A 57,671-nucleotide genomic window follows, 5' to 3' on the forward strand; every position below is an offset into this window, starting at 1 on the left:
ACCAAATCGCGTATCCGGTATTAGCATTCGTTTCCGAATGTTATCCCAGTCTTAGGGGCAGGTTACCCACGTGTTACTCACCCGTCCGCCGCTAACTATCAGGAGTGCAAGCACTCCATCAAGTCCGCTCGACTTGCATGTATTAGGCACGCCGCCAGCGTTCGTCCTGAGCCAGGATCAAACTCTCCATTAAAGAGTTTCCTGTTGTCAGCCGAAGGCTGACTGGGAAAGCTCGAATTGAAGTTTGACTTGCTCAATCTTTTTTATCGCTTTTCCATTAATCCGTTAGGATTAACAGGGCAGTTTCGCTCGTTGTTCAGTTTTCAAAGAACAATCTTTTTTTCATCGTGTGCGCCGTATTGCTCAGCGGCGACTTTTATAATATATCACAGTCGCCTATGTTTTTGCAAGCACTTTTTTTCGATTTTCGACATTTTTTTTAAAAGCTGATTATGTACTGCTTTCTAATCACTCTGGCAGCAAAAACGAATCGTTCCTGTGCCAATGTCTTATCTTTATAAGTGCCCTTCAAAAGCGGCGAATATTAATTTACCACAGCCTCGCGAATGAAGTCAAGCCTTAGTTGCAAAAAAGTTTTCCTTCATTATATGCACTTCTTAAGTGCTACTTTAAAACAACAGTACCCGCCCGAATAAAGCTTCGAGCAGGTACGAATGAACAAGCTATTGACTCATATAGCAGGCATTATATACTTCAACTCCAGCGCCTCCGTATCGACGCTGTTCGGCATGACCGCAACTTCCCGCACATAAGCGCGCTTCACTAAGTTCTGCACCACAAGGGAAATATCGATTTGCAGTTCCTCAATCTCCCGATGATTTTGCAGCTCGGCAATGCTCCACGGCTCTTCCCTCTCCGCGATGACGTCTAGCAGCAGCGAGCAGCAAGACTTCATTTTATTCATTACCGTGAATTCACACGCAAGTGTGACCAGTTCAACGCGCTGCTTTAACGTTTCATTGCTCGCCGTTAGCTCCTCATACAGCTTGTAGACGCCGGGATGCACATGCTTCATTTGTTTCCACACCGTCAGTTCGGGATGTTTTCCTTCCTCTACAAGAACGATATGCGCCCAATGATGCAATGCAGTTAAGCTGTGGCTGTACGCATCTAATATATTTTGGTTATCGAGCTCATGCTTTGCTTGCAAATAAGCCCGCAAAAAGCCGTTGAACTCCACCAGCCTTTTCTGTTCGCGCATCTCATTCGGAAAAATCATGATCTGTTCGCGCATATTCGTTAAAAAACCGCCGCGATCCATCAATATCTCCCCTCGAACGATCCATTCGATAATACTGCGGTTTTCACCGCCGACCACCCATCGTTGCAAGCTTTCCATCTGAATTGTACGCACAAGAACGCGATCGCCGTCAATTGAAAGATGATCCGTTCCTGCCGCACCTTCCTCCTCCGAAATAAGCAAGAGCAATACATCCAAGCCTTCGGTAAAAGGGTTGTACGGGTAAGGATTTTCCACAAGAGCAAGACTGACGACACCGGACTGCATACGAAAAGTTTCCATAACATGCTGTTTGATCTGTTCCACTTCGGCCTCCGTATAGCGTATCCAGTTGGATTCGGCTATAATAATAGTCTACGGTGATTTCTTTTTTCGACAAAGTAGGTTCGGTTTCCTGCTTTTCAACGCAAGAAAACCGTCTAATTCTACATAACGCCATTACGATGGAGAGGATTGGAAATCGTGAACAAGATTTTTTTCAAATCAGCTAAAATTAATGAGTTCCGGTTATGGGGTCTCGTGTTCACTCTGGTTGGCATGGGCATCATGATTTTAGGAACGGCAGGCATTATCTGGTGGGGCCAAGCCGGTAAAATTTTTGCCGCGATCTTTATGGTCTTCGGGATGATTTCCTTGCTGGCGAGCGTCATCGTCTATTTCTGGGCCGGCATGATGTCTACCAGCGCCACAATGCTGCAATGTCCGGAGTGCGGACGCCCTACGAAAATGCTCGGTAAAACAGACCGCTGCATGTATTGCAAAACGATGCTGACGCTCGACCCGGCGCAAGCGACGCATGTGCCCGAAAGCGCGACTGCAACAACCGAACAATAAGGACACATGCAAAAAGCCCCTTGCACATTGAAGTGCAAAGGGCTTTTTTGCTGTTTATGAAGAAAAGATTCAATTAAGGCCGCTTGTTTAACGCTTCATCTATGGTTTTCCAGATGGAGGCCGTTTGGAAAGAACGCTGCCATGATGCAGCCCCGCCTAGATCGTACTTACGAATCAGTTCGACCCTCGCTTTGATCGATACGTCATCCTCGATCCAAATCCGTTTCAAGGCACCGTCTTCCTGATACTCCACATAGTTTTGTCCTGCGCTCTCGTCGAAGACCGGCTTTAGCTTTTTGCTCGCAACGATTTCTTTCACTTTATCCATACCGACCGCTTTTGAGCTGACCTTTATCTTTCCGTTCTCATCCTTCTTCTCTGTCCAAATTCTTGTATACAATGGCAGACTAAGAACGAGCTTGCCCGCAGGCACGCCGTCTTCCTCCAGAATGCGCGTTATCGAGTTTTCCGTCCAGCCAAGCGAAGCGACTGATCCCGCTTTCGGGCTTGATGCCCAATGCTCGTCATACGCCATGAGCATCATATAATCGACAACCTTGCCAAGCGCGGCGCGATCGAGAAAGAGCGACCACATCTCGCTGTTCGACTTCGGCGTAACGTCAACCGATACGACCAATCCCTGCTCATGGAGCAAAGGCGTCAATTCCCGGACGAATTGTACAAAATTCTCTTTATCGGACGTTCGGACATTTTCAAAATCGATATTGATGCCTTGCAAGTGATACAGTTCGGCAAATCCAAGCAGCTGCTGAATCATTGAAAAACGAGTCTCGGCGGATGCGAGCGCCTTGGTCGTCCGATCAGGCTCAAAGCCGTTCTTGAACAGCGCCCATACCTGCATGCCTTGATTATGCGCCCATTTCACATATGCTGGATCTGCTTTTCCTTTAATAGTGCCTTCTCCGTCCATCAGCTCGAACCAAGTCGGGCTTACGACATTGACGCCCGGAAGAGCTCCGATCGTAGAGGGATCAGGATTTTTGTTGTAGACCGCTTCCCACACCAAATTGATTTTTTGTCCCATGACCTTCCACGGAATAAAAGCAGATTCTCTCTTCGGCTCAGGCACCGTCTCGATATCGGTCAATGCCGCATGTTTTTTTGCCATATAACCGGAATGACCGTCTGGCCCTTGCACGTAAAGCCAGCCATCCTTCTCGCCCCAAATGCGGAAGGATTGACCTGCGGCTACCTTCTCTACGTACGGAGCACGAATGGTCGGTTCTGTCCTGATCGGAGATCCTTTCCCCGCAACCGCTTCCGCGATTTGAACGGACTTGCCTGCTTGCAGCAGCACAACGATGCCGGTACCGTCAATTGTCTCCGCCTTCAGACCGTACAGTTCTTCAAGCGGGCCGGCTGGAATATAAACGGTATCGTTCTTCGCTTCCGCCGCAATTCGCAGCTTATACGGTTTGCTGTTCGCGGTGGCCGTGAGCGAGTCGGTTTTCAAACGAAGAACTTTATCGGCCGTCGTCATAATAATCGAACCGGAATCCGCCTCATAACGAATGGGCTTGTCCTCTCCAAGGATAGCATCCACCGCGGTTAAAGGCAGCTTAAGCTCGCCATTCTCGATCAGGGCTCCGTCGTCCATCACCTCGCCTCGGAACGTTATCGGATGCTCTGACGAGTAAGAAACAACGACGTGCTCGTTACTCGGGACGAATTTGATGTAATACCCCCAACCGGCGGCAGCTATAATGCCAATGATAAAAAACAAAAACACGACCCTTGCTCCGCCGCCTTTGCGTCGGCGCGGCGTTCGCGGCGTCCTGGTGTACGTCGCAGTTTCCAACTCATCGCCCTCCAATCCATTATCGCCAGCCCTTTAGAGCCTGATATGAAAAAAACGTGCAAATCCGGGCATAACCCGATCCTGCACGTTATTTGAGTGTAGTTCTGTTCATTGTGCTCTGCTCGCTACGCTTGCTTGGCGCAGCAGGACGAGCATACGCCATAGACCTCCATCCGATGTCCTTCAACCATGAAGCCTGTAATATCGGATGCCGCGCGTTCCACTTCCATTAACGGCGGATAATTAAAATCTACAATTTGACCGCAATGCTTGCATATCGCATGATAATGATCCGATAGATCGGCATCGAACCGGCTCGAATCGTCGCCGTAGGTCAACTCGCGGACCAATCCCGCTTCTACGAATAGCCGAAGGTTATTGTAGATCGTCGCCACGCTCATACTCGGAAAGTCAGGTGACAGTGCTTTATAGATCTCATCCGCAGTCGGATGCGACATGGAGCCCATCAAATAGCTTAATATGGCGTGACGTTGCGGGGTCATACGGACGCCATTCATCTTCAGTTGCTCTAGTGCTTGAGTAACGCTGGCTGCTCCCATTCCCCTCACGCCTTTCGAATTAGATAAAACTATTGTACGTTTATTTAAAATGTTTTGTCAATGAAAGCGCTCTTTGCTCATAGCCCTTTTTGCTTAATTGAAATGCTGTTTGCGGCATTGATCAGAATTCGGTAGGTACCTTCGCCGACCGTCCCTCTGACCGTCTTTTTGCTCGTCGTGAACGGAAAATCGGTCGTGATGGAACCAAATGTAACCGAGCCGTACACGCTAAAATTGCCTTGGAAAGGGATGTTTAAACGAATTTCGCCCACGGAGCTGTCGATATCCCAATCGCCGGCGACGACAGAGCTGTCTAGCTCGATTTCGCCGTTCAGCGTATCCGCCTTAACGGAAGAACCCGCTTCCTCGATCCTGATTTTACCGTTTTTCGTTTCTGCCTCGATGGCGCCTGAGACTCGCTTCAATTCAATGCTTCCATTAATAGTAGAAGCGGTTAGCGCACCTTCGATATCCGCCGCGCGAATCGCTCCGTTTTTGGCGGAGAGAACTGTGGCTCCAGTAACGGCCTTTGCAAAAACCTCTCCGCTGCTTGCAGACAAATCGACAGGGCCATTAATAACGTCTGCCTTAATATTGCCATTGGCCGTCTTCACAACCAAGCCGCCGCCCGCATCGACGCCTTCGACGTCGACCGTACCGTTGCTCACTTCGATCCGCAGCGTCTTCGTATTCGCTGGAGCCTCATCCGTCGCTTCGTTCGCATCGTTTGCATCGTTTGCTTCATCCACTTCATCCGCTTCGTTCGGATCGTTAATTTGGCTTCCGCTACCCGGAGTTTCCGACGGACCGAAATCAGCCGTCCCCTCCTCCGGCGGCAGTTGACCTTCATCTACTGCTTTCTTCGGCAATATAATCGTTAGATTGATGCGAGGGCTCCTTCCCCCGCTCGTACCGAATGGCTCGCCTTTGCCATGAACAGAAACTTTTCCCGCTTCGCTCACGTTTACTTCTACCTTCGAACGCTCAGCCACTCGTGCGGCTTCCGCTTCCTCCGGAAGATCGACCCAAACTTCTGATTCAATGATCGCCTGTTCGCTCTCTCCCGTTCGCACCGCAACATTGCCGTTGGCGTTCTGCACGCGAATATCGGTAACGCCTTCGTCCAACACAAAGCGAACCGGCTCTTTCTCATAGCGAAATCCTGTTTCCCCGCTATAATCCGCCGTTCCGTTAAGATCGACGTATTGATCCAACCAGCGGAAAGGCAGTTCCGCGAACTGCGTAATGACGATAGCCGATCCGGCGATAATGAAGGCTAGCATTGCTCCTCCAAAATCAAGGCGCAGCCTGCGGGCATGGCGCCGCTGAACGACGCTGTATCCAATAATTTCAGCGCCAAGCAAAATGAAAGCAGCCGGCCACCATTGCATAAGAAGCGCAATATCGTTGCGTCCCTGTATTTGATCGGATAGCAGCAGTGCGCCAACCGTAATGACAATAACGGCGGACGTGTACCGTCCCAGCTTGAACACTTCCACCGCTCCTTTCCGTCCTAATATCCATCGAATGATTGCAAGCAATGCCAACAGGGGACCCACTGCATATTCAGCCAACTCGTTCATCCACGGGCGCAGCGCATCAGGAGGCGCAATTAGAATGAGAAGTACAGCTCCTGCCGCCATGACGAGGAGACCGCCAGCTACACCTCTTGCCGTTCCTTTGCCCGGCTGACGCTCTATACTTTGCAGCGCGTCGTAGACGCTATAAAAATAAAAAACGGGCAGCGCCATCGCCAAATAGACGATAAGCAGCAAGTGGCGCGCCCCGTTAGCGTCCGCCAGATGGATGATAGCCGTATAATCAAGCAATAGTCCCGCCATCAGCAGCAAGCCTCTTAAATAATGGCCCGTATACAGATGACCCGCTCCCGGCAAGAGAAAAGCGAAAAGAACGGCTATCGTTCTGCTCTTCGGACGATTCATTCCGAACTCACCCAAGGCACGCCCTCCATTTGCTTGATTTGGTTCAAATATCTCCGCTTTATTATACGCGTTGCAGCCATTCTCTCACGAATACTTTATCGTTTGCAAAAGACGCCGTCCATCCCGATTGATGAACGGCGCCTGTCTAAGGCTGCTATAACTTCCGGCGGGGAATGCCCGCCTTATTTCAGTCGATCAAGCAGCAGCTTGTTGACTAAACCAGGGTTTGCTTTCCCCTTCGTTTCCTTCATAATCTGGCCGACCAGGAAGCCGATCGCTTTATCCTTGCCCGCTTTGAAATCTTCTACCGATTGCGGGTTATTCGCGATGATCTGATCGACGATCGCCAGAATCGCACCTTCGTCGCTAATCTGAACGAGTCCTTGCTCTTCAACGATTTGCTGCGGAAGCTTGCCGCTTTCGAGCATTGCTTTGAAGACGGTCTTGGCGATCTTGTTACTGATCGTGCCTTTCTCTAGCAGGCCGATCATTTCGCCAAGTCCTTGACCGGTCAGCTTCACTTCGGAAAGCTCCAGACCGTTTGCATTCAAGTAGCCGAGCAGATCGCCCATAATCCAGTTCGAAACCGCTTTGGCATCCTTCGTATGCGTCAAGCTTTCTTCAAACAGATCAGCGAGCTTCTTCGAAGACGTGATGACTTCGGCATCGTAGGAAGGCAATCCATAATCACCCGTATAACGCGCCTTGCGAGCGTCAGGAAGCTCCGGAATGGAGGCGCGGACACGCGCTTTCCACTCGCCGTCGATATGGAGGCGAACCAGATCCGGGTCCGGGAAGTAACGGTAGTCATGCGATTCTTCCTTGCCGCGCATCGAGAACGTTTTGCTCTGCGTCTCGTCCCAACGACGAGTTTCCTGAACAACCAGCTCGCCGCGGTCGAGAATGTCGGCCTGGCGCAATTGCTCATGCTCCAAGCCGCGCTGTACGCCGCGGAAGGAGTTCATATTTTTCAACTCGGCTCTCGTGCCGAGCTTCTCTTGTCCATAAGGACGAAGGCTGATGTTCGCGTCGCAGCGAAGGCTGCCTTCCTCCATTTTCACATCGGACACTTCGCAATAAAGCATAATCGCCTTCAGTTTCTCAAGATAAGCTTTCGCTTCTTCCGGCGTGCGAATATCCGGCTCGGATACGATTTCGACGAGCGGCGTGCCGACACGATTGAAATCGACGAGCGACGCGTAACCGCCGTCCACGTGCGTCAACTTGCCAGCGTCTTCCTCCAGATGAAGGCGGGTAATGCCGATTCGCTTCGTCTTGCCGTCCACCTCAATGTCAATCCAGCCGTTCTCGCCGATTGGCTGATCGAACTGCGAGATCTGATACGCCTTCGGCGAATCCGGGTAAAAATAGTTTTTGCGGTCGAACTTGCTAATATCCGCAATTTCGCAGTTCAGCGCCATCGCCGCTTTCATCGCGTATTCTACCGCTTGCTTGTTCAATACAGGCAAAACGCCGGGATGTCCGAGACAGACCGGACAAGTATGGGTATTCGCCGGAGCTCCGAAGGCGGTCGAGCAGCCGCAAAAGATCTTACTATTCGTATGCAGCTCGACGTGCACTTCCAGTCCGACAACTGTTTCATATTTCGTTGCTTCTGACATCGTCATTCTCCTCTCATCCCAGCTGCGGCTTTTGTTTATGGAATTCGGTATTTTGCTCGAAGGCATGGGCCGCGCGCAGTACGGTCGATTCGTCAAACGCTTTGCCGATAATTTGCAAGCCGACCGGCAAATCGTTGGAGAAACCGCATGGAACGCTAATTGCCGGAACGCCCGCCAGGCTGACCGGAATCGTGCAAATGTCGTTCAAATACATCGTCAGCGGGTCGCCGACCTGTTCGCCGATTTTGAAGGCGGATGTCGGAGCGGTTGGCCCGATAATGACGTCGAATTTCTCGAATACTTGATCGAAATCTTGCTTGATGAGCGTACGCACCTTTTGCGCTTTCAAATAGTACGCATCGTAATAGCCGGAGCTAAGCGCGTACGTGCCAAGCATGATGCGGCGCTTCACTTCCGGACCGAAGCCTTGGCTGCGCGACTTGCGGTACAGGTCGATCAGATTTTCCGGATTGTCCGCGCGCACGCCATAGCGGACGCCGTCGAAACGGGCAAGATTCGAGGATGCTTCGGACGAAGCGAGCAGGTAATAAGCTGCGATCGCATATTCCGTATGCGGCAAGGAAACTTCTTCCCATGTCGCTCCCAGGCTTTCATAGACCTTGAGCGCGTTCATAACCGCTTCCTTCACTTGCGGATCGATGCCTGCTCCCAAGTATTCCTTCGGAACGCCGATACGCAAACCCTTTACGTCGCCAGTCAGAGCGGACGTATAGTCCGGAATAGACACATTCGCAGATGTGGAGTCCTTCTCGTCGTAGCCTGCGATCGCTTGCAGCACGTACGCCGAGTCCTCTACGTTTTTCGTCAGCGGTCCGATTTGATCGAGCGACGAGGCAAACGCAACGAGGCCGAAACGGGATACGAGACCGTATGTCGGCTTCAGGCCGACGATTCCGCAATAGGCTGCAGGCTGGCGGATAGAGCCGCCGGTGTCTGAGCCGAGCGAGAAATAGACTTGACCGGCTGCGACCGATGCGGCCGAACCGCCGCTGGAGCCACCAGGAACGTAATCGGTATTCCAAGGGTTGCGTGTCGGGAAGTAGCTGGAGTTCTCGTTCGAGCCGCCCATAGCGAACTCGTCCATGTTCAGCTTTCCGATCGTAACCGCCTGCGCGGCCTTCAACTTCGAAGCAGCCGTCGAATCGTAAATGGGATTGTAGTTGCTCAGAAACTGGCTCGCGCAAGTGGTAAGCAAGCCTTCCGTTACAATATTATCTTTAACGCCAGCAGGCAGGCCGAAAAGCAGACCGCGCTCGGAGCCGTCCTGAAGCTGTTTGTCCAGCTCGTCCCCTTGTTTCTTGGCGTTTTCTTCATTCAATGTAATAAACGCACGAACGGCGGAATCCGTATCCGCAATGCGGCGATAAGAAGCCTCCACCAATTCGGAAACTTTAATTTCTTTATTATTCAGCTTGTTATGTACGTCCTGAAGGCGTAAATCGAACAGTGCCAACAGCAGCTCCTCCTTTCAAATCCCCTATACTGTTCTACTCTAATACGGCAGGTACTTTAATTTGCCCGTCTTCTTCGTCCGGCGCATTAAGCAGTACCTTCTCAATCGGCAGCGACTCGCGGGTAATATCCTCCCGCATAACGTTCGTGATCGGAAGCACATGGCTCGTCGGCTCCACGTCCGTCGTATCTAAACTGTCCAGCTTCTCCGCATATTTCAAAATCGCGTTAAGTTGACCCGTGAATTTTTCCTTCTCTTCGTCCGTCAGCTCAAGCCGCGCCAAATTGGCCACATGCTCGACATCCTTTAACGTAATGCTCATGAGTGCTTATTCCTCCCTTTCCATCCTCGCTTCATTCTTCATATTATAGCTCAGAATCGCATTTTCACAAAGTAGCCGGCGCGTATATTCTCGAAAAGCAAAAGCTCCTGTCGAAAACTCGTCAGGAGCCCGGCGCCTTTGCTATATCCAAGCCTTTAAATTTACTTGTCGAATGAAATCTTCCCGGCTTTGACTCTCGCCGCCGGCATTGTCGACTTCTTCCGTCTCCGCTTCTTCGCCCTTCACGATCCAGTTAAACAACTCTTCATTATAAGTTGCCAAAGCATAATCGATAAGCGCCTCGCGCTCCACCCGGTCTACCTCTTGCTGTACCAGCACTTCCTCCAGCTCGACATCTTCATCCGGTATGAGAAAGTTCCGATTAGCCGCCGGCACCCGCAGCACGTAATCGAACACATTGTCCGCATTGCGGTCATAAGCGATAATATAGCCATATTCCCCGATCGGGAGATTTTGCTCGAATTGGTCGGCGATTATGACGACCTTGGACCCCAATTTCAACATCGTCTTCACTCCTGTCTATCAACCGCGAACTATCACTATTATCCTACTAAAAAATAATAGCGCTGTCCAATTGCAGTAATAGACAAGAATGCCGGATACGGTCCGCTTCGTTTCCGTTACTGCGCCCTTCTATTAATAGAAAGCCGACTATTCAAATTCCGTCTTTCGCAGCCGCCAAACCGCCGAAGCCAGCAACAGCGCACTGAACGCCCCGCAGCTCCCGAGCGCTGCCGCCGACTCCACTCCCCCCGATATTTCCATAATGATTTCAGCCGCGATACTTGGCAATCTGCCGGGACTCCAAGCCAGCGCCTTCGAGAAAAAAGAAGAAGCAAGACTTAACAGCCCGGCAACGCCAAGCGCCGTGAATGCGGCAGCCGCTCCGCTTCGCCACCATGAGCTGGCCGCAACAGCGAGCGTTCCGACCAGCGACAGCCATACTCCGTATACCAGCAAACCCTTCAAGGCCGAAGCCGCTGCTACCGATCCGATCAGCGCTTCCGTATAATACCAAGAGCCCAGAAAGCCTAAGCCCAAGCTAAGCCAGACAAGCAGCAGCATCATCGACCACTTCGCCAGTACAAAAGCGCTGCGCGACACCGGCTTGGCAAGAATCAGCGCCGCCGTGCCTGAATTTCGTTCACCGGATATCGCCCCCATAAAGGCAAGGGCAATAATGAGCGATCCAATAATACCGAACTGCTGAAGCGTCTGCGCCAGCACCTCTCCCCCTTGCGGTACCGGAATGTTGATAATCGCTTCCTCCGGCATATTTCCGGCCGCGGCCAGCAATTCAGGGAGAAAATAAAGGGACACCGGCTGGCTTACGCCAAGCAGCACGAACACGAGCGGCACCCATATCAGCTTGTAGCTGCGCACAAGCTCCAGCCATTCTTTGCGGCATAAGATAAGCCACTGCCTCATTCCGACACCACCTTCATAAACAGCTCCTCGAGCGTGGAATGCCCGAATTCCAATCGGGCGACCCGCACACGATCTTCAGCCAGCCGCTTCAGCAGCTGCTCCCGCGCCCGTTCCAAATCGTCCACCTCCAGCTGCAGCCCGGACGGGATACGACGCACTTCCTTCACAAAACCGCTGTCCTTAAAATGAAGTCTCCAGTTTTCCGAGTCTTCATCACGCTCGGTATGGAGCGTGATAACAGGAACGCGATATTTTTGCCGGATCTCCTCTAGAGAACCTTGCACTGCAATTGCCCCGTCGCGAATAATAATGACATCGTCGCAAAGCTGCTCCGCATCGTGCAGCACATGCGTCGAGAACAGAATCGTCGTCTCCCGCTTCAGTTCTTCAAGCAGCTCCAGCACGTCGTGGCGGCCAAGCGGATCAAGCGCGCTAACCGGTTCGTCCAGCATAAGCAGTGCGGGACGGTGAACGAGCGCTTGCGCCAGTCCAAGCCGCTGCTTCATGCCGCCCGAATAACCACCGATTGTTCGTCCCGCCGATTCTTTTAATCCGACTCTTTCTAACAGCTCCTCCGTGCGCCGCTTCGAATCCTGAGCGGAGAGCCCGCATAACCGGCCAGCATAAACCACAAATTCGCGACCCGTCATCCAGTTATAGAACGTTGGCGATTGCGGAAGATATCCAAGCCATGTACGCGGTTCAGACCCAAGCGCGCGGCCTTGAAACGACAGTTCTCCACTCGAGGGCGATAGCAGTCCCGCCAGCATGCGAAGCGTCGTTGTCTTCCCCGCCCCATTCGGGCCCAGCAGTGCCGTACATCTTCCTTCTGCCAGCGAAAAACTAATATTTTTCACCGCTTGTTTCGTACCGAACCGTTTCGCTAACGCTTCCGCTTTCAGCAGTGCCATTACGGGTTCCTCCTTCCGAAGATGAAGAATGCGACCGGACCGATCAAATTCACAAATAGGATAATCAAGACCCACATCCACTTCGGTCCGCGCGTGTGCTCAGCTTTCGTGAGCGCAACGACTGCTGTAATGACAAGCAGCAGCTGCACGACCAGCAGCGGGGCAATTATCGGGAGAAGCTTCCCGATCTCAAGCGTCGTATTATTCATTCAATCGCCCCCAGTACGTTTATGAGAAGTAGGCCGCTCGCTAGCGGCCGCCTATGAATAGAAGCTGACAATAACCACAACGATGATAATAATGATAAGCGGAAGCGTCATGAGCGCCATGCCAAGCGGACGGGCCGCATTGACCGTAAAACCAATTCCATGCCGTTTTTCAACGAACAGAGCTGGATCGGACTTATTGTAATAAATGCTGCCCAACTTCCAATACTCGTCCCGGTCAATCGGCGTTATCGTTGTTTCTTCCTGATAAACCTCTTTTTTGACTCGAATCGACATCGTGATTATGGCGGCTATTCCGACAACTAGAAGGACTAGAAACGTCATTGTAATGACCGGAATGATTGCATCCCCGCCCTCTGTAACGGATGCGATTATAATTGCCGATAGAAAACCGATAATAGGCAAGCTTAAAGCAATTAGAAAAAGTGAGGTCAGCTTGCGGAACTTAATACTGTTCGCTAACGATTTTTTCGGCGCTTTCGGGTCGGCCTGCTGCTTGGTAACCGCAGTAAGCCAGTTAACGAGCCAGAAAACGGCGATCATGGCCAGTTGAATCATCGGGATTTCGAAGACAGTCAGCCAGCTTTTATTCGAAAAGGCATCCGCTTTTCCCTGGAAATCGTAATGGGTGGCAAAACGGTCCGGAATGCTGTCGTAAATCGTGTACAAATAAACGGCGGTTGCAGCAGCAATAGCGATATGAATGAGAAACCAAGCGTTGGAGTACGTTTTTTTCGAAGCATGGAAGGAAGTATCGACCACGACTTTGCCTCCGGACGGATGAACCTCTTCCCAGCCCTTATCCAATTTGAGCTTTCTCAGCTTCTTATAATAGTACAAATACAACAGCGAGTGCCCCAGCAGCGCACCGATAGTTGCCGTGATCATAGCCGCCGCCAGCAGCGTCTCGCTCCTCCAAGGCAGAAAAGCGGTGAAGCACACAAGGTCGGCAGCTCCTACAAGTACCGATAGACGGATGTAGCTCCTTCTCGCGTTCTTCAGCTCAGGCTCCGATAAATACGGCTCAGGAATCGCCACGCCAAACTGAATCGATTTCTTCGACAGCAACGGCGAGAGAGCGAAAATCACATTTATCGGTACCAATACAATCAATAAAGTTAAAAAGATACCCATCTTAATCACTCCCGGTATTATTTTTCGTTTGGATATCGCGATAAAGCCGATCTATCATCTCCGCCAGCTCCCCTTGGCTGAGCCCTCTGCATATCGCTTCCGCCGCAAGCGGTCTCAACTGGACGTTCAGCTTGGCCTTATAGGCCTCCGTCACAGGAGGCAGTTCATCTCTTGGCGCGACGACTACGCCTTTTTTACGATGGATCTGAATATATCCTTCCTGCTTGAGCAGTGCATAAGCTTTGTTCACGGTATGCAAATTAATGCCGATATCGGCAGCCAAGCTCCGAACAGACGGCAGCGCCTCTCCGGGACTGAGATCGCCGCTTGCGATTCCTTCAATAATTTGCTCCATCAGCTGTGTGTAAATCGGCACATCCGACTGCAAATCCAGCTCCATAATCATGATTGAACGACCTTCTTCTTTAAATTTTGTATTCTATAAAAGCTTTAGTTATAACTGTTATATTTAATATATAACAGATGTAACATGATTATTCAAGACGCAGTCGCCTATTTGCACGGGTATTGACTCAAAACTGACTATTAAGTGAGAGGAAGTGCTGCGGGCCAGAGGCACAGATGTTTGCGGTAGGAATCTGGCTTTAAAAACGAACACTATCGTTTCTCCAGAATCCCTCTGCCCCTTCGCTTTACTCTCCTTTTTACGCCAAGCACTGATTTTAAGTTTTAGCCCGAAAACCGGCTCCAAACCGAAATCAGTTCTTGGCTCAAACCATCACTCCTTCTTTTCGAATGCAAAGTCTTGCTATAACGGTCACTTGTGGTTCAGACCTCACTAATTAGAGTGTCAAGCACTGATTATGGTGTTGAGCCCGAAGACCCCATAAAAAAATCTGCGCCCCGTCAAAAGCGTCAATCCGACGACGGTTTCGGCGTGCCCTCTTCAGGTTCCCGTACCGCTTGCCGGATGCGCTTTCCAATCGGATGCACAGATTTTCGGCTTGCTAGTTATTCTTTTATGATGCTTTGACTATTGCCGCCGCTGCGGCTGAACCAAGCCCACACTGGCTCGACATCGGCTTGATCCAAATACGGCGCTTCGAAGGGCTGTTGCCCGCCCATTGCTGTAACGGAGACGGACACGATTCGTTTGCGCCGCTGGGAGAAAGTCCGATTCACCTTCATCGTGACAATTTGCGGCCTTCGTATAAAGAATGTCAGCCTGGACAAGCTTCTATGGCGCAGCGTAAGCTGTCCTTCTTCTAAAGCAATGCCGGACGCCCGATAGCTGGCCCCGCACCATAGTGCTGTGAGCGGCAACAGCAGCAGCGACCACAGTCCGATAACCTTGAACCAGCCAATCGCGGCAAAGCTCAAGCCTGCAACGATCACCAGCGGAATGCGATAGAAATATATCCGGGAACGCTTCGGCGCTCCTGCTCTCACTTGATTAGCTTTCATATGCGGGACGAATTCGTCCAAAAGCGGCTGCAACTGATCCAGCTTGATGAACGGATGCAGCACCAGCTGTTCATTTTTGTTAGAGGAAACGACCTGCAGCTGAATTTGCGCATGCCCGATCCATTGTCGCAAAGGGCTTTCGTTTACAATAACCGCCTGCACCTTGTCGGGATCGAATACGAGCGTTTTCTTATCCAACAAACCGTAGCCGACTGAAACCCGGTTTCCTTCACGACGAACTTCGAAACCGCTGAACTTCACAATATACAAAATAACCGATAGCAGCCATGCTAGAAAAATCGCGCCAAATCCCGCTAAAGCGATAAATAGGATGCTGCCGGTAAGCAGGCTGGTCGATTCGGAATAAAGCCGCTCGAAAAAGTGATCGGGCAAAAACAGCTTCAGCACATCGTCGGCAAATGAAATAACACCGGCGATAAATGCTATAACCAAGCCGAAATTAGTCGATGTGATCGCCGCCTTAAGCAGTTGGCCTGAGCTAAGCTTAAATCCCGACATTGGCTGTGCAGCCATAGTCCCTGCATTTTCCGTAACAGTGCTCCCTGCCGCAGCCACGGTATCGGAATCATTCGTTTGCTGTTGTTCCAGGCCTAAGCCGCCCGCAGCTTCTGTGTCATTCATTGGCGCTTCCGCCGCCACCCCCGGCTTTGACCGGTTCAATAGTTGGGAACGAAGCTGCTCAGCCTCACGGTTGGACAGCGCCGCCAGTATCCCGTCCGCATTCTTGTCGCCGCCCGGCGTTTCTATCTTCAACTGCGCGACGCCAAGCAATCGCTGCACCAACGGCTGTTCAATATTAACCGAATGAATGCGGCTGAAAAAAATCGTTTTCTCGTCGCGGAACAATACGCCCTTCCGCAGCACGATCCGATCCTCTTCGAGTACATAGGTGAATTTGCGCCAGCTTAGATAACCGAACGCAATCAAAATCGCTGCAAAAGCACCCGCTCCCGCATACGGATACCACCCAAGGTTTTTCCATTGCGCGCCTCTTAATATCGTAATGATGATAATCGGCAGCAAACCCTTTAGCCACTGCAATAAAGTGAACAGCACATAAACCGGGTGAAGCCTTTTTCGGTTATTCATCTTGTTCGTCCACCTTCGCGAGCTGTCCAATCGTCCGTTTCAACCGCTGCGCATCCGGCTGCTTCAAGCCGCTGATTGTGTGCGTCGTCGCGGCGGTCACTACTTTCACGCTTGCCAGATCGAACTTTCGCATAAGCGGACCGCTTTCCAGCTCAACATGCTGCACGCGAACCATTGGCACCAATACGTTTTTCAAAAATAGGAAGCCGGACTGCACCTCCAATTCCTCCTCGAAAAGTTCATAGCGGAAAAAGCGATATTTCCATGTCGGTACCAGCAGCGTAAACCAAACCGCCGAAGCAGTAACGACGGCCAGTCCAATCCAAGCGGGCAGCAGCGTCCAGTCCCGCGATTGGGCAAGCGCCGCGTACCCAATTACAATGGCGTACAAAACAACGTGCGTAAGGAAAGAAGTGATTCTGTACACTTTAATATAATCCTCATTCAATTTCTTCGTTAAAAGACGATCCATCGTTTCGCTCCCCCATGACAATTGTATCTTTTATAAATTACGTACCGATTATGATTAATCCTTCTTTAGTACGCGTCAGCGGACGTGGAGATTCATTTGTAATTAAATAACTGTTTTCGATGCCGACAACGCCTTTTCCCGGAAAGGTAAACTTCGGCTCCACCGCAATGACCATGCCTTCTGCAAGCGGGAGGTCGAAGCCTTTGGCCAACACCGGCCACTCGTCAACCTCGAGCCCGATGCCATGCCCTAGGAACTTCGCTTGATCAGCGCCAAAGCCCATGAAATGCTCATGCAGACCAAACTCCTTTGCCATCTCCAGCGATCTCTCATAAAGAGAGGAGCAGGGCGAACCAGCAGTCATGCGCTTCTCCGCATCCCGCAATATCGCTTCCGACGCGGCATACGCGTCAGCCAATTCTTCCGTAAGCTTGCCGATTACGGCGGTGCGCGTCTGATCGATCACATAGCCGTCAATGCAGCAGCCGACGTCGATCAATATCGGCTCGTTGCGCCGAATCGGCTTGCGGCTGACGCTCTGCGGAAACGCCGCACCTAGCCCCAATCCTCCGGCAGGACCGTCAAAATAAGAAGGAATCGCCGCTTCCGGTCCTGAAAGGAGCATGCCAGTGGCAATTTCCTGATTGTAGCCTCTCATCCTCATCAGCCCAATATGTCCGCGTACACGCAGTTCATATTCAATACGGGCCATCCATTCGAGCTCTGTTATTCCTTCCCGCAGCTCGTTAAGCGCGGCTGTCAGCGCTTCGTCCACCACTGCGGCAGCGGCTTCGATTCTGGCGATTTCCCAATCTGACTTACTCATTCTCAGCTTGCGAATGATCGATGAGCCATCCTTCAATGTAACGATTGTTCTGGATGAGCCTCCAGCATTGTCTGCAAGCAAATCCGCTAGCCTCATGTATAGCTGCGCCGGCATAACATCAAGATCGGCGGCAATCTGAAGCTCCTCAACCGCGAACACAGCTGGAAAGTCGGATTCCAGCGTCCGTCGGAACTGCCGGAAGGAGCCAAGCTCCTTCACACGTATTGGACTCTCCCATCCAGCCCGCAGAAAGCTTCTTTTCACATAAAAAACCGGATCTCCTTGCGCGGGAACGAAGCCGTAGCCGTTCTGCATGGAGCCGGTAAAATAATAAAGATCGATATTTTGTGTAAGGAGCATACCGCCCAATCCTGCCGCTGCCAACTCGGCTTGCAGCTTTCCGATCCGCGTTTGGATGAAACCGCTCGGCATCTCTTGTTGGATATCATTCATAACATTCACTCCAAAAGTCGTTGTAATAGCCTTATTACATCAATATTCCTCCTTTTCGTCAACCTGGCAATTGACCTGCTGTCTATCTGTCCTCCATCAATAACGAATAACCGGTTCCGCCACCCCCTTGATCGCCCAACCAATCTTGGGCAAAGCTTCAAAAACACGCGGATAGTCCATCTTCAAAATGATAACAACTCCCGGACGCTTAAGCGTCGCTTCATACGAGTAAAGATCATTCGTGTAGCGGTACGGGAACGTATGCGAATCGTTAATAATATCGAAAACGGCGATTTCTGGTTTATCCCGCAGCGACGAGCCGGGTAATGGCTGACCGTTCGCATCGAGACGAAGATTGGCGCGAAGATAAGCCTCCGCCGCCAGCCTGGCCGCTGCCTCGTCAATGCGAAGCACACCGTCGGCCAGCGCTGCTCGGTCCAATTGCTGGGCGGCTGCATGAGCGGCGCGATTCACCGCTCTTTTCCCCTCAAATAGCTGCTTCATCGAAAGCTCTTCATCCGTTTGCAGCGCAAGCAGCGTTATCCAAACCGACATAAACAAAATAATGGCCATTAATTTATACATCCCGCATACGCTCCCTCACGGCACATACTCACTCATCTTCATGCCATATGCCCGCATAGATTCGGCCGGCGAGGGAGGCTCGATACCGATCAACCGGTCGATTTCGAACAGCCGCTCATACGGATAGCTGATCGTTAGCATAATACCTGCTCCTCTTGGAAGCGGCACGCTAGGATTCGTCGCCGGCATGCCGTTGTCCGAGCGGATATCGAATTGGGCAGCGTCAGGCCGCATGCCGACACGCGCCAGCCTCTCTCTTGATCCCTGTATCATCGCTTCGTCGATATAGCCATAGGTTCCGCTCGCCCCTACTTCGAGCAAATAATCGACCTCCTGCTGGAGAACTGCTTGTCTCACGATCAACACATGCTTGTAGATGGGCGAAAACATAAGCCAGCAAAGGAGAGCGGAGAACAGTACGAATACTAAAATATTTTTCATGGACTCATTTGCCGGATACGGCTGCCGATCGCATCACCCGACTGCCGAATGCCCGCTTTCATGCCTCCCTCTCCTTCTGTTACTTCGTTATAAATAGCGATAACCGTAACAAGCAGCAGCACTGTCATTAAAATGCTTCGCACCAGTCCCCTCCTTTCCTTTGCCCGAAACGCCTTACGTTTCCTTGACTAGTCCGTCTTTAACTGAGATATTTTCGTATTGGCCGCGGCGCCTTGCGAGGAGATTTGGCTTTTCGTCCCCGTCGTGTCCGCGGAGATGATCGTATTAAACAAAACGACAACTACAACTAGCATCATGACTGTCATAAGAATATTCCGCATTCCAACCACCCCCTTCCCAACGATTCATTTAACAGGCGCTGAACTCGTGTTTGCCCGGCTCCTCATTCAGCCTAATGATTCAAACAGCTTTTGCCCTTCGCGAACCCATGGGTAAATAAATACTTGAAACGTATACAGGATCGGGATTCCGGCGAGCATGAAGAGCAGATAAGAGGCCGACTCCTTCCGGCTCTCTTTGGCTAATTCCAGCTTCTCCTTATAATCCTGAATGCGCTCGCGCAGCAGTTGGTAGTAAGCTTCGCTTTCGTGCAGCCGAATCGAATCGACCGTTTCCACAAAGCTCATCCCCTCGTCCGTTCCGATGCGCCGTTTGAAGCTGCGAAGCGCTTGTTCCGCATCGTGATACCATTCCGCGAGCAGCTTCTCCAAGTCGTTGCGCAGCGTGCGTGTATAAGGAATGCACCGGGAAAGCTTCGTATGAATATTCAGCGGCGAATCGGCCAAATAAAGCAGTTGGTTGCTCATCATATAGATCTCTCTTGTAATACGATAGCTTCTCAGCTTTCTTATTGACTTAAGCCATGACAGGTCGGTCAGACAGCCCATATAAATCGCTAAAAGCAAAGCTCCTGCCGTCAGCGAACCCGCTCCAGTGCGCCATCGGATCAACATAACGGCTAAATCGGCTATCGGTACTAGCACCAGCAGTAGCTTGCGTGCCCCCGTATACCACGCCGAATCGGCCGTCCAACCGCATCCGGCGAGCAGCGCTTCCCGTTCTTGAAATGACGAACGGTCGCGGTCAAGGCGAAGCACGCGCAGCAGCCGCTCAGGCGCCCGCTTCTCCTGCCAATCCGACACTTGCAAATGAAACCAGCGGGGCTTTCTTTTAGGCAAAAGCCTGAGCAGCATATACACGGCGAGGAAGGCGAACAAGCCTTGTCCTGCCGCCACTCCAATTTCAACCGCTGTCTGCACGCCGTTCGACATCCATTCCCCTCCCTTTAGTTCAGTCCAGCCACGATTAATTCAATCTGCGAATGCTACAGCTTTTACAGCTTTCTGCGGGACAGCCACAAGCCCATCAAAAAAGAGCCAAAAATAAGCAGTATCGCATTCAGCAGCATATCGCGTCCTCCCGGATCAACAGCATAATACTGATAGGCATTTTCCCGGTTATAGTAAAAGTTGACGCCCATAAAAAAAGCGAGAAACAGCAGCGGCGTGAAATTGGCGATACGGATTTCGAGCAGCCGGTTCCGCTCCTGCTCATTCGCCCGCCTCGCCTTGCGCATGTCGGTTAGCAGCTCCTTCATGCTTTCGCCAATCGGCGTGCCTTCTGCCAACGCCACACGAATAATATTAATAAAGTACTGCCCCCACACATGACCCAAGGAAGCGGCGAAAATGCGCAGACTTGCCTCGTCGTCGCTGCGCAACGACAAATTGCGGTACAGCTGCTCGAATACCGCTTGCATCGGCCCCATCAGCCGGCGCTCCTCAATCGTTCGCTGCAGCGCTACTCTTACTTGACGCCCGCCCGTTACAAGATAGCACTGATAGAACAGTTCGACGGAGGGCAGGAAGTCAATTTGCAGCTCCATTTGCCGCTGAATTTGCCTCGCTTTTAACACGGTATAAGGAAGAAAGCCAAGCACAAGACCAAATAGCAGCGTGCCCTTCAAGCTTTGAAAGAAAAAACCTCCTCCAGCGACGCCTGCCAGCAGCAGCAGGATGGAACCTGCCGCCAGCGCAGAAGGCTTCACCGTAAGCTGCAGCGATTCCAGCAGCTCGGTCAAGTGAAGATGCAGCTTTTCCAGCCGTTTCAGTCTCTCGGCAAACCGGTAGCCCAGGCTTTCCTTCGCCCGATAACTGAGCCTTCCGACACGGTGCTGCTCCTTGTCCCAAGCCCCAACGAAGAAGTAAAGGGTTGTCGCGAGCGTACAAAACAACAGCACGATCGCCGCCGCTATCGAGAGTTTAATCACCCCGCTGCTCCCCCTCTCGTCTCGCTTGGCAAAACCTTCTCGAATGGGGCGTTCGGATAAACCCAATCGCCAATGCTCTCCTCAAAGCGAGCCCAGTCCCGGACAGTGACGCTTCCGCGCTCGTATCGAATCTCACCGATACGGGCCACAACGCGACGTTCGCCGACTTGACGCATCTCGATTCCAATCTGCGTAACGTACTCGGCAATTCGCTTGACGAGCCGTTCGGGATTCATTCCCCTTCCATCAAGCATGCACATATCGGTGATTGCTTCCGGCACGTCCTCCAGCGTGTTGGCGTGCACCGTCGTCATGCTTCCCGAATGCCCCCGAGTACAGGCGCGAACATAGATATTAGCGTCATTGTCTCTGATCTCGGCATGAATAATGCGTTGCGGTGACTGCCGTAGCGCAAGCTTGAACGCCTGTGCGGAACCATGCTGAGGGTCGTCCTCATCTGTTTCGTACTCAACGACGTTTTTCGCCGGAAAGTCCCTCCCAAGCATCATCTCGTACCTTCCCTCAATCGTAACGATCCGCTCTTCGTCAGGAAGCTCGGCAATCAGCGCCTTCATGAGATGCGTCTTCCCCGAATTGGTAGGGCCGATAATGACGAGGTTGTGCCGAGCTTCCAATACCTGTAGTAGCGTATCCTTAATCTGCTCGTTGAGCGTACCGTAGTCCGGTCCACACAATACCGCTAAGCCAAAGCTTCGTACCGTGAAGAAACGGATCGTCATCGTTGGCTTGGACGTATAGCCGAAGCCGGTTAGTGTAACCCGCGAGCCGTCACGGAGCATCACTTCCGCCCACCTTTTCCGCGGGTTGATGCGGTCGTTATTGTAGAGGACCAGATTTTGCTGAATGCGTTCAACCTCGCGCTCGTTCATGAATCGGCAGGAGGACAGCGCTGTCCGTCCGTTTCTCACCTCATAGATAGCGGTCCCGACTACTTGAATTTCTTCCAGCCCTTCTTTATCTCGCAAGATGAGCTCCAATACGTTCAAGCCGATCACTTCGGCAAACAACGCCTCAGCTAACGTCTGATACGAATGGCTGTATCCTTCCACCTGATGAACGCGCAGCCTTAGCAGCCTGTCGGCGATAACGGCCATGATCTGTTCACGTTCGGAAGCAAATCCGAGCACCGCCTTATTCAGCATTTCATTGTACGAGCGCCTTTCCTCATCCGTCATGCCCCGCGGCGCGGCCAAATAAGTTCGCATCTCATCAGCCAGCCTGCCGAAGCCGGAATCCGCACCTGTGCCAGAACCGCTTCTCTCAGCCTCTGCCGCCACTTCTTCACCCGCTGCCATTCGGTCGTTCCGCAGCTTCGAGGAATAATCGGTCGGGGAGAAGCGTTTCTCCCCCGCCTTCAAGAACGGGCTCCATTCCGATGAGATAGCAGCTTACGGTACCAAGGCTGAACCTTCATGGCCGGATAGACGCTTCTTATCTGGTGCCTCGCAAGCATTTCATCAGCCGCTTCCTTCATCGCCTGCTGCCCTGCCGGATTATCTTTCAACCACTCGCCATACGTGCCGCTGTCCAGCTGAGTAAACAAGGAATCGGACAATCGCAGCTCGGCCAGCTTGCCCGTGCCCATCTCTTTGCATATTTCTTTCATCCGATAACCTCCTGTTTGCCATGGATAATGAAGGACTAACGTATCGTACTGCTCAGGGATAAGACCGAACAGCGGAGACACTTGGCGAATCCAACGCCCGCCGTCCTCTTGAAAATGAGAGAGTGCACCAGTCGTTACGACAATCCTCGTATTAGCCCGTGTCAAGGCGCATACGGTTGCCGCATTGTCCCAATAAGCGCCTACATCGGCAATAACGAAAGCATAAGCTTGAGAAGCGACATCGAGCAGATGCGCCGCCTCCTCCGGCGTGAAAAACTCCGCTTGGTCGCGGACCAGATTGCCGAACAGCACATGTAGATTGGGCAATTCCTTGACCGCATGGGCCGCTCGCTGCAGCTTCTCCGCCGTCAGCGAGCCCGATTTCAGTTCGGGCCTCAGCTTGTCTAGCGTTACTGCCGGATGATTGATGCCGATGTAGCGATGGATTTTGGCGCTCTTCAAATGCAGGCAAAGATAGATCGCTTGCCGGCCGCTCGTCTGCGCCATCCGATACGCGGCGGCGAAAGCGGCGGTCGTCGTCCCGATATTCGGAGTCGTACCGATGAAGGCGATCAGCGGAGAAGCGGCAGTCGCGCCCATCATCGTTCAGCCTCCGCTTCGCCGCCTACATGGAGCGACTCCGGGCTGAAGGCGACAACGAGCTTTCGCGCACCATCCTTGCATAAGCCGTCGAGCTCCAGCCACTGTTCCTCAGATAAATTCAAATTGATGTAGTCAATCATTCCGTTGGCGTCCCTTCTTGACGCATACATGCGTTCCCGATCGCCTTCTGCCAGCGACAGCAAATTCGGGTTGTGCATATTGTCGATTTCAACGTTGCCGGCCGACTTCACGGAAGCTACCGTAACAGCTGCACCGAACAAACGTCTGGACGGCTCATTCTCACCCGAAACGTAGAGCGTCACTTTATCGCCGGCGCGAATGCCGTTCGAAATCGAACGGATATACTCCCGCGGTATTTGAAAGGTCGACTCCATACTTGCCGGCAGCAAACGAAACTTATTGATCTTCCAATCCAGAATCGGCTCGTTCGTTCCAAGCGGCACAATCGTCTCCATGCCGGACGCCAGCTTGACATCGCGCAGCATCTTCTCGTCGAACGAATCAACCGGCACGAAGCGGTAAGCCAAATCTCCCTCGGCGAGCCGCTCTCCGGCATCGATAAATCGTTTCGGAACAACGACCGCGACGGTGTCCCGCTGCTCAAGCTGCAGCCTTTGCAATTGAAACAGCCCATAGACCAGCGTTCCCGACAAGACGGCCGCAACGATGCTAATGGTTGTATTTCTCCTCTTACTCATTCCGATCTTCCTTTCAAATCACTGTAATAAAACAAAAAAAAGAACGCAGCAGCAGCCGTGCAGGCTGATCTACTAGCGTTCTTCGCTAAGCAACTCATAGCTATATAATAAATTCAACAACCAATTAATGTAATAATAACAAACAACTATAATGATTGTCCAGCATTTTTTTAGAATTGCGAGACAATTCAGTCAAGGGTGGCGAAAACAACGTCTTCCAAGCAAAAAGGCTTCCCTCACTCGCGGTCTGCGAATGTCGAAAAGCCCGTTGTTTATATGCACGTTTGAATTAAAAATCGATTAACCCGACGCTGATGAGCAAAGCATCATCCACCTTGCGCATCGTCTCATCGTCCAAATGGGTAATCTTGTCTGTCAGGCGCTGCTTGTCGATCGTGCGGATTTGTTCCAGCAGCACGACGGAATCGCGATCGAAGCCGTGCGCCGCCGCATCCATCTCGACATGAGTGGGCAGCTTCGCTTTCTGGATTTGCGCCGTGATTGCCGCTACGATAACAGTTGGGCTAAAACGGTTGCCGATATCGTTCTGAATGACGAGAACCGGGCGTACGCCCCCTTGTTCCGAGCCGACGACAGGGGATAAATCCGCAAAAAAAACATCTCCGCGTTTTACGATCAAGCTTTACACCCCGCTTACGAGACGCCCCAGCGTATGGTCGGCTTCTTCCTCCGCTTGAAATGCTTCCGAGGCCATGTTCAAGTTGATTTTTGCCATTTCCAAATATCCGCGCTGCATGGACTCGCGAATTTGCCGCTTCTTCCGCTCGACAAGATACAGCTTCATTGCTTGCCTGATGAATTCGCTGCGATTGGAGTTCTCCTTGGCGACGATACCATCGACCTCCTCTAACAGTTGGTCGGGCAAGCTAATCATGATCCTCTTGGTGTTCTGCATATTGGTCACCGAACAAGCACCCCCAAAACTTTTCCAAAAACCATTCATATTCATTATTGCATGAATAAGCCTTCGCTATACTTCAACATATCTATGTGACGCGTATATCAAATATGCTGTATGTTTCATGCCGTATAGCCCTTGGGCTCCATTTCATTGGTCTTACATAAAGTTCGCGCAAAAGCGCAAAATTCCTCCATAAGGAGTGAAAAAAATAGTTCCGTTAACCTTTTCTTATCAAACGAGCGGATTGACGACCGAAATCGTTCGGCCTTCCCTCGTATATACGCGGGGCACTCGCGCTGCCAACATGCAGGTTACCTCATAATTGATCGTGCCAAGCTGCGAAGCGACTTCCTCCGCCGATATATTCGCCGAACCCTGCCGCCCGATGAGAACAACCTCTTCTCCCGGTCTAACAGCGGCGTCCGCTTCCGCGCAAACGGAATCGAGAGCGATCATGCATTGATCCATGCAAATCGTACCGAGCACCGGCACTTTAACGCCGCGCACAAGCACATTCGCCTTGCCGCTCAGCATTCGGCTGAATCCGTCGGCATAACCGACCGGAAGCGTGCCGATCTTCTCATTTTCTTTTGTAACATATTGCGTACCGTAGCTGATTCCCCAATTCTGCGGCGCTGTCTTGACCATTACGACCTCTGTCTTGACGGTCATAACCGGCTCCAGATCGATGCGGTCCCGCTTCACTTCCTGGGAAGGATACAAGCCGTACATGCTAATTCCGAGCCTGATCATATCACCTGACCATTCGGGCGTGTCGATCCCCGCGGCACTATTGGCCGCATGAATAATCGGGATTGGCAGCTGGCGGCTCTTCACATACTGCACGACTTCCTGGAATCTTTCATATTGCAAACGGGTATAGCTTTTGTCCGCCTCGTCCGCCTTCGCATAATGCGTAAACAGCCCTTCGATTTCAAGCTGTGGAATTTGCAGCGCCTTTTCCAAAAAAGGAGCGGCCGCTTCCAGCCCGAGCAAGCCGAGCCTGCCCATTCCCGAATCGATTTTGACATGCGCTTTCAACCGTTTGCCGTCCGAACGGACGGGCAGCCCGGCAGCGGCGTCCAATATATCGTCACGGAACAAAGCAATTGTAATGTCATGCTCCAGCGCGAACGCAAGCGCGTCGGCCGGAACGAAACCCAATACGAGAATTGGGATTGCAATTCCTGCTCGGCGAAGCTGCAGCGCTTCGTCCAAGAAGGCTACACCCAGGTAGTCGACGCCGCATCTTTCCGCTTCTCTCGCAATTTCCACAGCTCCATGCCCGTAAGCATTCGCTTTGACGGAAGCCATCAACCGTTTATCTTTCGGTAAAACGTTGCGGAACGCCTGCAAATTACGGGCAAAGGCGTCCAACGATATTTCTGCCCTCGTCGGGCGATAAAACGAATCCAAGCGGGTTCACCTTCCTCATTCTGGCGGCCAGTCACAAGAAGTCCATTTCGGTCCGGGCAATTTAAACATCAATAAAATCAATGTTAAACGTTGCTGCTTGGACTGTCAATGAAACGGCCGCCATAATGAGCTAGTACGTCTTGGAAATAAGCCTGCTTTCGTTATTTAGAAGCATCCGCCTGAACGGATTGCGCAATCTCAAGCATCTCCGACTCTGGCAAAGTTGCGCTCGACAAACGGAACTGATTGCCTTCGTACAGCCATGTCAGCGTATGGAGCTCGTCGTTGCCGCTGTATTCGCCGATTGTGAAGCCGAGGTCGACCAGTCGTCCGCTGCCGAACGAGGCGGCCTGATCTTTCGGTTCGGTTTGAATGAGCGAGAAGTCGTACGTGCCGGTATAGCGAGTGAGCAGTCCTGGATTGCCGCCGAATACGATTTCAGCATTGTCCTTAAACGAGACGCCATCCGGCAAATATTGCGGCGACATCACCTGAAGCTCTGCCGCAGGCTTGCCTTCCGGCTGAGCGCCAGCGTCGTCCGTTTTGCCTTCTTGTGCCGTACCGGTTCCATCCTTGCCCGCTTTATTGCCTTTATCGTTCGGTTTGCTTCCGGCCTCTTCCTTGCTGCCGACCGGCGTCTGATCCGTTTCACCCTCTGGCTTCGGATTGGCAACGGTCGGTTTTTCCTCCGTCTGACCATTCGTCGAGGACGATTGCATATTGGCTTCCGTCTCGAACGCGCTCTTATCGAGCTTCGTGCCGAATTCGAAGGAGTCGAATTTGACGTCGACCATGACGGCCGCATTCGTATCACTAACTTCGACATGGACCGGCTTAAAATCGGATTTGTTCAGCCATATTTTTTGACGAGCCAACGTTCCATTATTGTAGTTAGCCATAACATCGAAGACGTAAGCTTTATCGTCAACTGCAAACTGCCGCGAATTGTCGAGCAAAATGCTTTGTACGAGCGTCTGATACAAATAAACCTGACCTTGATTTTGCGGCCAGTCGCTTTGGAAACGGAACACTTTATTGAGACGAGGGGTGAGCACGAATACGCCGTCGTCATTGCGGAGTACAATTTGTGTAATATCCTTTTCCGAATTCGTCAGCTTGATCCGGTAATAGTTCGGCTTCTGGTAAGTGACCTCAACTGCATACGTAAGCGGCTGCGTTCCGGTATTAAGCGTCATTGTCCCGCTTCCTGTGTAGCTTTCCATGTTGTTAACGACTTTGTCGAGCTCCTTGACCACGGACTCGGCGTCCTTTGTCCCGCAGGCACTGAGTACGAGTGTGAAAACCATTAGCATTGCCGCAGCCCATGTCATGCGACGCATTCCAACCAACCCCTCTTCACAATGTTTTTCCAACTGGTACATGTCTATGAGGGAACTTGGACAATTATGCGGACTGGCAATGCTTGGCTCATTTATTTTTTCTTCTATATATGTTTCTAGAGTGGCTAGGAGCGTGTTCAAGGGATTCATTAACAATTTACGCTAATCATGCTAACATTGTATACACATACATGAAAGAGGGTATAGCTATTGGATTCCAAGCTAGCGGCATATATAACATTAGTTTGTCTTTCGGGTGTTCTGAATTTGTCTATACTTGTCTATACCTATTGGAAGAAACATCATTTTACAAATATATCTAAATTGTTCATGTGGAATACATTAGCTTCAATGATTTATTGCTTTGGTTATGCCTTTAGCTTAACATCGACTTCGTTAGAACAGCTTAGATTTTGGAATATTGTACAGTATGCAGGGATGCCATTTTTCCCTCCGTTAGGATTAATGTTTGTCATGCACTATTTAGGTTATAAATTAACGAGAAAAAGAATAATCGCTTTACTTATCATGCCTTGTCTTACTTTACTCATCAATGTAACAAATGAATCCCATCATTTTTTCTATAGAATATATGATATCCATCCGGTGCTTGGGGCTCCATATAGTGAGATTGAATATGGGGTATGGTTTGTTGTACATAATATTTACATTTTCAGCTGTATGCTTGCTGCGTTCTTATTGGTACTTTCACGCTGGAAGGAAACAGTTAGTGTATATCGGCCTCAATTATTTGCCCTCATCTGTGGTCAGCTGCTTCCAATAGTGGCTGCATTTTTATTATTCATAGGAGTGACACCCGATGGCATCGATCCTGTGCCAATGGTTATTTGGGTTTCTTCTGTTTTGTACCTCTGGTCTATTACTTCCTCTCGAATGTTATCCATTATGCCAATTGCGAAGGAAACGATCTTTAATAATATGAATGATGGTTTTATTGTGCTTAATGGTAACTATCAATTAATCGAATATAATCAAGCTTGTAAAAATATGTTTGGTGAATTGGATCGATCAACGATAGGGCAGCCATTCGATCAAGTTTGGCATAGGCTAACCGATCAATCATTTCCTGTTCAATTAGATACGATATCGGATAAATTGAATGTTACGATTCAACAAGCTGATTATACTTATCAACTACGTATTTCTAGGCTTCAGCAATCAAATAATAGGTCTGGCTTACTCATTATATTTACGGATATTACAGAGCTGCATACATTACAACAAAAGTTAGAGCATCAAGCCTATTATGATGAGCTTACGCAACTATACAATCGTCGTGCCTTTTTCCAGCAAAGCGAGCAAAACTTAATGAAAGCAAAGGATAATTTGTCATCCTTTACGATTATTCTATTTGATATTGATTTTTTCAAAAAAGTGAACGACACTTATGGACATCAAACCGGAGATCAAGTATTAGTACATGTCGCTCAAATATGTAAGGCTGAGCTGGGAGAAAACATGCTTTTTGCTAGGTATGGCGGTGAAGAGTTTGTACTCGCTTTAACTGGTTATACCCTAGCAGAAGGGGAAAACTTCGCTAATCACCTTAGATTATGCATTGAACAGAAGCCTCTAGTTGAAAATGAACGATCTGTATCCATTACCTCCAGTTTTGGAGTATCCGTAACGACAGGAGCTATGGAGGAAACAATCTATCAACTGCTTCAAAAAGCTGATGAAGCGCTTTATGCTGCCAAAAGAGCTGGTCGAAATCAAGTAGTGGGAAGCATCATTGGTGATAACCAGTGCTTGACTTGAAATGAGGGAGAGGCGCTGCGGGCCAGAGGGTTCTTCCGATCGCCATTAAAGCCTGATTCCTTTATTAGATAGAGGTTTGCGGTAGGAATCATGCTTTAAAAGCGACCACTATCGTTTCTCCAGAATCCCTCTGCCCCTCCACTTTCCTCATCTCCGTCACTTATTGTAGCTCGCTCAATCGTCATTCAATAACTGTAAATGGATATCTAGCTTATGTATGTTCTTCAGGGACTTCGATGTATTCCGACACCCTGCCTTTCAACAAATCAATCAACTCTTCGTCCATATATTCATAATCGTCTGGAATATCGAGTCTTATAATATGCTTGCCTTGCAGCTCTTGCCGAAACTTCTCATGCAGCCTTCTTTCATGCTTCTTCTCCATGACAAATATCCAATCCGCCCAGCCTATATGTCCCGCATTAACCTTAATTCTCGCGCCCTCCTCCGTTCCTGCGGACTTGACGTCATACACCCCATACTGTTCGAATATTTTTTCAGCCGTCAGGCTTCTCCATCTATTTTTGCTACAAATAAATAACAGTTTCATATTAGCTTCTCTCCCACAAAGAAATAAACAATTGAGCATTCGAGCTTACTTGTCTTTCAGTATGCTTTTTATTTCTCGGAGCTCCTCCAAAATCTCTTGCGTGTGCTTGTTCATTTTCGAATTATCAATCCCAAGCTTCACAACCAATGCCCCAAGCAAAAAATAAACGATCAGACTAAGAATAAATGCCAATACGTCCACCTCATTCTACACAGCAGAACGCTGTATTATTTAGATTCGACTTCCAGAACCTTCAAACACTTCTCTACCTTAACAAATATAAGCACGATGGGCACGAATATGAGCCCCAGAACGACAAAGGTCCAGCCAATCCCTTTTAACACCAAACTGATTACCACTCCTGCTACAGCATAGATTAGTCCGTACTGCCGCATAAGCTGCGCGCTGTTCCCCGCCGCCCGTCCGAGTCCTCCCCCGACCAGAGGCCAGCATGAAAAACAGACCACGGTCCGTTACCGATTGCATGGCCTTATCCTACAATAAAGACATCGAAAAGATAAACGAAGCGGCTGCAACGTCAAGCGAAGCTTCGGTTTGGAGGATGATGAAATTATGAAAAAATTGTTTCGTTCCACGACAGATAGCAAAATAACCGGTTTGTGCGGCGGTATCGGTGAATGGCTGGGCGTCGACCCTACGGTTATCCGCGTTCTAACGGTTGTCTTAGCTTTCTTCAGCTTCGGAGCGGTTCTGTTCGCTTACTTCGTCATTTCGCTGCTTGTACCGAAGGCGCCGTTTTCCGATCTCAACTATACAAATTACTACCATTACTAATCGCACCTATACGGCACGCTAACCTTATTAACCAATAAAACTCAATTACCAACTGCGAAAGCTTAAGGCTTCGCCCAACATTAAAGGAGAGATGAACGATGGGAATTTTTCAACGCGTAATGAATATGACAAAAGCTGCTGCAAATGAAATGCTGGATAAGATTGAAAATCCGGTTATGATGCTGAATCACTACTTGCGTGACTTGGATGAGGAAATTTCAAAAGCCGAGCATTCTGCAGCGGCGCAAAAAGCGCAGGAGCGCATACTCCAAGCGAAGCTGGACGAGTTGAACGGACAAGTGAGCTTCTATGAAAACAAAGCGATTCAAGCGGCTTCCGAAGACCGTGAAGTGGATGCACGCGCCGCGCTTGAAGCGAAGATACTCTACGCCGACCAAGCGGAAGAAACGCTTAAATTGCAACAGTTCGCCAAGCAAGCAGCAGCCGATCTGGAACTGCGCGCTGCTTCATTGAAAGAGGAAAAAATAAAGCTGCAAGAGAAACGGACAGAGCTTGTCGCCCGCGTCCGTAAAGCAGAAGCTGTGCCAAACCGGGCATACGGCGCCTCTCTGCACGGCGGTTCCGCCGCAGCGCAAGGCTTCGAGCGCATCGAGCAAAAGGTATTGGAACGGGAAGCCCAGCAGGAACTAGCTAGACCGTTCGGCTCCCACTCTCTTGCTTCCGCCGCTGACGTGCAAAGCGAGCAGCGAAACGCCCGTGTCGAGGAAGAACTGCAGCGCCTGCTGCAAAAGTCCGCCCTTTAAAATTAAAGAGGCAGAGGAAGGCATGATCAAATGCCGCCCTCTGCCTTTTTCTTTGCGGTTCTCGCTGCCTATTATTCCTCTATTGAATTATGATTGCGCACCAGCTTCCGGCGCTTGGCCGGAATACGGATTTGCACCGAAGTACCGATTCCGATGCGGCTTCCGATCGTGACCCCGTATTGGCTGCCGTAATGAAGTTTAATCCGTTGGTCGATATTTCGTATGCCGCAGCCGGTATTGCGTTCATCATACGGATCTAATATTTCATTGAAGCGCTCTTGCCGCATACCCATCCCGTCATCAATGATGCGATAGATGATATCGTCACCCGACTTGCGGGCAATTACGCGAATATGAATGCGATCGCCGCTCCAGGCATGCTTCAGCACGTTCTCGATAAACGGCTGGAGAATCAGCTTCACCGTCTCGTAAGGCCAGACAGCAGCGTCAATATCGAAATCGACCTCCATGCGGCTGCCATACTTCACCTTTTGGATAGCGATATAGGCCCCGGTCTGTTCAAGCTCCAGAGTAACCGGAATCAACGAACGGCCGGAGTTTAACGTCAGGCGATAAAATTTAGCCAGCTCAACCACCATTTTTTGCAGTTTTTCCGTTTGGCCGAATTTGGCCAATTGATTGATGGACGACAATGTATTATAGAGAAAATGAGGGTTAATCTGCAGTTGAAGCATTTCCAGCTCGCCTTCCTTCTTCTGCAGCTGTGTCAGATACACTTTATTGATCAGCGCTTCTATCTCTGCTCCCATCCCGTTTAGCGCATGGGCAATTTGCGCAAATTCATCCTTTCCTCGATACGCGATACGTTTGTGCAGATCGCCTTCGCGAAACGCGTTTAGCACGGAAACAAACTTCGTGATCCGTTTCGAGAAATACCGGGAAATAAAACCGCCCGCAAATGTGAACAACACGAAGCAAAGCATGCAAATGCCAATGATGTAGTTTTGTACTTTCACTGCTTCTTGCTTAATAACAGTAATCGGAACATGTGCGGTGATCGTCCAATCCTGCCGTCCCATTTTTTCATCAATCGTCATGAAGCCGTTATCGGGAGTATGGTCGCTCAGTTCGCTTTCCGGGTCAGCCGACGTGTAGATGATCTGTCCGGCGGAATCCTTGACAAGCAGGACGCTGCCTTTTCCTAATTTCATATAGTCCACGCTGTCGAACAAATCGGCCAGCTTTACGCTGAACCGCATAATCCCGACTTCTTCCAGCTTGAGCGGATTATTCGTATCCACCATGCGCCGGATTAAAGAGATCCGGTCTTCCCCGGCATCCTGCTCAATCTGACTCCATTGCATCGTAGCGCTGTACTGCTCCTCCGGCAACTGCTTGTACCAGCTCTTGTCGATAATTCTTTTCATATGGTAAATATCGTACGTTTGCTCGGGGATATCAACGCTATTGCCGTCTTCGCGTCTATGATAAACTTCATTAACCGACTCGTTATGAAAATAGACCGACAGCCTTAAGCTTAGACCGATCGACTTTGATGCGTTGTCCAGCTTCGGCATGATGACCTCTGTCATCCGCTTGTAATTGCCGCCGAGGTAGCTTTCATTAGCCCGGAGACTTTGCACAAGGCTGTAATCCTCATACAAAGTCGTCGAGATCCGAGTCATATCATCGGCTTTATACGCGACATTATCTCTAATTTGCAGCATGGTGCCTTGAATATTTTGTCTCGTTTGCTCGCGCATAGAAGTATCGTACATCGAATGCGACACATAGCCGTTCACAGAAACGAGAATGACCGTAAACACCATGTAGGACAGCGTTAATTTGTAGCCAATCGGCATATAGCCGAGCTTGCCTGCATTTATTCGAGTGAACATCGCGGCTGCACCCCATCATTGCTCTTTATTCCGATATTCAAGCGGCGTCATGCCGAACTTTTCTTTGAACTGCCTGCTGAAATAAGGAAGATACCGGTAACCAACCTGATCTGCAACCTCGTATATTTTCACGCCAGGCTGCTTTAACAGCTCGCATGCCCGCTCCATCCTAAGCTGAACAAGCAATTCATTAAACGTGAAACCTGATTTCTCCTTGATTAAATAGCCTAAATAGCTCGGCGAGAACGAGAACAGCTGGGCGATATCTTTAAGCGTCATATTCTCGCCCATTCTTTCCTTCATTGCGGCAATAATGCCGCGGATAAACTTGCCGTTCTTCGAATTGGATTTCTCATATAAATGCTCAGAAATCTCGAAGACGCGGTGAACCAGCCAGCTCCGTATATCGTTGATCGTCTCGAACTTTAGCAAAATCTCCAAATTATGCAGCTCAATGCCGAGCAATTGAAAGAGATCGACATCCATTTTGGACAGCCGCTGCTCCAAATTCCAAAAAATATAATTCGTCCAATTTTGCACCGTAAACTTTGATCGCACAGTCGTGACCGTCTGAAACAGGTTATCCAGTTCGTCATAAATTTGCACGAGGTCATACTCCTGCATCGCTTGGAGCAGCGCATCCATCCGGGTATTCAGCATGCGGGCATCAATCATCTCGGGCTCATAGCTGACTTGCTCATAGATAATGATGCCGCCTTTGCCCAGAAACATCTTGCCTTCAACCGCGCTGACCGCTTGCCGATAAGAGGCATGCAGCTCCTTGAGGTCGTTCACCGGCTGGCCCAAACCGGTCGTTACCGTTACGGGCAACCTTCCGTTCATAGCGGCGCAAATGCTTTCCAAGCTGGACTTGGCCCTGTGATCCTCCAGCAGCAAAGCGATTCGATGACCGTAAAGCTTGCAAAACAGCGGATTGCCGTTCAATTGGACCGACTCGTGCAGCAGTTGGAGAAACATACGCGTTATTTCCTGCTGCGACAACCCAGCCTCGTCATACGCTTCCATGCCCATCCCCATGCCGTCCAGCTCCATCACCGCCACGCGAACCGGCCAATGCAGCTTATTCAGTCCGTGCGATGATGCGGGATGCTTCAGCAACGCCGCAAGCGCGCCTTCCTCATCGCCTTCGAATAACCGTTGCAATAAATCGCTCTTGGCCAGCGGAATCATCGTCCGGTACGCTTCTTCCACCTCGCGGCGCTTGCGGGCTTCGTCCAAATCCTGCTTCACCTTCTGCAAGGAAGCGACCAGCTCATTGTCATGCATCGGCTTGAGGACGTAATTGTAAGCTTTGAGCGACAACGCTTGCTGCACATAGCTGAATTCCTGGTAACCGCTTACGAAAATAATCCGAATATCCGGATACTTCAGCAGCGCCGCTCGCGCCAGCTCCAGACCCGACATATAAGGCATGTTCACATCGCTGATCAGAATATCGATAGGGAATTGCTCCAGAAGCTCGCAGGCCGATAACGCATTGTTTACGGAGCCTTTCACTTCCATCTCCAGCTCCGACCAAGGAATAAATTGATGCATGCCTTCCAAATCGAGCTCCTCGTCATCTACCAGCAACACTTTATACATGGCGCTCCCCCTCATATCAGTGATCATTTATTTCGAGTGATCAATTATTTCGAATCGAGCAATTCCAAGTTCGTTCGCCATTTCGCCGTAATAAAATCCAAGTATTTCTGATATCCCGCTTCCATCGAATCTTCATGCGCCCGATCCAATATTCTTAAAACCTCCTCATCCGTTACGCCGAACAAGGCATCCGCTCTCGCTTTCAGCCAAATATCCTTTACTTTGCGATGGATGTTCCCTTCCTCGGAATCAGGCAGCGGATGAAGATTAATGAACGGGGTCGCATCGCCCTGCGACTTCCAGGTTACTTTTTGCTGCCAGTTGGTGGCCCAGTTCCGTTTCTCCTCTGGAAGCGTTGCTTCGTAATCGCTTTTCATTTTATCCAAATAAACGGTATTGCCGACCCAAATCATATCACCCGAAATCGCTTGAATTTGAGCCAGCCCTTCCGGATCATCTCCATACTTGCTTGTGAAATTAGGCGTGATTCCGTCTTCTTTGAACCCGTCCCAATAGCCGTCCGGACCCGGCGGCCCCCACATTTGCACGGCAGAGCCCTCGGGGCCGGTCATCCAGTCCAGCATGGCGAAGATCGCTTCCGGATTTTTCGCGCTCTTCGTAATGGTCGTCACATTCCATCCGAGAAGATTGTAGGTGCCAGGGTAAATTTTTCGCTTATCGAGCCCGTCTTTATAGATCGGGTCAATAAAGGAATAACCGTCCTCGGGATTGTTTTTCCTTAACTCCGCATCTGCCGTCATCACCATCTTCATCGGATCGGCGCTGGCAAAGACGGCAACGTGTCCGTTCAGCAGCTTCTCTCCCACCTGATCCTCCGTCTGTGTCATGGCATCGGGAGTCATGAGCCCCTCCCGCATGAGCTTCGCTGCGAATATGGCCGATTCCCTGAACCCTTCATCCTTATAAATGGAGGTCATCTGGTCGTCGGTCGTAACGGCGTAATATCTCGTAAAGCTGAAATTATTTTCTTTGAACGAGGAGAACAGCTGGTCGATGCCATGCCCTTCTCTCGCCAATCCCGTTTCGAAAGGGACGACTTCCGGGTAACGGTCCCTCACTTGCTTCAAATAAGAATAAAGATCATCCGTCGTCTCCAGCCTCGGCGAGCCGAGCTGCTTATAAATCTTCTTATTCACCACAAAACCGGCGTTGCCGTTTGGCTTATTTGTATAATAATTCGGAAAATAATAGATCTTCCCATCCGAAGCTCGCAGCAGATTGAGCACCTTCGGTCCGGCCCACTGCTTAAGATTCGGGTATTTCTCTATGAAATCATCCAGCGGAACGAGCAGGCCGGCCATACGCAGCCGTTCCAAATCAGAATCACGCTGCCCCCAAATCATATCCGGCAGCTTGTTGCCGGCAATCATCTTCTGCAGCTTCTGTATTCCGTTGCCTTCCGCACTGATCGCTTTCACATGAATATTCATGTGGTCCTTGATCCATTTGGAGGACGGGTCGGCCCCCCATTTCGGCATATTATAATAGCCGTAGTGGGCATAGAACGTCACCTCAAGCGGCTCTTGGCCGAGCAGGTACAATGCGCTTCGATCCGTTGGCTGCTTCTCAAATTCTTTATTGCCTCCATGTTTTTCATTCTCGACTGTATTATCGGAATGACCGGAGTTACTGCACCCGGTAAGCGATACTAGGAGAAGAGCGGCAAGCATCAGCCAGCGCCATTCTCTGTTTCTATGCATGCTCAAACCTCCCCTAATCTCTTCTATTAATTATTAATTTTCTCTATTAATAACGAAGAGAGAATACCATAACGTTACATAACAGGCAATACAGCCCTATAAATTGAAAAAAAGAGAGACGACCCAAGGGCGCAATGCGCCCTTGGAATTCATCCTCTATCCTTTAGTCATACCCATGCTTTATTTGCCGGCAAGCTTCGCTTTGTTCGCCTGCCATAGCTCCGTGCGGTATTCAAGCAGCTTGCCGTAGCCCAGTTTTTGGGCGTCAGCTTCAGCTTTATCGAGAATTTTGTCAACCTCTTCGTCGCTCTTCGCGCTGGTCACATTCGCATAGACCTCAAGGAACAAGTCGTCTATCGATTGCTTAATAATGCCCAACTCGCTGTCCGGCTGCGGGTTAAGGCCGATGAATTCCGTTGCGTTTTGTTGCGTAGGCCACGTAATCTTGTATTGATAGCGGGCTCTCCAATCCTGCTGTTCTTCAGGCACAGACAATATATATTTCATCTTCGACGGATCGATGTAGCCTGTGTTGCCGACAAGCATAATCGCATCGTTCTCGCTCTGAATTTTCTTAACCTCTTCCGCGTTGTAATTTGCGGTGAAGTTCGGTTGGCCGTTAGCGTCAAAACCCTCCCAGTTGCCGCCCTCCGGACCAAAAAATTGCACGTTCATCCCTTCTGGACCGGTCATCCAGTCGAGGAAGGCAAAGAGCGCTTCCGGATCTTTCGCATTCTTCGTAATGTAAGCTGCGTTCCAGCCCAACGTCGTGTAAGTGCCCGGATAAATTTTGTTCTTGTCGAGACCTGGCTTATGGATCGGCCAAATCATGAAATAACCGGCGTTCGGATCATTCTTAGTCAGGACTTCTTGCGCCTCACCAGCGAACGTAGTTGGACTTGCGCCCGCGAACACGGCCACTTTTCCGTTCATCACCTTTTCTTTCACCATATCCTCGGTTTGCGTGAACGCGTCCTGCGAGATCAGCTTCTCGCGGAACAGCTTGGCGATATACTTCTCCGCCTCGCGGAACACCGGATCAGTAAAGATTGATGTCAACTTGTCTCCCTGCGGCACAGCGCGCAAGCCTTTACTCAAATGGGTATAGGACGCGCCTTCGCCAAAGGCCGTATACAACACGCCGAGACCTTGCGCGTCTTGGGCGCGGTGCGGCTCGAACGGCACGATCTCCTTGCCGTATTTATCTCTTACCTTTTTCAGATACTCGTACAGATCATCAGTCGTCTCCAGGGTTGGCGAACCGAGCTCTTCATAAATTTTCTTGTTGATGACGTAGCCTGCATTACCCGCCGGACGGCCCGTATACCAATTCGGGAACATGTACAGCTTACCGTCGTCGGAACGGAGCATGTTCAGATCGCCCATCCAGTCGCGCAGATTGGTATATTTGTCGAGATATTCGTCGAATGATACGAGCATTCCGTTCTCACGCAAACGTTCGATGTCCGGATCGTATTTGTCGCCCCAGATGATATCAGGAAGCTGGTTAGACGTAATCAGCGTGTTCAGTTTGGCGGTATGATCACCGGCTGCCGAGATCACGTTGACTGTAACCTGTCTCTCCTCTTTCAGCCATTTGCCGAGAGGTCTGCTTTCCCATTGCGGGAAGTCCGAGTTTTTATAATGCGCGTACAGTGAGAACGTCAGCGGTTTTTCTCCGAGCACCCATTTGTCGTCCTCCGCCGGCTTCTCGGTACCCTTCGGAGCATCCGACGGCTTATCCGTCGCCGTATTGCCCGGTTGGTTATTTCCTCCCTTGGAGCCCGAACTGCAGCCTGCAAGTACGGCAGTCAAAACGAGCATGAGCGATGCCGCGACCAACAACGGCTTCTTCCATTTCTTCATCTGGATCCCTACCCCTCTCATATTTGAATACATCTATGTCCAAAGCGAATAGACGCCTTAAACCAACAGTCAGCGTTACCCATGCCCTACTCCTTCAAAGAGCCGATCATGACGCCCTTAACGAAATATTTCTGCAGAAACGGATACACAAGCATAATCGGGATCGTTACAACCATCATCATCGCCATCGTCAGCGATTTCGACGTAATCGTCCGCCGCTCTTCCAGAATGGCCATCGAAGCGGAATCAAGGAGCGATGATTGCTCGGTTACAATGTTGGTGTTAATCGTATAGCGCAACAGCGTTTGAATCGGAAACAGATGATCCTTGGAAATATAGATACTCGGCAGAAACCAATCGTTCCAATGGGCAATTGCGGTAAACAAGCCGAGTGTCGCCAGCACCGGACCGGACAGCGGCAATATGATCCGGAAGAAAATCCCCCAACTGCTGCAGCCGTCGATTTGGGCCGATTCTTCAAGGCCGGCCGGCAGCTGTTTGAAAAAGGTCCGAAATATAATCATGTTCCATACGCTAATCACCACCGGAAGAATAAAGACAAGAAAATTGTCCATCAACCCGAGCGAGCGGACGACCAGAAAGGTCGGAATTAATCCCCCGCTGAAATACATCGTCACGATAAAATAAACCATATAATAGCTTCGCCCCATCAGATTCGATCGGCTTAAGCCGTAAGCGAGCAGTGAGGTCATGAAGATCGCGCTGATCGTTCCAGCGATCGTACGCAGCACGGAAATGACAAAGCCGTTCAATATACGGTCATCATTTAATACAATTTGATAGTTTTCCAAGGTAAACGCCCTCGGCCAGAACGTGACGCCGCCCATGGAGGTATCCGCGCCAAGATTGAAGGAGATGACCAGCGCATTCCAGAAAGGATAGAACGAGCTGAAGCTCAGCACAATAAGAAAGAGATAGATGAATATCATTAGGACCCGGTCGCCAACCCCTGTTCGTTTCAACGTCGCGCCGCCCTCCGTTCGTGTAATCTGATGCTTACCATAAGCTGTTGCCAGATCTGCGAGCCATATAGTTGGCCATCGTCAGCAAGCCCACGCTGATGACCGCTTTGAAGAGTCCGACCGCGGCTGCATAGGAATAGCGCTGATTACCCAGGCCGACGCGATAGACGTAGGTGTCGATAACATCCGATATCGGGCGCAGCAGCGGATTGGTAGCAAGTAAGAGAATGTCCTCGAAGCCTGCGCTCATCATATTTCCTATAGCCAATATGAAGAAAATAATAACGACCGGCATAATCATAGGCAGCGTAATCAAATAAATTTGTTTAAAACGGCTGGCTCCGTCGATTTGCGCGGCTTCGTATAAATGCGGATCGATTCCCGCTATCGCTGCCAGGAAGACGATTGAATTAAAACCGATTTCCTTCCACACATTAACCGAGATTAGAATGCTCCAGAAATAGGATTTCTCCGACAGGAAATTAATCGGCTCGTCGATTAGCCCCAGCTTTTCCAGCAGCATGTTGATGCTTCCGTTGTCAACGGCCAGCAGCGAAGTAGCAAGTCCCGCTAGAATGACCCATGACATAAAATGCGGCAAGTACGTGATCGTCTGCACTACCCGCTTGAACATCATCTTCCGAACTTCATTCAACATCAGCGCTAGAAAGATCGGCGCCGGAAATCCGAACAGCAGCTTCAACAAACTGATGACGATCGTGTTTCGCATGACGTTGGCAAACTCCGGAGCATTGAAAAACATCTCGAAGTGCTTCCAGCCAACCCAGGGGTTATCCCAAATTTTCGAGCCGGTAAATACGCTGTAATCCATAAAAGCGGTGAATACGCCGTACATCGGCAAGTAAGAGAAGACGAAGACGAGCAGTATGCCCGGCCACACCATCAATTGAATATCCCACTGCTTGACGAAGCGTGCGAACCCTTGCGGCGGCCGGTATTGCGGCGTCGCCGGCGACACTTTCTGAGACTTCTGTTCTGTCGTTGCTTGGGCCATGCTTAACCTCCCGTATCGATTTGCTCCATTCTGCATCCCCATTCTACCCCTGTCTGAAAATCGAAACGATATAACAAATACCCGATTATTTATACTTAGCCATGAATTTTTGCGCATTTTCGTGTTAGCTTTATGGAAGTTAAACGCAAGATTTGGCATCCATTTAATGTAGCAATCCGATTTGCCCTTCAAATTCGCGGTATTGCAACAAAAAAGCTGCCTCTCGAAGGAGACAGCCTTTAGATATAACTTGACCAGAATTTGGAATAGACAGCATTCAGGGGTAATCCGCAATGAGAGGGGGGAGTATTCTGCGACCTAGGATACTATTGTATTGTGGGACTTGCGCCGCACCGCATATGATTTTGCCCCCCGCTAATCATTATGTTTTTATCCCCCCGGTTCAGAGGAATGTCCCCCGTTAATCTTTTCTTAAAATCATCTAGAATTTGGGTGTAGCCAGTTCAGATGCTGGCCGATAAGGACAAATCATTTTAAGGGGGATTTACCAAGTGAAAAAGTCATCTGTAGTTCTCGTAAGCCTGGCGTTGCTCATGACTACGATCATTTCGGCATGCGGCGGCGGCGGCAATAACAAACCGACCAACGCACCGACGGAAAAACCGGCTGAAACGCAAGCTCCTGCTGCAACGGAAGCTCCGAAAGATCCGGTATCGCTCCGCGTGTTCTCCACTTTCGGCGGCACGGACGCTGCAAAAGCGGCATTCGAAGGCTTGCTCGCCGATTTCCAAGCGGCTAACACGAACATCAAAATCGAAAACGACGTTATGTCCGCTAACGACGACGGCTTCCGTACAAAAGTCAACACAGACATGACTAGCGGTAACGAGCCTGACATTTTGTTCTACTTCGTAGGTGCTGACGCTGAAGGCTTCACGAAAGCCGGCAAAGTCGTGCCTCTGAATGAACTGCTTGATGCCGATCCGGCTTGGAAAGGCGGTTTCTCGCCAGCTGCTCTGGAATCCGTAAGACAGCCTGACGGCAACATTTACGCCGCTCCTCTGACTGGTTTCTATGAAGGCCTGTTCGCAAACAAAGCGCTGTTCGAAAAATACAACCTGGAACTGCCAACCGACTTCGATAAATTCAAAACAGCGGTTGAAACATTCTCCAAAAACGGCATTATCCCATTGTCCGGTCCATTCGACCAATCTCACTACCTGATCGAGCACTTCGTATTGGCTGCTGCCGGTCCTGAAGGCCAAAAGAAAGGCATTCTTGACGGCGTAGATCCAAACTGGGAAAAAGGCCTTGCCGCTCTGAAAGAAGTAGGCGACCTCGGCGCATTCCCGAAAGACGCTGCAACGATCGATCTGAGCATGGCTGGCAACTACTACAGTGAAGGCCTCGCTGCAATGATCATCGAAGGCTCGTGGGCTGTAGGCGGCTGGGCGCAAGCAACGAAGGATAGCTCCACTGTTCTGCCATTCCCTGCAATCCCTGGCGGCGCAGGCAGCGGCAAAGACGTTGTAGGCGGCTTCGGTTCCGGCTACTACCTGTCGAAGAAGACGTATGACGACGCGGCTAAGAAAGACGCTGCCGTATTGTTCTTGAAATACCTGACTTCCCCAGAAGCGATTCAAAAAATTGCGCAAGCAAACGGCGGTACTCCTGCAGCCAACGTCCAAATCGACGGCCTGCTGCCAGTACAGCAAGAAGGCTTCGCTATGGTAGCTAACGCAGCATCGATCACAACTCCGATCGACAGCAAAGTAGCTCCTGAAACGTTCACAACGATCCGCGCTGGTATCGGTCCAATCGTTAAAGGCAGCAAAACGCCTGCGGCTGTACTGAAAGAAGCGCAAGATATCGAGATAGCAACGAAGAAATAAGAAGGCTGCCAGCTACTCGTCACAATGGAGATGACTTTCGCCGCCCGTCGAGGCGGCGAAGTCGTTTCATCAAGAAAAATAAACATCAAAGGTGATAAAGATGAAGGGCGATAAAAAATATATCTTGATGTTTTTGCTACCGGCGGCAGTGTTTATGTCGATCTTCTTGTACTACCCGTTTTTCAAGAGCATCTACCTTAGCTTTTACCGCACAAACGGTTTTTTTGAAAAGAAATTCGTCGGCTTCGACAACTACACTCGAATGCTCTCCGACAAGCTGCTCGGACAATCAACGTTGAACACGCTCGAAATTATGATTTACGTCCTGCTGTTCCAGGTCGGCATTGCGCTCCTGCTTGCCGTGCTGGTCGACAATATTAAATGGGGCAAAGGGATTTACCGAACCGTTTTCTTCTTCCCGGTAGTCATTTCGGGGACAGCGATTTCCTTGCTTTTCGTCTTGTTCTACAATTATCAGTTCGGTTTGCTGAACAACATACTGGCTAGCTTCGGCATCGAGAAAGTGCTGTGGCTGGATGAGAACAACGCCTTGAAGGCCGTAGCCGTGCCTACGGTTTGGCATTATGTCGGATTCTATTTCGTTTTATTCCTTACCGCGATGTCGAAGATTCCTTCCGATTTCTATGAAGCGGCCAAGCTCGAGGGCATTACCGGCGTGAAAAAGACGTTTCTGCTGACCATTCCGCTCATTATGAGCGACATTAAAGTCGTCGTAACGCTTGCCATTACCGGTACGCTGAAAATATTCGAGTTCGTCTGGGTTATTTCCAGAGGTCAGAACGGTACGGAAGTGCTGGGAACGTACATGTACAAAAAAGCGATGGTTGACACGAACTTCGGTTACGGCTCTACAATCGCCATCTACATGGTCGTATTCGGGATATTGCTTTCCCTGCTGGCCAACCGATTGCTCAAGAGAGAGGAAATCACATACTAAGCTGGTGTTAGGGGTGTACAATGATGCAACAATCGTTAACTAGGCAATACGGGACTCAGCCCCAACGCTCGGGAAAAATAAAACGTTTTTCCTTCAGCACCTTCTTCGTATACTTGACTCTGACCGCTTGGGCGCTGACGACGATTTACCCGATGTTCTGGATCGTCAACAACTCCTTTAAAGTATCCCGCGACGTCATGAACGACTCGTTCAGCCTCGCACTTAATCCGGTTATGGTCAATTACGACTCGGCCTTCGACCGGATGAATATCGGCAAAAGCTACATCAACAGCTTGATTATGTCGGGCAGCACCGTTTTGCTCGTCCTGCTGTTCGGCGGTTTGGCGGCCTACGTGCTTTCCCGCTTTCAGTTTAGAGGAAAAAGATATATTTTCTCCATTCTGTACGGCAGCTTGCTCATTCCCGCCTTTGCCACTGTCGTACCCGTATACGAGCTGCTTATCAAATGGAAAATCGTTAACACGTATTTAGGTCTCATATTGCCGCAAACGGCAGGCAATCTCACGTTCGCCATTCTCGTTATGGCGGGATTTATGGCCACCATTCCGAAAGAGCTGGAAGAAGCCGCGTTTATCGACGGCTGCAACCGTTGGAGCATATTTACGAGAGTTTTGCTGCCGATGGCAAAACCGGCCTTCGCTTCGACAAGTATTTTCGTCTTTCTCTGGTCGTATAACGATTTGTTCTCGGCGCTTATTTTCGTCAACAAAGAAACGGTCCGGCCGATCGTTTCCTTGCTCAACGAGATCAGCTCGCAGTACGGCACCGACTTCGGCCTGATGGCTACCGCAGTATCGTTGACCGTCATTCCGGTTCTTATCGTGTATCTCTTCGTCCAGAAGTATATCGAGAAGGGCCTGACAGAAGGTGCAATCAAAGGCTAAAGGATTCCGCCGTCACCCCCTATAGGCTCCAATCCACTTGGAGGCTTTAGGCGATGACGGCGGTTTTTTAATGGCGATCGGAAGAACCCTCTGACCCGCAGCGTTTTTCCTCGCTTAGTGTCAAGCACTGATTTCGGTTTTGAGCCATAGAAATTAACCTATTTTTAATGTTTTTCGAACACCGCGCTAATACTTCTCCCATATAGTTAGAGCATGCCAAGGGGAGGAGGAACGTAAAGTGATCGTATTTGATGTCATTGTCGACGGTGAAGTGAAGGAAACGATTAAACCGTCTAACCTTAGATTGAAGGAAATTTACGCTTTTATGCAAAAAGAAGCGTTGAGGCTGCAGGAGCGGTATGCCGGATCTTTTTCTATCCATCGCAGACTGGAATATTAACGACAAAAAGATGACCACCAGGGCCATCTTTTTTTATTGCCTTGCTAGCAGCTAAAAGCTAATGCAGCGGCCATGCCGGAAGCGGATCACGGAACGCGCTCCAATCGGCGTTCATCTCTTCGTCAGATAAAAGGCAACGATCGAGTACGCCAATAACCTCGTCCTGCTGCAAATCAATACCGATAAAGACAAGCTCTGTAATGCGGTCGCCCCATACCGGATCCCAATTATTCTGAAGCTCCGGCGATTCCTCGAACATATACTGCCTCTCGATCTCAGGCAGCGTCGCTACCCAATAACCTGCCGCGCCGAATTGGATGGACGGTCCGGCCTGGCTAAGACTCGCCCCGATATCGTTGCGGCTAGACAGCCATAGAATGCCTTTGGCTCGTACAACCTCCTCTGGCCATTTGTTAAAGAAATCAGCGAGCCGTTCCGGATGGAAAGGCTTTTTCCGCCGATAGACAAAGGAGCTAATGCCGTATTCGTCCGTTTCCGGCGTATGACTCTCCTGCTGCAGCTCCTTCAGCCATCCGGCCGACCGGCTTGCTTCGTCGAAATCGAACAGGTTCGTGTTCAAAATTTCCGCCGGATCGATCTCGCCCCGCGTCGTCCGCACGATTTTGGCTCGCGGCTGCAGCTTGCGCAGCATGCGCTCCAGCTCTTCCAGCTCATCCTCTTCGACTAGATCGCATTTGTTCAGCAGCAGCACATCGCAAAATTCAATCTGATCGATCAACAGATCGACTACTTCCCTCGCGTCGTCCTCGCCTAGCGCCTGTTTGCGCTCAACCAGGCTGTCTCCGGACGAGAAGTCATGCCAGAAGCGGTAAGCATCCACCACTGTCACCATACAGTCGAGCCGGCAAAACGCGGACAGATCAATCCCATTTTCGATGTCTGTATAGGTAAGCGTCTGAGCAACAGGCACCGGCTCGCCAATTCCTGTCGACTCGATCAGAATGTAATCGAATCGTCCTTCCTTCGCCAGCCGTTCCACTTCAATCAACAAATCCTCACGCAGCGTGCAGCAGATGCAGCCGTTGGACATCTCGACGAGACTCTCCTCCGTGCGAGACAAGCTGCTGCCTTGCCGGATGAGACCGGCGTCGATATTGATTTCGCTCATGTCGTTCACGATGACGGCGACTTTTAATCCTTGGCGGTTGTTCAGCACATGATTTAATACCGTTGTTTTGCCGGAACCGAGATAACCGCTCAACACAGTCACCGGTATTTTCGAATTTATCATCTTTTTCTTCGCTCCTTTTTATCTTGTTTCCCGATGCAGCGTAATCCTCTTGAGGCGCGGACAATATTTTTTCAGTTCCAAACGCTCCGGATTATTTCTTTTGTTTTTCGTCGTTGTATAGTTCCGGTCGCCGGTTTCGGTGCAAGCTAAAGTGACAGTGACACGCATTTAAAAATCTTCCTCTCTGCATCATTTAATCGTAATTATTACTATTTGATCTCAATTAAAAAGAGCAACCTAAGGAATACTCTACTGTTCTTTTATTAATAGTAATCATTACGATTAAATAATATACATTCATTCTCCACTCGTCAATAGCTAATTTTATTGGCTCAAAATCAGGCTCAAAACCGAAATCAATCATTGACTTGAAATGAGAAAAAGCGCTGCGGGTCAGAGGGTTCTTCCGATCGCCATTAAAGCCTGATTCCTTTGTTTGATAGTTGTCTGCGGTAGGAATCTGGCTTAAAAAAGCGACCACTACCGTTTCTCCAGAATCCCTCTGCCCCTTCGCTGCTTTCTCTTTTTCAGTCAAGCATTAATTTTAAGTTCAATCCCAGAATCATAATCCTTGCTTGAACCACTGCACCGATCCGATGCCGTCACCATAAAAAAAAGCTTTCCGGGAGCCATGACTGCATCAGGCTCTCGGAAAGCTTTATTTTAATTGCTTATTCGCCGTACTGTTCGATTTTGATCAGGTTGGTCGCGCCTGCTTTGCCGCTTGGCGTGCCCGCTGTAATGACAACGTAATCGCCTTGCTTCAGCAGACCTGTTTTGCCGCCATCCTGCAGAGCCGTGCGGAAAATATCATCCGTAGACTCAGGCTTGTTCTCGCCCCTTACCGGAATAACGCCCCAGATCAGCGCCAGACGAGACAGCACTTTATCATTGGATGCAACCGCAATAATCGGCGATTTCGGACGGTATTTCGAAACCATCCGCGGCGTAAAGCCGCTTGCCGTCGGCGTCACGATTGCCGCTGCGGACAGCTCCAGCGACGCGCTCACAACCGCCTCACTGATGACCTCGGTAATTCCCGCAGTTTGTTCCTGTCTGCGTTGACGGAATACGTCAGCGTAATCAAGCATCGATTCCGCTTTCTCGGCGATCGAAGCCATCGTAGCAACCGACTGCACTGGATATTTGCCGGCTGCCGTCTCGCCGGAGAGCATAATGGCGTCCGTTCCTTGCAGCACCGCATTCGCTACGTCGCTGACCTCTGCCCGCGAAGGACGAGGGTTTACTTGCATTGAATCAAGCATATGCGTCGCGACGATAACAGGCTTGCCTGCCCGGTTACACTTCGCGATCATTTCCCGTTGAATCATCGGCACTTCCTCAATCGGGATTTCAACGCCCAGATCGCCGCGCGCGACCATAATACCGTCGGAAGCCTCAATAATTGCGTCGAGGTTTTCTACGCCCTCTTCATTTTCAATCTTCGAAATAATTTGAATATGTTCCGCACCGTTTTCTTGCAGCAGCTCGCGGATTTGCAAAATATCTTCAGCCCTTCTTACAAAGGAAGGTGCGATAATATCGATTCCTTGCTCAATGCCGAAATGAATGTGACGGATGTCCCGCTCGGTTACGCCTGGAAGCGTCGTCCGGATGCCTGGCAGGTTTACCCCTTTGCGAGGCTTGATGATTCCGCCGTTTATGATGCGGCATACGATTTCCGTTCCTTCACTCGACTCGACCTCAAGCTCGATCAGACCGTCGTCCAGCAGGATCGTATTGCCGGGTTTGACCACGAGCGGAAGCTCTCCATAGTTGACGTGGATACGCTCGCCGTTGCCGAGAATTTCTTCTGTTGTCAGCGTCAAACGTTCTCCCGCCTGCAGTAAATACGAATCGCCCTGCAGCTTCCCAATCCGCACCTCTGGTCCTTTAATATCGAGCAGCACTGGCACAACAACGCCCGTTTCTTGGGCAGCCTTCCGAATGCTCACGATTCTAGCTGCGTGATCCTCCAGCTCGCCATGGGCCATATTTAATCTCGCCACGTTCATTCCTGCTAGCATCATGTTCTTCAGTACGTCCGGCGACTCGCAAGCAGGTCCCATCGTGCAGACGATTTTCGTTTTGCGCAGCATTTCTATTACCTCCCGAGTTAAAGCTTGTCGTAGAGTATTGTATATCGTTTCTTTGCTGCGGACTACAAAATATAGTATTCTATATGAACTATAGTCTACACAAAAGGAGCAATCATCGGTGATTCAAGTGCGATTAATCCGGCTGGATCGGGGCGTCGACTGGTTTGAAGACGGTTCTCGCGATTTGGGCGTTTCCTCTCTCATTTTGGTCAGCTATGGAAGAGTCGTGTACTGGATTGAACAGGAGAAGGTCATTTTAGAGAAGGGCGATACCCTGTTTATTCCAGCCGGAATGACGTATTACGCCAAATGCGTCCCGACCGTCTTCCACGAGAAATACGTCTTCGAGTTTAGCGGCTCCGAGTATTTGCCCGGTTTGCCGCTGCTGACCGGCGGGCAATGGACGAAATCAAGATTAGGCATGTTTGAGCTTTGCCTCGGCCGCATCAAGACAGTGTACGCCGATTGGAGCGATCAGGCGAAGTATGCCGAAACCCGCGCGCTCGGGACGATGCTGGAGTGGCTGGCGCTGTGGAGCCGTGAACTTGAGGAAAGAAAGTTTTCCAAAGAAATTTACCAGCATGCGGAACGAATGAAAAATTATATTCACAGCCATTACCAGACGAAAATAACGAAAGAAGAGCTTGGCGACCATATTTACAAGAGCCCCAACTATGCAGCAGCTTTATTTAAACGCATCACCGGACAAACGATCAGCGAATACGTGCATGCGACCCGTATCAAAAAAGCGACCTACTTGCTGCTGGAATCCAATCTGAGCGTCGGAGAAATTGCCGAATTCGTCGGATACGGCGACGTCTCGTACTTTCAGCGGCTGTTCAAAAAAGAAACCGGAATGACAGCCACAGAATTTATGAAATCGTAGCTTCGCCATAAGCAAAAATAAATTAGCAAAAATAAAAGGCATTCTCACCGTCAAAGACGGCAAGAATGCCTTTTTCGTCCATCTATTATTGAACCGCGCGGAAGCGGTACGTTTTACTTGCGTAATCGCCGTGAAGCTTCGGTCTTGGAAGACCAGCAAACAACAGCTCGTCGCCTCCGAACGTCTCACCTGTTTCTTCGAGCACATAGTCGCGCTGCGGATCGAGTCCTTTCAGACGGAACCGGCCAACCGGTGCGTTTGCCTCCGCCAGCACGGTAACGAAGACAGCCAGCGCTTCGCTTTTGTCCTCCGATACGAACATCCAAGCGGTGTCGTTGCTTTCAAACGGGCTGATCAAACGATAGAAGTCGCCGAATTGCACAAGATGACGAACCTCTTTGTAGAAAGCGACCTGTTTCTTGATAACCTCTTTTTCTTCGTCTTTCAGCTCAGTTAGATCAAGCTCGTAACCGAAGTTGCCCGACAGCGCGACGTCGCCCCGCGTTTCCAGCGGCGTGATTCGTCCAACCTGATGGTTCGGAACCGCAGATACGTGAGAGCCCATGGAGCTGATTGGATAAACAAGGCTCGTTCCGTATTGGATTTTAAGACGCGAAACGGCGTCCGTATTGTCGCTCGTCCAAGTTTGCGGCATGTAATAGAGCATGCCCGGATCGAAACGTCCGCCGCCGCCCGAGCAGCTTTCGAACAAAATTTGCGGGAAGGCCGACGTAATGCGCTCCATCACCTCATACAGTCCCAACATATAGCGATGTGCCGTTTCCCGCTGCCGTTCAGCAGGCAGAAGCGCCGAGCCGATCTCGGTCATGTTGCGGTTCATGTCCCATTTTACGTAAGTGATGTTCGCACTGGCCAATACGGACGAAACCGTCTCAACGATGTATTCGCGAACGTCGGCGCGCGACAGGTCAAGGATAAGCTGGTTGCGGGCTTGCGTCCGTCTGCGGCCCTCTACATGCAAGCACCAGTCCGGATGAGCACGGTACAGATCGCTGTCCGGTGAAATCATTTCCGGTTCGAACCACAGGCCGAACTGCATGTCCAGCTTGTTGACGCGAGAAGCCAAATCGTCCATTCCATTCGGCAGCTTCTTCTTGTCGACGAACCAGTCGCCGAGCGAGGAACGGTCATTATCCCGTTTGCCGAACCAGCCGTCGTCGAGAACGAACAGCTCGAGGCCGAGCTCAGAGCCTGCCTTTGCAATCGCTTCGATTTTGTCGGCGTTGAAATCGAAATACGTCGCTTCCCAGTTGTTGATCAGGATCGGACGGCTTGCATCGCGGTGAACCCCTCTGCTAAGACGGCTGCGATACAGCTGATGGAAGGAGCGCGACATGCCGCCAAGTCCTTCCGAAGAATGCGTCAGCACCGCTTCAGGCGTTTGGAACGACTCGCCAGGTTGCAGAAGCCAGCTGAAATCGAACGGATTAATACCAATAAACACCCGTGAGGTATGGTAAGGACTTACTTCTACGCCAGCCGTAAAGCTGCCGCTGTATACCAGATTAATGCCGTACGCTTCGCCGTGATCCTCGTCCGCTCCTTCGCCGAGCAACGCGATGAACGGATTTTGCGAGTGGCTGCTAGCGCCCCGGTTGCTTTCGATCGACTGCATGCCTGGCACCAGCTTACGGCGGAACAGATGACGTTCCCGCGCCCATGCTCCCGAAAGCTGCAGCATCTCATATTTGTCATGCGGCAAATCGAGGCTCATGCTGAGCGCGCGCTGCAGCTTCAGATCGCTCGTTCCGCCATTCGTTAGCTTAGCCGAACGAGTGATAACGTTATAGGCTTCAAAAACAGTATAGCTCAGTACGACAGTAAGACCGCTCAGCTTATCGGTAAGCGTCAGCTCAAGCGTCTGCGCGCCGTCGCCTTCCTCCGCATAAACGGCAGGAAGTCCATTCAAACCAGGCTTGCCTGCATAAATGTTGTGCGAGACAAAGCGCAAGTCTGTTATCGTCGAGCCGTCCGCCAGCTGTGCCTGATAAGCCGGCGAGCGGAAGTCGGAGTTGCCGTATGCCGGATATTCCAGCGGCAGCGTGTCCAGCATCAGCTGCGTATGCTCAAGATCCGTCGTCGGGCTAAAGCTTGGACGATCCGTCAAGCCAAGCAAGTATTCCAAACGGCTGCTCCGCACCCGTTTGCCCCAATATAAATTAACAGGATAACCGCCTTCTACGATTTGAATGACGTAGCTCGTATCGCGCGATTGCAAGTGAAAAATATGCTTCTGTTCATCAAAAAGAATTGCCATTGTTATTCCTCCTCATCGTTGTCCACATTGTACGTATTAAGTCTGTTTCGCTTGCCGCCCGCCGCAGCTTTCGCGGACAGCAAGCGAGGTGTCGATCATGACGTGAAGCGGCACCTCGCGCCCCTCCAGCCTTTCCGTCAGCAGCCGAACGGCAGTCCGGCCCATCTGTTCCATATGGGCTCTTACCGTCGTCAGCGGCGGGCTTATAAACGCCGACAGCTCGATATCATCAAAGCCAACGACCGCCATTCTCCCCGGCACGGCGACGTCCCGCTCCTGCAACGCCCGCAGCGCACCTACCGCCATCGGATCGCTTGCGACGAAACAAGCGGTCGGCGGCTCTGACTGCCGTTCCAGCAACTGCCGCATCGCCTCATAACCGCTCGCCGTCGACCAATCCTCCGCTACCAGCATAAGCTCGGGCTCTAGCAGCCCTTGCCCGCCAAGCAGCCGCTTAAACGCGTCCGCGCGCGGATCGGCAGCCCCGCCGAAGCCTTCGCCTCCGATGTAAGCAATGCGGCGATGTCCAAGCTCTAGCAAATGCTCAAGGGCCATGACGGTCGCTTGCTCGAAATTCAATTGAACCGAGTCGTATCCGCCCATGCGCTCGCGGTGATCGATAAGCACGATCCGCTCAGAATCGCCCATAATATGAACGATTTCCTCCCGGCCGATCGAGCCAAAAACAATCAATCCGCCCGGCCGCTGCTGAGGCGGCACCGGCGCCGTCTCAGCAGCCGCGCCGACCGTCCACAGCCTGCCTACAGACACGCCGATCTCCTCGCAGGTCCGTTCAATACTTCGCCGGATTGCGGCGAAATACGGATCGTCGTGCTCCTTGTCGGAAGCAGTAGGGATGAGCAAACCGATCTCTTGCTTGGAGAGCAGCTGCTCTTTCAGCAGCCTCTTCACGCGAGCAGGCTTGTATTGCAGTTCTTCGGCCACCGCAAAAATGCGGCGACGCGTCTCTTCGCCAACCGATAATCCAGGGTCGTTATTTAACACTCTGGATACGGTAGCGGCGGAGACGCCCGCTTGCTCTGCGATTTGTTTTATCGTCGCCATCGTTACCTCTAAGTTTTAGTTAATAAATTTACTAAATTACTATTCTATTTTATCATAATTTTCGGACGGGCCGCAATATCCGATTGTTTGCTTTGACCTCTAGCGTGCTCGCAAACCGGCCGTAATATAAGCGCAGGTAAGCGGACATGCCAAAAAGAGCCGCTTCAAACTTGGAAGTTTGAAACAGCTCTTTTCTGGCTCAAAAGCGAAAACAGTGCTTGATTTTAAGTATGAGTAAGTGCACGGGGCAGAGGGTTCTTCCGATCTCAAATTAAAAATCTTTTTTATGAATCGACAGCAAGCCTGCCAGTATAAACACGACTGTAAAGACGGCAGCGTATATCAGAAAAGCGTTGGATGAAGGAGACGATACCATAAACAAACTGAGGATGCCGCCGTGGCCGACCAATCCGCCAAACTCCTTCATCGAGAAGAGCTCTGCGAGCATCCGCTGCTGCAGCGAATCGGCCGGCATGATCAGCCTAATAAGTCCGGTAATGACCTCCAGCGTCGCAATGCCCTCCGGCTTGATAATGCCAACATCTTTTACTTTTTCGATCATATTGCCCAACCAGCCGAGACTGAACAGCATCGTCATCGCAATGCCGTTGCCTAACGTAGACAGCCAGCAGGAGCCAAGCATCGTCATCGACACGAGCAGCGGAATCGGCGATGCAAACAAGAGATAAGAAAGGAACAGGATATCGAACGGAATTTGAAGCCCCGTCCGCAAATAGGCAATCCAAATAATTACCGCGAACAACAGTAAAGCATAGAGCAGCCCAAATGCCGTAAACCCAAACCATCTGCCTAAATAATAACGCCATCGGGGCAGCGGCCTTGCCAGAACAGACTGCAGAACGCCCTGCTCAGCCTCGCCTCCGACCGCCGATACCGAACTGAAAATCGAAAGAAAGGCGACCGCAAACGCGGCGAAAAAGAAACCAAGCGATAAAATGACAGAGCCGCTTTGAAACCGGCCTATCACTTCATAGAAATTCGACATATCGTTGATTGGCTGCTGTTCTACGGCAAAGGAACCGGATACGAACCAGAACGCGCCCAGAAACAGCAGCGTTAGTAGCACGGTCATTAGCGTTACCTTCTTGCGGAGCAGCTCTTTCCAAGTTAATTTCCAAACGGCGTTCATCGTCGCTCCCCCCTATGCTCCAGACCGGATACCGCCTTCACAAACCAGTCGTCGAGGCGTGAAGCGCTTTTCTGCGATTCGTAGATGGTCATTCCCAGTTCGATGAGCCGGTAATGCAGCAGGCCGATATTCTCCTCGCTATCGGTCTCCGCTGTCAGCCATACCTCGCCCGCCCCATCGATTCTGTCATCCCGATCGATGCGAACCGGAATTCCGGTCGACTCCCTCAGCCAAGGGAGTGCCTCCGATGCGAAGCCTCCAACCCTGATCCGCCAAGACGATCCGATGCGCAGCACTTCGTTCAGCGGTCCGTTCGCTAGAATGCTGCCGTTGTTCAGAAGGGCAATGCGGTCGCATAGCTGCTCAACGTCTTCCAGCAAATGCGAGTTTAAAAAGATCGTTTTTCCTCGTCCGCGAAGTTCGCCAAGCAGCGCCCGCACCTCATGCCGGCCAACCGGATCGAGCGCCGAAGCCGGCTCGTCCAGGAAGACGACATCCGGATCGCCGACTAGCGCGCAGGCCAGTCCAAGCCGCTGCTGCATGCCCTTCGAGTAGCCCTTGAGCCGATCGCCGCCGCGCCGTCCGATGCCAACATCGTCCAGCAGCTTGCGAATCCTCTTCTTCGCTTCGTCCGGACGTATGCCGCACAGCTCGGCATGAAAGCGAAGCACTTCCTCTCCCGTCAGCCAGTTTGGATAACGGAACAGCTCTGGCAAATAGCCGAGCAAACGGCGAGCTTCCACCGTCCCGACGGTCTGACCGAACAGCTTCGCTTCCCCAGATGTCGGGGCGATCAAACCCGCAAGCATTTTGACAAGGGTGCTTTTCCCCGCTCCGTTTGGTCCTAGAAAGCCGAACGCTTCCCCCGGTTCAACGCGAAGAGAGACGTCGCGAATACCGCGACCGTCTCCGAAATCTTTAGTCAATTGTTTAGTCTCTATTGCCGCCGTCTCTTTACTCATGTCCGACTATCTCCGATAACAGTTTTTGAATCTCCGCCTCATTGTCAAACGAGTAGTAATTCAGCGTCGCATACTTTCCGTTCAACAACCAAATGGCTTGACCGTACAGCGTGCCGTCTCTGTCCTCGCGCTGTTCCGTATATACGGTAGTCCCATTCACTTCTGACTGGACTGGAACGCCGCTCGTAATGATCGGAAGGGGTGCTACTCCTTGCTCAATTCGGGCCGATTGCACGATGGCCGAGCGAATGCCCTCCGGCATTCCCGGCAGCCGGACAACGGCTTCTAGCGCCTCTTTGGCGTCGATTGAAGGATCGATTTCGATGGTCGGCAAATCCGTGTACGAGACGGAAGCGCTCTTTCTGCGGCCGTCGTTTTCCGCAGAATAGTACAAGTGGAGCGTCTCGCCCGTATTCATGCGAATTTCCTTGCCATCAACCGAATCGGGAAGCAGTCTATCCGCGCCGAGCTTTTTCATAACGCCGTTAATTTCGTCAACGTTCAGCGTCAGCGTCAAGTCCGTAGCAGGCATGATAGCGGAGACCGAATACGTCAATTGCTCCTTCAACGGATGCGGAACGCGTATGCCGAACTTTGCTTCGACTTGCTGATCGCTCACATCATGCTTAGACTCTCCATGCGTCTCTCTAGTAAAGGAACCGAACGTATTCAGCAAGCTGCGATCTTTATTATCATTGAATAGATTCATTAACTGCTCTAGATCATTGGATTGAACGACGACGACTTCATTCATTTTGAATCGATTCAGCAGCGCTGCCAGCGCTTCATTCGTCGTCGGTACAGCAATGATCGTGAACAGAAGAACGGCGGCGCAGGCCGTTCCCAGCTTCCACGCGTGATGTCTTGCCCAACTGCGGCGAACTGGTTTTCTTGGCGGCGATTCCTGCCGGCCGTTCGCGCGGGCCGTCTCCCCCAAGCCGCTCTCGCTATCCAGAGTGCCGTGTTCAACGCCGGGATCTAACTCCGTTAATTCTGCTGCTCTACTATTCTCGCCTTTCCGCTCTTCCCATTGGGCCCATAGCGGAGAAGGCTCGACCGTTCTCAGCTTCGCTTCGAGCCGTTCCCATGCTTCCTGCGTATGCTGGCGCTCCTTCGCGTCTCTTGACTGTTGCTCCGTCATATCCGCTTCCCTCCTAATCTCTCGTCATTATCCCTTCGGCTTGTATCGCTTTCCGTTTAAACCGGTCTCCTGCCCGTTTCAACAGCGTGCCGACCTGTGGCTGCTGCACGCTTAATTTATCGGCGATTTCCGCATAGCTGTATCCCGAGTAGCGCAGCAGCAGAAGCTTGCGATCTCTGTCCGGCAGCTCTTCAAGCAGCCGCTGGACCTCTTCCCGTTCCTCTTGATCCATAACGGCCTGCTCATTCGATCGGGCCGCTTGAGGCTCGGACATGAGAGCCTGCTCTGACTTGCGGGCAAGCTCGCGATCCCTCGTCGCTTTATCGATATAATCATAGGCCTGGCGGGTCAGCACCCGGTGGAGCCAAGCCCCCACGGCCTCTAGTTGATCCGGCGGATTGCGATACAGCTTGAGGAATACTTCCTGCGCAATATCCTCAGCAGCCGCTTCGTCTCTAACAAGCGCAATCAGCTTGCGGCGAACCGAAGGATAATGCTGTTCAAACAAATTTCGAAACAATTCCGGCGCCGGTTGTTCCATTCCCGTGTCCTCCTCTTCTCGCTTAAGCTATAAGTAAGACGGACAATCGTCCTGATATGTAGCATAGTCGTTCAAAAAAAAACAGAAGGTTCTCCTTATGACAAGAAGAACCTTCTCATTATTATTCGGTTCCGGCCACCGCCTCATACAGCTCGGCAAACTTGTCCGGCGGAACTGGCGGACTGTAGAAATAACCTTGTACGAGATCGCAATCATGCTCGCGGATGATATCCAGCTCTTCCTGCGTCTCTACGCCTTCGGTCACAACTTTCATGTTCAAATTGTGTGCGATGACGACGAGCGAATGGAAGATCATTTGCTTGCGAATGTCGGAAACGATGTCGTGTATAAATGTTTTGTCCAGCTTCAAATAGTGCAGCGGTATGTTTTGCAAATAGCTTAATGAAGAGTAACCCGTTCCGAAATCGTCCAGCGACAATCTGACGCCAAGCTGCTGAAGATCGTTTAATATTTTCAGCGTATGCTCGGGATTGTCCATGAAAATGGATTCGGTCAGCTCCAGCTCCAACTGTTTTGGCGAAACGCCTGTTTCGGACAGTATTCTTTCAATCGTATAAACGATATTCTTTTGCTGAAATTGAATCATCGACATGTTGACGCTGACAGAGAAAGAAGTAATACCGAGCTTCTCCCATTTTTTAATTTGCTCGCACGCCGTTTTCAGCACCCACTCTCCGAGCGGAATAATAAATCCCGTCTTCTCGGCTAAAGGGATGAACTCGAGCGGAGACACCATGCCGAGCTCTGGATGCTTCCATCGGATTAGCGCTTCCGCGCCATATATCCGTCCTGTCAAAAGTTCGATTTTAGGCTGATAGACAAGCATAAACTGATTGTTTTCCAGTGCTGCGTACAAGCTGTTTTCCAGCACGATTTCTTTCGTCGGCACATCGTTCATCGAGTGCGTATACATCGTGCACGTATTGCGCTGCTTCTTCGCAACGAACAGCGCGATATCCGATTCCTTCACCAGCCGATCGGATGTCGCGGCAGATATTTCATGCTGAAGACTAATGCCGATACTCGCCGTTACATAGAACATTCGGTCCTTCAGCAAGATCGGCTCGGCAACGGAACGAAGCACGTCCTCGGCCATTACCAGCACTTGCGGCAGGTGAATGACGCCGTCCAGCAAGACGACAAATTCGTCGCCTCCGAAGCGAAACGCCTGACCGGAAGAGCCAACCACAGACTCGATTCTTCTCGCGATTTGCTTTAAAAGCTCGTCACCGATGGAATAATCCATCGTATCATTAATCACTTTAAAGCGGTCCAGATCGATATAGAGAAGCGCCATATGCCTTGCAATCGCCGGAGTATCAGCTTCTTCAATCAATCGATCAAAAAACTGATTAAAGCCAAACCGGTTCGGCAGTGCCGTCAGCAAATCATGCGTCGCTTGAAAATGAATGAGCGCCTCTGCTTCAATCCGGTAATC

57 protein-coding genes and 1 rRNA gene (1 of these 58 running past the window's edge) are annotated in these 57,671 nt (G+C 50.7%); 9 read left to right on the top strand and 49 right to left on the bottom strand.

Features of this window, described 5'->3' with window-relative positions; all coding sequences use genetic code 11:
* Together ACFVTB_RS19755 and ACFVTB_RS19760 are read right to left on the bottom strand one after the other, a co-directional pair.
* Window positions 1-193 (bottom strand): 16S ribosomal RNA (locus ACFVTB_RS19755); the annotation flags it as partial.
* Between the two features lie 498 nt (window positions 194-691).
* Window positions 692-1,567 carry a nucleotidyltransferase-like protein gene (locus ACFVTB_RS19760; RefSeq protein ID WP_387752906.1) on the bottom strand — a complete coding sequence of 292 codons (876 nt, stop codon included), beginning with the start codon at window positions 1,565-1,567 and terminating at the stop codon, window positions 692-694.
* Between the two features lie 165 nt (window positions 1,568-1,732).
* On the opposite strand from ACFVTB_RS19760, the gene ACFVTB_RS19765 reads away from it, so the two are divergent.
* Complete coding sequence (locus ACFVTB_RS19765) at window positions 1,733-2,095, top strand: YgzB family protein (protein ID WP_387753296.1); 363 nt, start codon at window positions 1,733-1,735, stop codon at window positions 2,093-2,095.
* Between the two features lie 73 nt (window positions 2,096-2,168).
* On the opposite strand, the gene ACFVTB_RS19770 is transcribed toward ACFVTB_RS19765, so the two are convergent.
* The 28 genes from ACFVTB_RS19770 to ACFVTB_RS19905 form a co-directional block, all read right to left on the bottom strand.
* A complete protein-coding gene (locus ACFVTB_RS19770; protein WP_387752909.1) occupies window positions 2,169-3,914 on the bottom strand; it encodes a glycosyl hydrolase family 18 protein in 1,746 nt (581 codons plus the stop codon).
* A gap of 125 nt (window positions 3,915-4,039) precedes the next feature.
* Window positions 4,040-4,474, bottom strand: coding sequence for a peroxide-responsive transcriptional repressor PerR (gene perR / locus ACFVTB_RS19775; RefSeq protein WP_387752912.1), 435 nt, complete (start codon window positions 4,472-4,474; stop codon window positions 4,040-4,042).
* 77 nt (window positions 4,475-4,551) lie between these two features.
* Window positions 4,552-6,432: a DUF4097 family beta strand repeat-containing protein gene (locus tag ACFVTB_RS19780; protein WP_387752915.1), complete on the bottom strand. Its 1,881-nt coding sequence runs from the start codon at window positions 6,430-6,432 to the stop codon at window positions 4,552-4,554.
* A gap of 167 nt (window positions 6,433-6,599) precedes the next feature.
* Window positions 6,600-8,039, bottom strand: coding sequence for an Asp-tRNA(Asn)/Glu-tRNA(Gln) amidotransferase subunit GatB (gene gatB / locus ACFVTB_RS19785; protein ID WP_387752918.1), 1,440 nt, complete (start codon window positions 8,037-8,039; stop codon window positions 6,600-6,602).
* A 13-nt stretch (window positions 8,040-8,052) separates the two neighbouring features.
* Complete coding sequence (gene gatA, locus ACFVTB_RS19790; RefSeq protein WP_387752920.1) at window positions 8,053-9,513, bottom strand: Asp-tRNA(Asn)/Glu-tRNA(Gln) amidotransferase subunit GatA; 1,461 nt, start codon at window positions 9,511-9,513, stop codon at window positions 8,053-8,055.
* A gap of 34 nt (window positions 9,514-9,547) precedes the next feature.
* A complete protein-coding gene (gene gatC / locus ACFVTB_RS19795; RefSeq protein ID WP_387752922.1) occupies window positions 9,548-9,835 on the bottom strand; it encodes an Asp-tRNA(Asn)/Glu-tRNA(Gln) amidotransferase subunit GatC in 288 nt (95 codons plus the stop codon).
* A gap of 141 nt (window positions 9,836-9,976) precedes the next feature.
* A complete protein-coding gene (locus tag ACFVTB_RS19800; protein ID WP_387752925.1) occupies window positions 9,977-10,360 on the bottom strand; it encodes an ATPase in 384 nt (127 codons plus the stop codon).
* Window positions 10,361-10,507: 147 nt separating this feature from the next.
* Complete coding sequence (locus ACFVTB_RS19805; protein WP_387752927.1) at window positions 10,508-11,284, bottom strand: ABC transporter permease; 777 nt, start codon at window positions 11,282-11,284, stop codon at window positions 10,508-10,510.
* Entirely contained in the window at window positions 11,281-12,195 is a 915-nt protein-coding gene (locus tag ACFVTB_RS19810; RefSeq protein ID WP_387752930.1) for an ABC transporter ATP-binding protein, read from the bottom strand. The genes ACFVTB_RS19805 and ACFVTB_RS19810 overlap by 4 nt, the downstream gene beginning before the upstream one ends.
* Complete coding sequence (locus ACFVTB_RS19815; protein WP_387752933.1) at window positions 12,195-12,404, bottom strand: PLD nuclease N-terminal domain-containing protein; 210 nt, start codon at window positions 12,402-12,404, stop codon at window positions 12,195-12,197. Before ACFVTB_RS19815 ends, ACFVTB_RS19810 begins: the two co-directional genes overlap by 1 nt.
* 51 nt (window positions 12,405-12,455) lie before the next feature.
* The gene (locus ACFVTB_RS19820; RefSeq protein ID WP_387752935.1) at window positions 12,456-13,556 is read right to left on the bottom strand and encodes a DUF1648 domain-containing protein; all 1,101 of its coding nucleotides are present in this window, start codon (window positions 13,554-13,556) and stop codon (window positions 12,456-12,458) included.
* 1 nt (window position 13,557) lies between these two features.
* Window positions 13,558-13,962, bottom strand: coding sequence for a GntR family transcriptional regulator (locus ACFVTB_RS19825; protein ID WP_387752937.1), 405 nt, complete (start codon window positions 13,960-13,962; stop codon window positions 13,558-13,560).
* Between the two features lie 566 nt (window positions 13,963-14,528).
* Entirely contained in the window at window positions 14,529-16,091 is a 1,563-nt protein-coding gene (locus tag ACFVTB_RS19830) for a PH domain-containing protein (protein ID WP_387752940.1), read from the bottom strand.
* A complete protein-coding gene (locus ACFVTB_RS19835; RefSeq protein ID WP_387752943.1) occupies window positions 16,084-16,563 on the bottom strand; it encodes a PH domain-containing protein in 480 nt (159 codons plus the stop codon). Before ACFVTB_RS19835 ends, ACFVTB_RS19830 begins: the two co-directional genes overlap by 8 nt.
* 37 nt (window positions 16,564-16,600) lie before the next feature.
* The gene (locus ACFVTB_RS19840) at window positions 16,601-17,842 is read right to left on the bottom strand and encodes a M24 family metallopeptidase (protein ID WP_387752945.1); all 1,242 of its coding nucleotides are present in this window, start codon (window positions 17,840-17,842) and stop codon (window positions 16,601-16,603) included.
* A 96-nt stretch (window positions 17,843-17,938) separates the two neighbouring features.
* Entirely contained in the window at window positions 17,939-18,427 is a 489-nt protein-coding gene (locus tag ACFVTB_RS19845; protein ID WP_387752947.1) for a hypothetical protein, read from the bottom strand.
* Window positions 18,428-18,442: 15 nt separating this feature from the next.
* Entirely contained in the window at window positions 18,443-18,868 is a 426-nt protein-coding gene (locus ACFVTB_RS19850) for a hypothetical protein (RefSeq protein ID WP_387752950.1), read from the bottom strand.
* Window positions 18,865-19,011 (bottom strand): hypothetical protein, encoded by a 147-nt coding sequence (locus ACFVTB_RS19855; protein ID WP_387752953.1) that lies wholly within the window; start codon window positions 19,009-19,011, stop codon window positions 18,865-18,867. The genes ACFVTB_RS19850 and ACFVTB_RS19855 overlap by 4 nt, the downstream gene beginning before the upstream one ends.
* 45 nt (window positions 19,012-19,056) lie before the next feature.
* Complete coding sequence (locus ACFVTB_RS19860) at window positions 19,057-19,209, bottom strand: hypothetical protein (RefSeq protein WP_387752956.1); 153 nt, start codon at window positions 19,207-19,209, stop codon at window positions 19,057-19,059.
* A 66-nt stretch (window positions 19,210-19,275) separates the two neighbouring features.
* A complete protein-coding gene (locus ACFVTB_RS19865) occupies window positions 19,276-20,160 on the bottom strand; it encodes a hypothetical protein (RefSeq protein WP_387752959.1) in 885 nt (294 codons plus the stop codon).
* A 62-nt stretch (window positions 20,161-20,222) separates the two neighbouring features.
* Window positions 20,223-21,158 (bottom strand): hypothetical protein, encoded by a 936-nt coding sequence (locus ACFVTB_RS19870; protein WP_387752961.1) that lies wholly within the window; start codon window positions 21,156-21,158, stop codon window positions 20,223-20,225.
* The gene (locus ACFVTB_RS19875; RefSeq protein WP_387752964.1) at window positions 21,155-22,537 is read right to left on the bottom strand and encodes an ATPase, T2SS/T4P/T4SS family; all 1,383 of its coding nucleotides are present in this window, start codon (window positions 22,535-22,537) and stop codon (window positions 21,155-21,157) included. The genes ACFVTB_RS19870 and ACFVTB_RS19875 overlap by 4 nt, the downstream gene beginning before the upstream one ends.
* On the bottom strand, window positions 22,534-23,388 hold the full coding sequence (locus ACFVTB_RS19880; RefSeq protein WP_387752967.1) for a CpaE/TadZ family protein: 855 nt from the start codon (window positions 23,386-23,388) through the stop codon (window positions 22,534-22,536). The genes ACFVTB_RS19875 and ACFVTB_RS19880 overlap by 4 nt, the downstream gene beginning before the upstream one ends.
* A complete protein-coding gene (locus ACFVTB_RS19885; protein ID WP_387752969.1) occupies window positions 23,385-24,107 on the bottom strand; it encodes a CpaB family protein in 723 nt (240 codons plus the stop codon). The genes ACFVTB_RS19880 and ACFVTB_RS19885 overlap by 4 nt, the downstream gene beginning before the upstream one ends.
* Window positions 24,108-24,396: 289 nt before the next feature.
* On the bottom strand, window positions 24,397-24,747 hold the full coding sequence (locus ACFVTB_RS19890) for a type II toxin-antitoxin system PemK/MazF family toxin (protein WP_028609438.1): 351 nt from the start codon (window positions 24,745-24,747) through the stop codon (window positions 24,397-24,399).
* A 3-nt stretch (window positions 24,748-24,750) separates the two neighbouring features.
* On the bottom strand, window positions 24,751-25,032 hold the full coding sequence (locus ACFVTB_RS19895; RefSeq protein ID WP_387752972.1) for a CopG family ribbon-helix-helix protein: 282 nt from the start codon (window positions 25,030-25,032) through the stop codon (window positions 24,751-24,753).
* Between the two features lie 228 nt (window positions 25,033-25,260).
* Window positions 25,261-26,445, bottom strand: coding sequence for an alanine racemase (gene alr / locus ACFVTB_RS19900; RefSeq protein WP_387752975.1), 1,185 nt, complete (start codon window positions 26,443-26,445; stop codon window positions 25,261-25,263).
* Window positions 26,446-26,606: 161 nt separating this feature from the next.
* Window positions 26,607-27,785, bottom strand: a complete 1,179-nt coding sequence (locus ACFVTB_RS19905) for an outer membrane lipoprotein-sorting protein (protein WP_387752978.1) — start codon at window positions 27,783-27,785, stop codon at window positions 26,607-26,609.
* A gap of 210 nt (window positions 27,786-27,995) precedes the next feature.
* Here ACFVTB_RS19905 and ACFVTB_RS19910 point away from each other — a divergent pair, with 210 nt between their 5' ends.
* Complete coding sequence (locus ACFVTB_RS19910; RefSeq protein ID WP_387752981.1) at window positions 27,996-29,564, top strand: histidine kinase N-terminal 7TM domain-containing diguanylate cyclase; 1,569 nt, start codon at window positions 27,996-27,998, stop codon at window positions 29,562-29,564.
* A gap of 211 nt (window positions 29,565-29,775) precedes the next feature.
* On the opposite strand, the gene ACFVTB_RS19915 is transcribed toward ACFVTB_RS19910, so the two are convergent.
* Window positions 29,776-30,114 carry a low molecular weight protein tyrosine phosphatase family protein gene (locus ACFVTB_RS19915; RefSeq protein ID WP_387752984.1) on the bottom strand — a complete coding sequence of 113 codons (339 nt, stop codon included), beginning with the start codon at window positions 30,112-30,114 and terminating at the stop codon, window positions 29,776-29,778.
* Window positions 30,115-30,159: 45 nt separating this feature from the next.
* A complete protein-coding gene (locus ACFVTB_RS19920) occupies window positions 30,160-30,306 on the bottom strand; it encodes a hypothetical protein (protein ID WP_387752986.1) in 147 nt (48 codons plus the stop codon).
* Between the two features lie 381 nt (window positions 30,307-30,687).
* Here ACFVTB_RS19920 and ACFVTB_RS19925 point away from each other — a divergent pair, with 381 nt between their 5' ends.
* Together ACFVTB_RS19925 and ACFVTB_RS19930 are read left to right on the top strand one after the other, a co-directional pair.
* Window positions 30,688-30,909, top strand: a complete 222-nt coding sequence (locus ACFVTB_RS19925) for a PspC domain-containing protein (RefSeq protein WP_387752989.1) — start codon at window positions 30,688-30,690, stop codon at window positions 30,907-30,909.
* A gap of 98 nt (window positions 30,910-31,007) precedes the next feature.
* Window positions 31,008-31,673 (top strand): PspA/IM30 family protein, encoded by a 666-nt coding sequence (locus ACFVTB_RS19930; protein ID WP_387752991.1) that lies wholly within the window; start codon window positions 31,008-31,010, stop codon window positions 31,671-31,673.
* A gap of 71 nt (window positions 31,674-31,744) precedes the next feature.
* On the opposite strand, the gene ACFVTB_RS19935 is transcribed toward ACFVTB_RS19930, so the two are convergent.
* The 6 genes from ACFVTB_RS19935 to ACFVTB_RS19960 form a co-directional block, all read right to left on the bottom strand.
* On the bottom strand, window positions 31,745-33,532 hold the full coding sequence (locus tag ACFVTB_RS19935; RefSeq protein WP_387752994.1) for a sensor histidine kinase: 1,788 nt from the start codon (window positions 33,530-33,532) through the stop codon (window positions 31,745-31,747).
* Between the two features lie 15 nt (window positions 33,533-33,547).
* Window positions 33,548-35,137, bottom strand: a complete 1,590-nt coding sequence (locus ACFVTB_RS19940) for a response regulator (protein WP_387752997.1) — start codon at window positions 35,135-35,137, stop codon at window positions 33,548-33,550.
* 44 nt (window positions 35,138-35,181) lie between these two features.
* Entirely contained in the window at window positions 35,182-36,858 is a 1,677-nt protein-coding gene (locus tag ACFVTB_RS19945) for an extracellular solute-binding protein (protein ID WP_387752999.1), read from the bottom strand.
* A 180-nt stretch (window positions 36,859-37,038) separates the two neighbouring features.
* Window positions 37,039-38,724: an extracellular solute-binding protein gene (locus ACFVTB_RS19950; protein WP_387753001.1), complete on the bottom strand. Its 1,686-nt coding sequence runs from the start codon at window positions 38,722-38,724 to the stop codon at window positions 37,039-37,041.
* An 86-nt stretch (window positions 38,725-38,810) separates the two neighbouring features.
* A complete protein-coding gene (locus tag ACFVTB_RS19955; RefSeq protein ID WP_387753004.1) occupies window positions 38,811-39,707 on the bottom strand; it encodes a carbohydrate ABC transporter permease in 897 nt (298 codons plus the stop codon).
* 34 nt (window positions 39,708-39,741) lie between these two features.
* Entirely contained in the window at window positions 39,742-40,722 is a 981-nt protein-coding gene (locus ACFVTB_RS19960; protein WP_387753007.1) for an ABC transporter permease, read from the bottom strand.
* Window positions 40,723-41,234: 512 nt separating this feature from the next.
* On the opposite strand from ACFVTB_RS19960, the gene ACFVTB_RS19965 reads away from it, so the two are divergent.
* The 4 genes from ACFVTB_RS19965 to ACFVTB_RS19980 all read left to right on the top strand — a co-directional run bounded on the left by ACFVTB_RS19965 (window position 41,235) and on the right by ACFVTB_RS19980 (window position 44,838).
* Window positions 41,235-42,575 carry an ABC transporter substrate-binding protein gene (locus ACFVTB_RS19965; RefSeq protein WP_387753010.1) on the top strand — a complete coding sequence of 447 codons (1,341 nt, stop codon included), beginning with the start codon at window positions 41,235-41,237 and terminating at the stop codon, window positions 42,573-42,575.
* A 100-nt stretch (window positions 42,576-42,675) separates the two neighbouring features.
* Window positions 42,676-43,533: a carbohydrate ABC transporter permease gene (locus ACFVTB_RS19970; RefSeq protein ID WP_387753013.1), complete on the top strand. Its 858-nt coding sequence runs from the start codon at window positions 42,676-42,678 to the stop codon at window positions 43,531-43,533.
* 20 nt (window positions 43,534-43,553) lie between these two features.
* On the top strand, window positions 43,554-44,438 hold the full coding sequence (locus ACFVTB_RS19975; RefSeq protein ID WP_387753016.1) for a carbohydrate ABC transporter permease: 885 nt from the start codon (window positions 43,554-43,556) through the stop codon (window positions 44,436-44,438).
* A 238-nt stretch (window positions 44,439-44,676) separates the two neighbouring features.
* Window positions 44,677-44,838: a mechanosensitive ion channel protein MscL gene (locus tag ACFVTB_RS19980; RefSeq protein ID WP_387753019.1), complete on the top strand. Its 162-nt coding sequence runs from the start codon at window positions 44,677-44,679 to the stop codon at window positions 44,836-44,838.
* A gap of 58 nt (window positions 44,839-44,896) precedes the next feature.
* On the opposite strand, the gene ACFVTB_RS19985 is transcribed toward ACFVTB_RS19980, so the two are convergent.
* The 4 genes from ACFVTB_RS19985 to pyk all read right to left on the bottom strand — a co-directional run bounded on the left by ACFVTB_RS19985 (window position 44,897) and on the right by pyk (window position 48,186).
* On the bottom strand, window positions 44,897-46,090 hold the full coding sequence (locus ACFVTB_RS19985) for a GTP-binding protein (protein ID WP_387753021.1): 1,194 nt from the start codon (window positions 46,088-46,090) through the stop codon (window positions 44,897-44,899).
* Between the two features lie 18 nt (window positions 46,091-46,108).
* Window positions 46,109-46,258, bottom strand: coding sequence for a 50S ribosomal protein L33 (gene rpmG, locus ACFVTB_RS19990; protein ID WP_387753024.1), 150 nt, complete (start codon window positions 46,256-46,258; stop codon window positions 46,109-46,111).
* 55 nt (window positions 46,259-46,313) lie between these two features.
* The gene (locus tag ACFVTB_RS19995) at window positions 46,314-46,571 is read right to left on the bottom strand and encodes a hypothetical protein (RefSeq protein WP_387753026.1); all 258 of its coding nucleotides are present in this window, start codon (window positions 46,569-46,571) and stop codon (window positions 46,314-46,316) included.
* Window positions 46,572-46,761: 190 nt separating this feature from the next.
* The gene (gene pyk, locus ACFVTB_RS20000) at window positions 46,762-48,186 is read right to left on the bottom strand and encodes a pyruvate kinase (RefSeq protein WP_387753299.1); all 1,425 of its coding nucleotides are present in this window, start codon (window positions 48,184-48,186) and stop codon (window positions 46,762-46,764) included.
* A gap of 121 nt (window positions 48,187-48,307) precedes the next feature.
* Between pyk and ACFVTB_RS20005 the strand changes: the two genes are divergently transcribed.
* Complete coding sequence (locus ACFVTB_RS20005) at window positions 48,308-49,075, top strand: helix-turn-helix transcriptional regulator (protein ID WP_387753029.1); 768 nt, start codon at window positions 48,308-48,310, stop codon at window positions 49,073-49,075.
* A gap of 85 nt (window positions 49,076-49,160) precedes the next feature.
* Here ACFVTB_RS20005 and ACFVTB_RS20010 read toward each other — a convergent pair whose 3' ends face one another.
* The 7 genes from ACFVTB_RS20010 to ACFVTB_RS20040 form a co-directional block, all read right to left on the bottom strand.
* Entirely contained in the window at window positions 49,161-51,353 is a 2,193-nt protein-coding gene (locus ACFVTB_RS20010) for an alpha-galactosidase (RefSeq protein WP_387753032.1), read from the bottom strand.
* Between the two features lie 36 nt (window positions 51,354-51,389).
* Window positions 51,390-52,418 (bottom strand): LacI family DNA-binding transcriptional regulator, encoded by a 1,029-nt coding sequence (locus ACFVTB_RS20015; protein WP_387753035.1) that lies wholly within the window; start codon window positions 52,416-52,418, stop codon window positions 51,390-51,392.
* 271 nt (window positions 52,419-52,689) lie between these two features.
* Complete coding sequence (locus ACFVTB_RS20020; protein WP_387753038.1) at window positions 52,690-53,568, bottom strand: ABC transporter permease; 879 nt, start codon at window positions 53,566-53,568, stop codon at window positions 52,690-52,692.
* Window positions 53,565-54,530, bottom strand: coding sequence for an ABC transporter ATP-binding protein (locus ACFVTB_RS20025; protein WP_387753041.1), 966 nt, complete (start codon window positions 54,528-54,530; stop codon window positions 53,565-53,567). Before ACFVTB_RS20025 ends, ACFVTB_RS20020 begins: the two co-directional genes overlap by 4 nt.
* The gene (locus ACFVTB_RS20030; protein WP_387753044.1) at window positions 54,523-55,671 is read right to left on the bottom strand and encodes a hypothetical protein; all 1,149 of its coding nucleotides are present in this window, start codon (window positions 55,669-55,671) and stop codon (window positions 54,523-54,525) included. The genes ACFVTB_RS20025 and ACFVTB_RS20030 overlap by 8 nt, the downstream gene beginning before the upstream one ends.
* A gap of 13 nt (window positions 55,672-55,684) precedes the next feature.
* The gene (locus ACFVTB_RS20035) at window positions 55,685-56,212 is read right to left on the bottom strand and encodes a sigma-70 family RNA polymerase sigma factor (RefSeq protein WP_387753047.1); all 528 of its coding nucleotides are present in this window, start codon (window positions 56,210-56,212) and stop codon (window positions 55,685-55,687) included.
* A 121-nt stretch (window positions 56,213-56,333) separates the two neighbouring features.
* On the bottom strand, window positions 56,334-57,671 hold the 3' portion of the coding sequence (locus ACFVTB_RS20040) for a bifunctional diguanylate cyclase/phosphodiesterase (RefSeq protein ID WP_387753050.1). Its footprint extends 1,161 nt past the window's final position; the window shows 1,338 of its 2,499 coding nt (coding positions 1,162-2,499); the start codon falls outside the window, past its right edge; the stop codon is at window positions 56,334-56,336.

It is taken from the genome of Paenibacillus sp. NPDC058071 (assembly GCF_042885235.1).
In the GTDB taxonomy this organism is placed as follows: domain Bacteria; phylum Bacillota; class Bacilli; order Paenibacillales; family Paenibacillaceae; genus Pristimantibacillus.

Bases quoted from the DNA above. Each gene is read 5' to 3' on its own strand.
- perR (WP_387752912.1), bottom strand. From the start codon at position 4,474: ATGGGAGCAGCCAGCGTTACTCAAGCACTAGAGCAACTGAAGATGAAT.
- gatB (WP_387752918.1), bottom strand. From the start codon at position 8,039: ATGTCAGAAGCAACGAAATATGAAACAGTTGTCGGACTGGAAGTGCAC.
- gatC (WP_387752922.1), bottom strand. From the start codon at position 9,835: ATGAGCATTACGTTAAAGGATGTCGAGCATGTGGCCAATTTGGCGCGG.
- ACFVTB_RS19800 (WP_387752925.1), bottom strand. From the start codon at position 10,360: ATGTTGAAATTGGGGTCCAAGGTCGTCATAATCGCCGACCAATTCGAG.
- ACFVTB_RS19805 (WP_387752927.1), bottom strand. From the start codon at position 11,284: ATGAGGCAGTGGCTTATCTTATGCCGCAAAGAATGGCTGGAGCTTGTG.
- ACFVTB_RS19810 (WP_387752930.1), bottom strand. From the start codon at position 12,195: ATGGCACTGCTGAAAGCGGAAGCGTTAGCGAAACGGTTCGGTACGAAA.
- ACFVTB_RS19815 (WP_387752933.1), bottom strand. From the start codon at position 12,404: ATGAATAATACGACGCTTGAGATCGGGAAGCTTCTCCCGATAATTGCC.
- ACFVTB_RS19820 (WP_387752935.1), bottom strand. From the start codon at position 13,556: ATGGGTATCTTTTTAACTTTATTGATTGTATTGGTACCGATAAATGTG.
- ACFVTB_RS19825 (WP_387752937.1), bottom strand. From the start codon at position 13,962: ATGATTATGGAGCTGGATTTGCAGTCGGATGTGCCGATTTACACACAG.
- ACFVTB_RS19830 (WP_387752940.1), bottom strand. From the start codon at position 16,091: ATGAATAACCGAAAAAGGCTTCACCCGGTTTATGTGCTGTTCACTTTA.
- ACFVTB_RS19835 (WP_387752943.1), bottom strand. From the start codon at position 16,563: ATGGATCGTCTTTTAACGAAGAAATTGAATGAGGATTATATTAAAGTG.
- ACFVTB_RS19840 (WP_387752945.1), bottom strand. From the start codon at position 17,842: ATGAATGATATCCAACAAGAGATGCCGAGCGGTTTCATCCAAACGCGG.
- ACFVTB_RS19845 (WP_387752947.1), bottom strand. From the start codon at position 18,427: ATGTATAAATTAATGGCCATTATTTTGTTTATGTCGGTTTGGATAACG.
- ACFVTB_RS19850 (WP_387752950.1), bottom strand. From the start codon at position 18,868: ATGAAAAATATTTTAGTATTCGTACTGTTCTCCGCTCTCCTTTGCTGG.
- ACFVTB_RS19860 (WP_387752956.1), bottom strand. From the start codon at position 19,209: ATGCGGAATATTCTTATGACAGTCATGATGCTAGTTGTAGTTGTCGTT.
- ACFVTB_RS19865 (WP_387752959.1), bottom strand. From the start codon at position 20,160: ATGTCGAACGGCGTGCAGACAGCGGTTGAAATTGGAGTGGCGGCAGGA.
- ACFVTB_RS19880 (WP_387752967.1), bottom strand. From the start codon at position 23,388: ATGATGGGCGCGACTGCCGCTTCTCCGCTGATCGCCTTCATCGGTACG.
- ACFVTB_RS19885 (WP_387752969.1), bottom strand. From the start codon at position 24,107: ATGAGTAAGAGGAGAAATACAACCATTAGCATCGTTGCGGCCGTCTTG.
- ACFVTB_RS19905 (WP_387752978.1), bottom strand. From the start codon at position 27,785: ATGCGTCGCATGACATGGGCTGCGGCAATGCTAATGGTTTTCACACTC.
- ACFVTB_RS19915 (WP_387752984.1), bottom strand. From the start codon at position 30,114: ATGAAACTGTTATTTATTTGTAGCAAAAATAGATGGAGAAGCCTGACG.
- ACFVTB_RS19925 (WP_387752989.1), top strand. From the start codon at position 30,688: ATGAAAAAATTGTTTCGTTCCACGACAGATAGCAAAATAACCGGTTTG.
- ACFVTB_RS19930 (WP_387752991.1), top strand. From the start codon at position 31,008: ATGGGAATTTTTCAACGCGTAATGAATATGACAAAAGCTGCTGCAAAT.
- ACFVTB_RS19935 (WP_387752994.1), bottom strand. From the start codon at position 33,532: ATGTTCACTCGAATAAATGCAGGCAAGCTCGGCTATATGCCGATTGGC.
- ACFVTB_RS19940 (WP_387752997.1), bottom strand. From the start codon at position 35,137: ATGTATAAAGTGTTGCTGGTAGATGACGAGGAGCTCGATTTGGAAGGC.
- ACFVTB_RS19945 (WP_387752999.1), bottom strand. From the start codon at position 36,858: ATGCATAGAAACAGAGAATGGCGCTGGCTGATGCTTGCCGCTCTTCTC.
- ACFVTB_RS19950 (WP_387753001.1), bottom strand. From the start codon at position 38,724: ATGAAGAAATGGAAGAAGCCGTTGTTGGTCGCGGCATCGCTCATGCTC.
- ACFVTB_RS19960 (WP_387753007.1), bottom strand. From the start codon at position 40,722: ATGGCCCAAGCAACGACAGAACAGAAGTCTCAGAAAGTGTCGCCGGCG.
- ACFVTB_RS19970 (WP_387753013.1), top strand. From the start codon at position 42,676: ATGAAGGGCGATAAAAAATATATCTTGATGTTTTTGCTACCGGCGGCA.
- ACFVTB_RS19975 (WP_387753016.1), top strand. From the start codon at position 43,554: ATGATGCAACAATCGTTAACTAGGCAATACGGGACTCAGCCCCAACGC.
- ACFVTB_RS19985 (WP_387753021.1), bottom strand. From the start codon at position 46,090: ATGATAAATTCGAAAATACCGGTGACTGTGTTGAGCGGTTATCTCGGT.
- rpmG (WP_387753024.1), bottom strand. From the start codon at position 46,258: ATGCGTGTCACTGTCACTTTAGCTTGCACCGAAACCGGCGACCGGAAC.
- ACFVTB_RS20010 (WP_387753032.1), bottom strand. From the start codon at position 51,353: ATGGCAATTCTTTTTGATGAACAGAAGCATATTTTTCACTTGCAATCG.
- ACFVTB_RS20015 (WP_387753035.1), bottom strand. From the start codon at position 52,418: ATGGCGACGATAAAACAAATCGCAGAGCAAGCGGGCGTCTCCGCCGCT.
- ACFVTB_RS20020 (WP_387753038.1), bottom strand. From the start codon at position 53,568: ATGAACGCCGTTTGGAAATTAACTTGGAAAGAGCTGCTCCGCAAGAAG.
- ACFVTB_RS20025 (WP_387753041.1), bottom strand. From the start codon at position 54,530: ATGAGTAAAGAGACGGCGGCAATAGAGACTAAACAATTGACTAAAGAT.
- ACFVTB_RS20030 (WP_387753044.1), bottom strand. From the start codon at position 55,671: ATGACGGAGCAACAGTCAAGAGACGCGAAGGAGCGCCAGCATACGCAG.
- ACFVTB_RS20035 (WP_387753047.1), bottom strand. From the start codon at position 56,212: ATGGAACAACCGGCGCCGGAATTGTTTCGAAATTTGTTTGAACAGCAT.